The 57,671-nt window shown below is 41.5% G+C and carries 47 protein-coding genes, 4 pseudogenes and 1 riboswitch (2 of these 52 cut by a window edge); of the genes and pseudogenes, 22 read left to right on the top strand and 29 right to left on the bottom strand.

The features are described 5' to 3' along the window. The 3 genes in view from D469_RS0108590 to D469_RS0108580 are tightly spaced (at most 40 nt apart) and all read right to left on the bottom strand, a layout consistent with a single transcriptional unit that may run on beyond the window. Positions 1 to 851: the 5' portion of an NAD(P)/FAD-dependent oxidoreductase gene (locus D469_RS0108590; RefSeq protein ID WP_018922981.1), read on the bottom strand. The gene continues 145 nt to the left of window position 1, outside the view; only the first 851 of its 996 coding nucleotides appear in the window; it begins with the start codon at positions 849 to 851; its stop codon lies beyond the left edge, outside the window. Positions 852 to 891: 40 nt separating this feature from the next. Beyond that, positions 892 to 1,260: a Rieske (2Fe-2S) protein gene (locus D469_RS0108585; protein ID WP_018922980.1), complete on the bottom strand. Its 369-nt coding sequence runs from the start codon at positions 1,258 to 1,260 to the stop codon at positions 892 to 894. Between the two features lie 3 nt (positions 1,261 to 1,263). Beyond that, positions 1,264 to 2,346 carry an amidohydrolase family protein gene (locus tag D469_RS0108580; RefSeq protein ID WP_018922979.1) on the bottom strand — a complete coding sequence of 361 codons (1,083 nt, stop codon included), beginning with the start codon at positions 2,344 to 2,346 and terminating at the stop codon, positions 1,264 to 1,266. Between the two features lie 454 nt (positions 2,347 to 2,800). Here D469_RS0108580 and D469_RS0108575 point away from each other — a divergent pair, with 454 nt between their 5' ends. After that, complete coding sequence (locus D469_RS0108575; RefSeq protein WP_018922978.1) at positions 2,801 to 3,430, top strand: metal-dependent hydrolase; 630 nt, start codon at positions 2,801 to 2,803, stop codon at positions 3,428 to 3,430. 208 nt (positions 3,431 to 3,638) lie between these two features. Here the strand turns inward: D469_RS0108575 and D469_RS0108570 are convergent, their stop codons facing one another. Genes D469_RS0108570 through D469_RS0108555 form a run of 4 tightly spaced genes read right to left on the bottom strand, consistent with a single transcriptional unit; the run spans position 3,639 to position 7,579 of the window. Further along, a complete protein-coding gene (locus tag D469_RS0108570) occupies positions 3,639 to 4,457 on the bottom strand; it encodes an ABC transporter ATP-binding protein (protein ID WP_018922977.1) in 819 nt (272 codons plus the stop codon). Between the two features lie 21 nt (positions 4,458 to 4,478). Continuing rightward, entirely contained in the window at positions 4,479 to 5,522 is a 1,044-nt protein-coding gene (locus D469_RS0108565) for a FecCD family ABC transporter permease (RefSeq protein ID WP_018922976.1), read from the bottom strand. Further along, entirely contained in the window at positions 5,519 to 6,520 is a 1,002-nt protein-coding gene (locus D469_RS0108560) for a FecCD family ABC transporter permease (RefSeq protein WP_018922975.1), read from the bottom strand. The genes D469_RS0108565 and D469_RS0108560 overlap by 4 nt, the downstream gene beginning before the upstream one ends. Positions 6,521 to 6,568: 48 nt before the next feature. Then, complete coding sequence (locus tag D469_RS0108555; RefSeq protein ID WP_018922974.1) at positions 6,569 to 7,579, bottom strand: ABC transporter substrate-binding protein; 1,011 nt, start codon at positions 7,577 to 7,579, stop codon at positions 6,569 to 6,571. Between the two features lie 1,395 nt (positions 7,580 to 8,974). Here D469_RS0108555 and D469_RS0108545 point away from each other — a divergent pair. Continuing rightward, positions 8,975 to 10,195, top strand: coding sequence for an MFS transporter (locus tag D469_RS0108545; protein WP_018922972.1), 1,221 nt, complete (start codon positions 8,975 to 8,977; stop codon positions 10,193 to 10,195). A gap of 32 nt (positions 10,196 to 10,227) precedes the next feature. Here the strand turns inward: D469_RS0108545 and D469_RS0108540 are convergent, their stop codons facing one another. The 8 genes from D469_RS0108540 to D469_RS0108500 form a co-directional block, all read right to left on the bottom strand. Next, the gene (locus D469_RS0108540; RefSeq protein WP_018922971.1) at positions 10,228 to 10,428 is read right to left on the bottom strand and encodes a YwbE family protein; all 201 of its coding nucleotides are present in this window, start codon (positions 10,426 to 10,428) and stop codon (positions 10,228 to 10,230) included. A 336-nt stretch (positions 10,429 to 10,764) separates the two neighbouring features. Then, entirely contained in the window at positions 10,765 to 11,190 is a 426-nt protein-coding gene (locus D469_RS0108535; protein ID WP_240473323.1) for a hypothetical protein, read from the bottom strand. Positions 11,191 to 11,544: 354 nt separating this feature from the next. Then, complete coding sequence (locus tag D469_RS0108530) at positions 11,545 to 12,516, bottom strand: bile acid:sodium symporter family protein (RefSeq protein ID WP_018922969.1); 972 nt, start codon at positions 12,514 to 12,516, stop codon at positions 11,545 to 11,547. A 289-nt stretch (positions 12,517 to 12,805) separates the two neighbouring features. Beyond that, on the bottom strand, positions 12,806 to 13,702 hold the full coding sequence (gene htpX / locus D469_RS0108525; RefSeq protein WP_018922968.1) for a protease HtpX: 897 nt from the start codon (positions 13,700 to 13,702) through the stop codon (positions 12,806 to 12,808). 119 nt (positions 13,703 to 13,821) lie between these two features. Continuing rightward, positions 13,822 to 14,490, bottom strand: a complete 669-nt coding sequence (locus D469_RS0108520) for a hypothetical protein (RefSeq protein ID WP_018922967.1) — start codon at positions 14,488 to 14,490, stop codon at positions 13,822 to 13,824. 305 nt (positions 14,491 to 14,795) lie between these two features. Continuing rightward, positions 14,796 to 15,458, bottom strand: coding sequence for an NAD(P)H:quinone oxidoreductase (gene wrbA, locus D469_RS0108510; RefSeq protein WP_018922966.1), 663 nt, complete (start codon positions 15,456 to 15,458; stop codon positions 14,796 to 14,798). A gap of 184 nt (positions 15,459 to 15,642) precedes the next feature. Then, complete coding sequence (locus D469_RS0108505; protein WP_018922965.1) at positions 15,643 to 16,068, bottom strand: MarR family winged helix-turn-helix transcriptional regulator; 426 nt, start codon at positions 16,066 to 16,068, stop codon at positions 15,643 to 15,645. A gap of 2,214 nt (positions 16,069 to 18,282) precedes the next feature. After that, positions 18,283 to 19,128 carry an STAS domain-containing protein gene (locus tag D469_RS0108500; protein WP_018922964.1) on the bottom strand — a complete coding sequence of 282 codons (846 nt, stop codon included), beginning with the start codon at positions 19,126 to 19,128 and terminating at the stop codon, positions 18,283 to 18,285. 91 nt (positions 19,129 to 19,219) lie between these two features. Between D469_RS0108500 and D469_RS0108495 the strand changes: the two genes are divergently transcribed. After that, a complete protein-coding gene (locus D469_RS0108495; RefSeq protein ID WP_018922963.1) occupies positions 19,220 to 19,552 on the top strand; it encodes a winged helix-turn-helix transcriptional regulator in 333 nt (110 codons plus the stop codon). Between the two features lie 1,599 nt (positions 19,553 to 21,151). On the opposite strand, the gene D469_RS0108490 is transcribed toward D469_RS0108495, so the two are convergent. Continuing rightward, positions 21,152 to 22,576: a hypothetical protein gene (locus tag D469_RS0108490; RefSeq protein ID WP_018922962.1), complete on the bottom strand. Its 1,425-nt coding sequence runs from the start codon at positions 22,574 to 22,576 to the stop codon at positions 21,152 to 21,154. A 1,143-nt stretch (positions 22,577 to 23,719) separates the two neighbouring features. Continuing rightward, complete coding sequence (locus tag D469_RS0108485; RefSeq protein ID WP_018922961.1) at positions 23,720 to 24,217, bottom strand: hypothetical protein; 498 nt, start codon at positions 24,215 to 24,217, stop codon at positions 23,720 to 23,722. A gap of 401 nt (positions 24,218 to 24,618) precedes the next feature. Here D469_RS0108485 and D469_RS19965 point away from each other — a divergent pair, with 401 nt between their 5' ends. Both D469_RS19965 and D469_RS22765 read left to right on the top strand, forming a co-directional pair. Beyond that, positions 24,619 to 26,259 (top strand): helix-turn-helix domain-containing protein, encoded by a 1,641-nt coding sequence (locus D469_RS19965; protein WP_018922960.1) that lies wholly within the window; start codon positions 24,619 to 24,621, stop codon positions 26,257 to 26,259. Between the two features lie 1,679 nt (positions 26,260 to 27,938). Next, positions 27,939 to 28,034: pseudogene (locus tag D469_RS22765) on the top strand (IclR family transcriptional regulator domain-containing protein); the annotation flags it as partial. Here D469_RS22765 and D469_RS22335 read toward each other — a convergent pair. Then, positions 28,031 to 28,171 (bottom strand): hypothetical protein, encoded by a 141-nt coding sequence (locus tag D469_RS22335; protein ID WP_018922958.1) that lies wholly within the window; start codon positions 28,169 to 28,171, stop codon positions 28,031 to 28,033. The pseudogene D469_RS22765 and the gene D469_RS22335 sit on opposite strands and share 4 nt — an antisense overlap. A 44-nt stretch (positions 28,172 to 28,215) precedes the next feature. Here D469_RS22335 and D469_RS19960 point away from each other — a divergent pair, with 44 nt between their 5' ends. From D469_RS19960 to D469_RS0108455, 4 genes are all read left to right on the top strand, one after another. Further along, entirely contained in the window at positions 28,216 to 28,452 is a 237-nt protein-coding gene (locus D469_RS19960; RefSeq protein WP_018922957.1) for a Zn-ribbon domain-containing OB-fold protein, read from the top strand. A 367-nt stretch (positions 28,453 to 28,819) separates the two neighbouring features. Next, positions 28,820 to 29,995, top strand: a complete 1,176-nt coding sequence (gene nagA, locus D469_RS0108465) for an N-acetylglucosamine-6-phosphate deacetylase (protein WP_018922956.1) — start codon at positions 28,820 to 28,822, stop codon at positions 29,993 to 29,995. 14 nt (positions 29,996 to 30,009) lie between these two features. Beyond that, positions 30,010 to 30,765 carry a glucosamine-6-phosphate deaminase gene (gene nagB, locus D469_RS0108460; protein ID WP_018922955.1) on the top strand — a complete coding sequence of 252 codons (756 nt, stop codon included), beginning with the start codon at positions 30,010 to 30,012 and terminating at the stop codon, positions 30,763 to 30,765. Then, positions 30,762 to 31,487 (top strand): GntR family transcriptional regulator, encoded by a 726-nt coding sequence (locus tag D469_RS0108455; protein WP_018922954.1) that lies wholly within the window; start codon positions 30,762 to 30,764, stop codon positions 31,485 to 31,487. The genes nagB and D469_RS0108455 overlap by 4 nt, the downstream gene beginning before the upstream one ends. Before the next feature lie 81 nt (positions 31,488 to 31,568). On the opposite strand, the gene D469_RS0108450 is transcribed toward D469_RS0108455, so the two are convergent. From D469_RS0108450 to D469_RS0108435, 4 genes are all read right to left on the bottom strand, one after another. Continuing rightward, positions 31,569 to 32,642, bottom strand: coding sequence for a DUF871 domain-containing protein (locus tag D469_RS0108450; protein WP_018922953.1), 1,074 nt, complete (start codon positions 32,640 to 32,642; stop codon positions 31,569 to 31,571). Positions 32,643 to 32,708: 66 nt separating this feature from the next. Beyond that, positions 32,709 to 34,070 (bottom strand): PTS transporter subunit EIIC, encoded by a 1,362-nt coding sequence (locus tag D469_RS0108445; RefSeq protein ID WP_018922952.1) that lies wholly within the window; start codon positions 34,068 to 34,070, stop codon positions 32,709 to 32,711. Positions 34,071 to 34,106: 36 nt separating this feature from the next. Next, positions 34,107 to 34,991 (bottom strand): N-acetylmuramic acid 6-phosphate etherase, encoded by an 885-nt coding sequence (gene murQ, locus D469_RS0108440; RefSeq protein ID WP_018922951.1) that lies wholly within the window; start codon positions 34,989 to 34,991, stop codon positions 34,107 to 34,109. 281 nt (positions 34,992 to 35,272) lie between these two features. Continuing rightward, positions 35,273 to 36,133, bottom strand: a complete 861-nt coding sequence (locus D469_RS0108435) for a MurR/RpiR family transcriptional regulator (RefSeq protein WP_018922950.1) — start codon at positions 36,131 to 36,133, stop codon at positions 35,273 to 35,275. A gap of 234 nt (positions 36,134 to 36,367) precedes the next feature. Here D469_RS0108435 and D469_RS19955 point away from each other — a divergent pair, with 234 nt between their 5' ends. Beyond that, positions 36,368 to 37,264, top strand: a complete 897-nt coding sequence (locus D469_RS19955) for a ComEC/Rec2 family competence protein (protein ID WP_018922949.1) — start codon at positions 36,368 to 36,370, stop codon at positions 37,262 to 37,264. Positions 37,265 to 37,308: 44 nt separating this feature from the next. Here D469_RS19955 and D469_RS0108420 read toward each other — a convergent pair whose 3' ends face one another. The 5 genes and pseudogenes from D469_RS0108420 to D469_RS22540 form a co-directional block, all read right to left on the bottom strand. Then, on the bottom strand, positions 37,309 to 38,274 hold the full coding sequence (locus tag D469_RS0108420; protein ID WP_018922948.1) for an ornithine cyclodeaminase family protein: 966 nt from the start codon (positions 38,272 to 38,274) through the stop codon (positions 37,309 to 37,311). 26 nt (positions 38,275 to 38,300) lie between these two features. Next, a complete protein-coding gene (locus D469_RS0108415) occupies positions 38,301 to 39,581 on the bottom strand; it encodes an MFS transporter (protein ID WP_018922947.1) in 1,281 nt (426 codons plus the stop codon). A 98-nt stretch (positions 39,582 to 39,679) separates the two neighbouring features. Continuing rightward, complete coding sequence (locus D469_RS0108410) at positions 39,680 to 40,699, bottom strand: thiaminase II/PqqC family protein (protein WP_018922946.1); 1,020 nt, start codon at positions 40,697 to 40,699, stop codon at positions 39,680 to 39,682. Between the two features lie 778 nt (positions 40,700 to 41,477). Beyond that, positions 41,478 to 41,651, bottom strand: coding sequence for a topoisomerase C-terminal repeat-containing protein (locus tag D469_RS22760; RefSeq protein ID WP_205621066.1), 174 nt, complete (start codon positions 41,649 to 41,651; stop codon positions 41,478 to 41,480). Next, positions 41,621 to 43,035 (bottom strand): annotated as a pseudogene (locus tag D469_RS22540) (DNA topoisomerase). Before D469_RS22540 ends, D469_RS22760 begins: the two are co-directional and overlap by 31 nt. A 304-nt stretch (positions 43,036 to 43,339) precedes the next feature. On the opposite strand from D469_RS22540, the gene D469_RS22325 reads away from it, so the two are divergent. The 6 genes and pseudogenes from D469_RS22325 to D469_RS0108350 all read left to right on the top strand — a co-directional run bounded on the left by D469_RS22325 (position 43,340) and on the right by D469_RS0108350 (position 47,934). Continuing rightward, positions 43,340 to 43,588: a hypothetical protein gene (locus D469_RS22325; RefSeq protein ID WP_018922943.1), complete on the top strand. Its 249-nt coding sequence runs from the start codon at positions 43,340 to 43,342 to the stop codon at positions 43,586 to 43,588. A 113-nt stretch (positions 43,589 to 43,701) separates the two neighbouring features. Then, positions 43,702 to 43,878: a DUF3006 domain-containing protein gene (locus tag D469_RS21575; protein ID WP_018922941.1), complete on the top strand. Its 177-nt coding sequence runs from the start codon at positions 43,702 to 43,704 to the stop codon at positions 43,876 to 43,878. 471 nt (positions 43,879 to 44,349) lie between these two features. Then, positions 44,350 to 44,788, top strand: a pseudogene (locus D469_RS22535) (recombinase family protein); the annotation flags it as partial. A gap of 548 nt (positions 44,789 to 45,336) precedes the next feature. Further along, positions 45,337 to 46,140, top strand: a complete 804-nt coding sequence (locus tag D469_RS0108360; protein WP_018922938.1) for a DUF3800 domain-containing protein — start codon at positions 45,337 to 45,339, stop codon at positions 46,138 to 46,140. A gap of 92 nt (positions 46,141 to 46,232) precedes the next feature. After that, complete coding sequence (locus D469_RS0108355; RefSeq protein ID WP_018922937.1) at positions 46,233 to 46,490, top strand: restriction endonuclease subunit S domain-containing protein; 258 nt, start codon at positions 46,233 to 46,235, stop codon at positions 46,488 to 46,490. An 88-nt stretch (positions 46,491 to 46,578) separates the two neighbouring features. Then, on the top strand, positions 46,579 to 47,934 hold the full coding sequence (locus D469_RS0108350) for a TRAFs-binding domain-containing protein (protein ID WP_018922936.1): 1,356 nt from the start codon (positions 46,579 to 46,581) through the stop codon (positions 47,932 to 47,934). A 38-nt stretch (positions 47,935 to 47,972) separates the two neighbouring features. Here the strand turns inward: D469_RS0108350 and D469_RS0108345 are convergent, their stop codons facing one another. Further along, positions 47,973 to 48,395 carry a TIR domain-containing protein gene (locus tag D469_RS0108345; RefSeq protein ID WP_018922935.1) on the bottom strand — a complete coding sequence of 141 codons (423 nt, stop codon included), beginning with the start codon at positions 48,393 to 48,395 and terminating at the stop codon, positions 47,973 to 47,975. A 173-nt stretch (positions 48,396 to 48,568) separates the two neighbouring features. Here D469_RS0108345 and D469_RS0108340 point away from each other — a divergent pair, with 173 nt between their 5' ends. Further along, positions 48,569 to 49,450 (top strand): hypothetical protein, encoded by an 882-nt coding sequence (locus D469_RS0108340; protein WP_018922934.1) that lies wholly within the window; start codon positions 48,569 to 48,571, stop codon positions 49,448 to 49,450. Positions 49,451 to 49,583: 133 nt separating this feature from the next. Here the strand turns inward: D469_RS0108340 and D469_RS19940 are convergent. Continuing rightward, a pseudogene (locus D469_RS19940) lies at positions 49,584 to 49,954 on the bottom strand (recombinase family protein); the annotation flags it as partial. 1,549 nt (positions 49,955 to 51,503) lie between these two features. On the opposite strand from D469_RS19940, the gene D469_RS0108325 reads away from it, so the two are divergent. The 5 genes from D469_RS0108325 to D469_RS0108300 all read left to right on the top strand — a co-directional run. After that, the gene (locus D469_RS0108325) at positions 51,504 to 51,857 is read left to right on the top strand and encodes a DUF3221 domain-containing protein (protein ID WP_018922933.1); all 354 of its coding nucleotides are present in this window, start codon (positions 51,504 to 51,506) and stop codon (positions 51,855 to 51,857) included. Positions 51,858 to 52,135: 278 nt separating this feature from the next. After that, complete coding sequence (locus D469_RS21565; RefSeq protein WP_240473322.1) at positions 52,136 to 52,498, top strand: alanine:cation symporter family protein; 363 nt, start codon at positions 52,136 to 52,138, stop codon at positions 52,496 to 52,498. 216 nt (positions 52,499 to 52,714) lie between these two features. Next, positions 52,715 to 52,798, top strand: a riboswitch (cyclic di-GMP riboswitch). Between the two features lie 132 nt (positions 52,799 to 52,930). Continuing rightward, entirely contained in the window at positions 52,931 to 54,631 is a 1,701-nt protein-coding gene (locus tag D469_RS0108315) for a methyl-accepting chemotaxis protein (protein WP_018922931.1), read from the top strand. Between the two features lie 192 nt (positions 54,632 to 54,823). Beyond that, a complete protein-coding gene (locus D469_RS0108310) occupies positions 54,824 to 56,257 on the top strand; it encodes an S-layer homology domain-containing protein (RefSeq protein ID WP_018922930.1) in 1,434 nt (477 codons plus the stop codon). 892 nt (positions 56,258 to 57,149) lie between these two features. After that, positions 57,150 to 57,671: the 5' portion of an ATP-binding protein gene (locus tag D469_RS0108300; RefSeq protein ID WP_018922928.1), read on the top strand. 762 nt of this gene lie beyond the right edge of the window; the window shows 522 of its 1,284 coding nt (coding positions 1–522); it begins with the start codon at positions 57,150 to 57,152; its stop codon lies beyond the right edge, outside the window.

Here is a 57,671-nt window from a genome sequence, read left to right as displayed (position 1 = left end):
GCCGCATAAATGCCTTCAATATTGGTTTCCATTTTGGAATCGACAACGAGCGCATTTTTTTCCACGGTTAAGCCCCATGATTTGATCGGGCCTAATGAAGAAACGAAGCCGTGCGTTACTAAAATATCATCCGCGTGCACAATCTTTTCTTCACCCGTTTTTACGTGTTCAAGCACGGTTGGCTCCAGTTCTGCTTCCGTTCCGTCAATCGCTTTTAAGCTGTACGGTGTTAAGACTTCCACGTTTGATTTCTGCAACAGCTCTACGCTGTGTTCGTGGGCGCGGAACTTATCACGGCGATGCACAAGCGTCACTTGATTGGCAATCGGCTCAAGCATTAACGCCCAATCCAACGCGGAATCGCCTCCACCGGAAATGAGAACATTTTTGCCGGCGAATTTTTGCATATCATCCACAAAGTAATGAAGGCGGCTTTTTTCTAAGCGGGCCGCTTCATCTAGCTTCAAACGCCGCGGTTCGAACGCGCCAACGCCCGCTGTGACGACGACAGTCTTAGAATGATGGAAGCCTGCGTTTGTTTGAATGGTAATGGTGCCATCCTCGTGTTTGTTCACGAGTTCCACCGTTTCTTCAAGCACTACAGTTGGGTCGAACGCATAGGCCTGCTCAATTAGATCATCTACCAGTTTTCCAGCGCGAACGCTTGGAAACCCAGCAATGTCATAAATATTCTTTTCTGGATACAGCGCGGCAAGCTGGCCACCGAGCTGCGGCATGCTGTCGATAATTTTCACTTTCATCTGCCGCATGCCGGCGTAAAAGGCAGCAAACAGCCCGGTTGGACCGCCCCCGATGATGGTAATGTCATATAGTTCTTCTTCTGTTGGCATCGTTCAGCCCTCCCATTGGTTGCCTATGGAGATGGGGCGCTTATTTAGTAAGCGCTACCTGCCCATCTTCCACGACCACTTTAAAGTTTCGCAGTTTCAATTTTTCATTGGCTAACATGCAGCCATTGTTTTTAATGTCAAATTCGCGTCCATGCCACGGGCAGCGCAGAATGTCGCCTTCGCGCTGAAAGTTATATTCGCCGAGTTCATCGGTTGGTTCCGGCGCTCCGCAGATTTTCCCTTTTGAAAGTTCCGCTCCCTGGTGAATACAGCGGTCAAGGAACGCGTAATAATGGCCGTCGGACGCCCGACAGACAACAACGTCATGGCGGCCAAACGTAGCCGACATCATTTCACCTGGTTGCAAGTCTTCTTCCTGACATACAATTTCTTTCACAGCTTCTTTCACAGCTTAGCCCTCCTTCTTTTGCAGCTTCGGATAAAAATTCCGCGCGTTTTCGGATAACAATTTCCTCATCAGCTCTTCATCCAATTTCGGCGGCAGAGCTTCGGTCGGTGAATCATAGTCCCAGTGCGGGTAATCGGTGGAGAACGAAACAATCTCCTCGCTTCCCATTTGTTCAAGAATCTGCATAAATTCTTTTTTCGTCATTTCTTCAAGCGGCTGCGTCGTAAAACAGAAATGCTCTCTAATCGTTTTGCTTGGCATTTGGTTTACCCACGGTACTTCGTGACGCAAATCTTTATATTGCTGATCCATTTTCCGCATGAGGAACGGCACATAGGTAAAGCCGCCTTCAATCATCATTACCTTAAGCTTCGGGAATTTTTCAAATACTCCGTTAAAGACTAAGTTGGTCACCTGATTCATGTGCGAAACCGGGATCAGTGTGTGCCACTCAATGAAATATTTTGGCCATTTTCCGTAATGAAGCGGCGGTTCATTGTGATGCATGCCGACCATTAGGTCATGCTTTTCCGCTGCTTCAAAAATTGGATGGTAATACGCGTCGCCCCAGAGAATATCATCGATTGGCAGCAAGATTTGAACCATTTTCGGATGACTGCCGACACGTTCGATTTCTTTCACTGCAGCAGCAGGGTCCTGCGCGGCAATATGAACTGAACCATAGAGACGCTCATCTTTATCCAACCACTTGTCAATCTGCCAATCGTTATAGGCAGACGCCAACGCTGTCGCCATTTCATACCACCCGTGCATTGATGACGGTGACGGATCAAGCGCGCCAGTTAACACACCGATTTCATGACCGAGTGAATCTAACAGCTGCTCTTGCATAAACCCTAGGTCCGTTCCAGCCGGACGGCCGTCCGGCACTCGAGCGTCCGCTCGGTCAACCCCTGCAACAGCTGGCTGCGTATAAGGCATGTGTTTTTCTTGAATCCAATGGGCATCGGTAATGTAACGACGCCACGGCTGATCCAAATAAGGAAGCAGCTCTTCATACATCACCCGTTCATGGATATCTGTATCAATTAGCCCTAAATTGGCGTTTTCTTTAGTGTTTCCCATCAATCTCTCACTCCTCTTTCGCTAAAAGTTAACTGTGAAAAAGAGTATCATGCCGGGAAAAATTCACCAAAGTCGTTTATCGGCGTTTAGAAGAGATTAGAATGCTCAGTGAACGTCAGTGAAGTTCAGTGAGCGCCAGTGATAGAATTTCATTAAATTATTATTTAACATATGAAACTTATTAAATTATGGGAACCCAGTAATGAAAATTCGCGGTGGGAGACTCTTACCTTAACAGACGAATGTTACGTATTTGTCTGCGGATGTTATGTAATCCCCTGGAATGTAACGTATTTACCTATTACGTTTATCAAGTGACATTGAGCACCCATTTTTATCCCGCGCCCTCCTTGAACATATGTTCGATTTTTCTCTTGCAGGCACTGGTATTCTCGCTTATACTTAAGATTCCCATCCATAAAAACGAAGACATTTACATAACAGGAGGGATAAGATGAAGGGGACGACCCACGTATTTATCGGAGGCGTGGTGGGAAGTTATATCGGCTTTCTCGAACAAGACCCGCTGATAGCAGGGGTCTCCATTGCGGCGGCCTCTTTATCTGCGCTCGCTCCCGACCTCGATACCAATAGCACGTTCACCAACCGGATCACACTCAACCCAGAGCGGATTCACCGCATTCTCGCTTTGGTCGGCATTCTCTTGATCATCGCTGCCTTTTGGCCGGCTCAGCCATATGAAACCTGGCTTTTAGTGACAATAGGGGCCGCTTTAGTTATTTTTCCAAAAAAAGCAATCTCGCGTAAGACCTTGCTTCTGTGCACGGCATTTCTCATCGGAGGAACAGGCATCTATTTAGATATGCAGCCGGCACTGCTCACGCTTAGTCTCTTTCTCATACTAGCTGCTTTTTCATCCCACCGCGGTTTCACCCATTCTCTCTTTGGGCTCGCGCTATGGAGTTATATGTGCTATGAAGCAAGCCTTGTCCTTAATATGCAGGTGCTCCTTACAGCCGGCGCAGCAGGCTACGCCTCGCATTTACTCACAGATACTAAGCTCTTTTTAAATAAAAGAGGAATCAAACCACTTTGGATCTTCTTGCCGAAGCTCGAGATTTAAAGAAAACTTGGCAAAGCCAAGCCTGCGGCGTAGGGTGAGCCTTCGTTGCACGTATACCTTTTCCTTCAACGATTTATATATTTTTACGGTGTAAAAAAGGACAGGCTCCCCGCGGCGACGGGAAACCTGTCCTTTCTATATGATATAACAGGTGGGGAGGGTGTAGCATATGCAGCATGAGAAAGTAGGCTACATAGTAGAAAAACAATCAGCCCGTTCGGTTTTCCACTGCTTGGGCGTTTGCTTTTCGTTTGCCAAATGGAATACACATCGGGGTGCCAAATAACGGATCAGCGCTTACCATACAGGGCATATCGAACACGTCACCTATCACCTCCTTTGTCATAATTTCATTAGGCGTGCCGCTTTGGTAAACAGTTTGGTTGCTTACAGCTACCATGTGATCAGCATAACGGGCAGCCAAATTCAAGTCGTGAAGCACCATCACTACGGTTCGGCCGCTTTCTCGGTTTAAATCATACAGGATATCTAAAATTTCAATTTGATGGTTTAAATCTAAATAGGTTGTTGGCTCATCTAATAATAGAAGGTCTGTGTCCTGCGCTAATGTCATAGCGATCCAAGCCCGCTGCCGCTGGCCGCCGGACAACGTTGCCACCGTCCGCTCAGCCAGGTCTTCAAGCTGCACCATCCGGAGTGCCTCGAATACATGCTCTTCATCTTCTTTTGACCATTGATTAAATAAATTTTGATGCGGGTACCGACCTAATTTAACAAGTTGAAACACGCTTAATTCAGCTGGAGCAGTCGGTCCTTGCGGCAAAATCGCCATTTGTTTCGCTACTTCTTTTGTACTCGAGTCTGCCACCGCTTTTCCGTCTAGTACGACAGCGCCCTGCTTTGGCTTCAAAAGCCGTGCCATCGCTCGTAACAACGTCGATTTTCCACTGCCGTTACTACCAATAAACACAGTAATTTCTCCAGGAGGCACTTTTAAATCGAGCGAATCAATGATCGTCGTTTCACCATAGGCTAGCGTCAGGTCCTTCGTTTCAATGGTTGACATAGCTGATGTTCCTTTCTGCATTTATTTTTTCATGCGCACAAATAGATAAATAAAGAAGGGAGCGCCAATCATTGCTGTGAAGACCCCGACTGGAATATCAGTAGGCGCAAACCAAGTCCGCCCAATCCAGTCAGCCAACACAACAATTAATGCGCCTAACAAAGCCGCAACCGGCAAAAGCTGCCCGAAGGAAGAGCCTACCAGTTTTCGTGCCATGTGAGGTGCCATTAAGCCAACAAAACCAATTCCGCCACCAAAGGCTACCGCGATCCCGGCAAAACAGGCGGCCAGTGCGATTAAGCCCGCGCGCTGCCATTGCAAACGCCCGCCGAGACCTATTGTAATCTCCTCACTCACCGCCTGCAGATTCAAAGCCCGAACCATTAGAATCAACAGTGGGATGAGGACAACCAGCCAACCAGCGATAATTTGGACCTCCATCCATTGTGAAGCATGCAAGCTACCTGTCGTCCAAGTATAAGCCTGGCTCGACTGCCAGATGGGACTAAATATCACCATAAATGTCCGCCCCGCCCCAAGCAGGGCCGTTAAGCCGATCCCTACTAAAATCAGCCGAATCGGGCTTACCCCATCTTTCCAAGCTAGCAAATATAAAAGCACTACCGCTAAAAGGGCGCCGGCAAAAGCAAACAACGGTAAAAACTGAATACTTAACGTGGCACTAAATACGGAAATATATAAGACAGCAAATAGTGTAGCTCCGCTTGTCACCCCAATAATATCGGGGGCGGCCAGCGGATTGCGGATCATTCCCTGTAAAATCGCGCCTGACAAAGCCAAACCAACACCGACAAGAATACCTAGCAGCACCCTCGGCATACGAATCGTAAAAATCGTCAACTGATGACTGTCGGAACCAAAACCAAACAGGGCAGCTACAACTTCTTGAAAAGGAATATCTATCGATCCAGACCCAAGGCTGACAATGACAAGCCCTACTAACATCACATTAAGCAGTGCCATAATAAACAAAGCTTTCCTTTCAGCTATAAAGGAGAACTTCATCCGATTGGCACGAAAGGTCTGATATGTACGCGACTTCATCCTTTCATCACTCCCTTTCGTGCTAAATAAATGAAGAAAGGAGCACCGACCACAGCTGTCGCGACACCGACAGGAACTTCGGTCGGGTAAAGAATGAAGCGGGCTGCAATATCAGAAGCGAGCAAAAGAGCAGCACCCAGTACAGCGCAATACGGAATCAACCAGCGATGGTCGACACCAACTAAACCTCGCGTAATATGAGGAATAATAAGCCCGATAAAACCGATCGGACCCGCCATCGCCACCGCACCCCCTGATAACAGCACAACGATGAAAAGACCTGCCCCTTTTACCACCCACGTCCGCTGTCCGAGCCCTTTTGCCACATCTTCACCTACCGAAAGGGCGTTGATCTTCACACCCATAAACAACGAGAGCACGAAACCGAGTAGGAGAAAAGGCAGCACCGGACCAATCACTTCCATCCCTCTTCCTTCCACCGAGCCAGATAACCAGAACAACACTTGATCAAGTGTCTGCTCATTTAAAATTAAAAAGAAAGAAGTAAAAGAGGAAAAGAGAGCGGCCAGGGCCGCGCCCGCCAGTGTCATTTTTAACGGGGTGAGCCCTTCAGGCCCCGAAGCACCTAATGCATAAACAGTAATCGCTGCAATGAAAGCTCCGGCAAAAGCAAACCACATGTAGCCACTAAGTGAACTAACAGAGAACATCGTTACCGCGATGACGACAGCCAGGCTGGCACCAGCATTCACGCCTAATATGCCCGGTGAAGCCATTGGATTCCGCGTAAGAGCCTGCATGATTAACCCGGAGACGGCAAGCGCCGCTCCTACGAGCACAGCAAGCAGCGCTCGCGGCATGCGCATCGTTGTGATGACGGAGTGTTCAGCTGAACCATCATTTGCCTGATACGCTTCAAACACCATTCCAATCGTCGTCGGCGTGTAGCCATAGCCTAGACTGATCATAAATAAGAAACATGTTATCGTGAGTGCAACCACTAATCCTGCAAGTTTTGCTAACGTCTGCCGTGCCATTTCGATGAACTCCTTTTCACTGCCGCTGCTCTGCCTCGATCACGGGGACTAGTCTTCGTTCAATACGAGTTCTTCCACATCTTCAAGTACATAATCTGCGGACAGAATGCCGTACGTCATGTTCCAATAGTCTTGATTTACTTCGTGTACTTGGTCCTCTTGATAAGCTTCTAAGCGTTGAAACAGATCAGTCTCCATCCACTCATCAGCAAACTCATAGCCTTCGCCGTCTCCATCATCTAATACAAAGTAGAAGAGAAGATCTGCATCCATCTCTGGAATGCGTTCTTGTGTTATGTTTTCCACAAAGCCTTCATCCTCGTCATGCAATTCCGGCCGCTCAAACCCTAGCTCCTGCAAAATACTGACGGCATAACTATCATTGTAAAAATAGCGTCCCTGACCTGCAGTGAAGCGGACAACTCCTACTTCCTGGTCGAGCTTCTCTTCAGCAGCTAACGTATCGGAAAGGTCGAACGCACGTTCTTCCCACTCTGCCATTACTTCTTCTCCAGCTTCTGCTTCATTCGCCGCTTCTGTATATAGTTCAAAGTCTTCTTTCCACGTGCCAAAATATGTTTCTGTAAAAACGGTAGGGGCAATTTCATTAAGTACTTCATACGACTCTTCTTGACGATTTTGGTTCCCTAAAATCAAGTCTGGTTCCAGCGCTTGGATGGCTTCTAAATCAGGCTCTCCCATTTCCCCCACATTGGTTACACCTTCCATTTGGTCTTCCAAATGCGGATACCATTCATCTTCACCCATCGCTTCAGTCGCACCAACCGGCGTAATTCCTACCGAGAGCAAAGCTTCCAGTGCGTCACCCGTTAACGCAACAATACGTTCCGGCTCTTCAGGAACTTCGGCTTCACCCATCGCATGTTCAATCGTGCGCGTTCCCTCCGCCGTATCTTCATCTGTATTCTCATCAGCGCTCGCCTCATCAGCCATTCCTTCTTCTCCTTCAGCTGTACTCGCTTCTTCTTGCTCGTCTGCACCACAAGCTGCTAATACCAACACACTTGCCGCACAAATCGTTAATTGAAACTTTTTCATTTTATGCCCTCCTGAACTATTGTAAAATAAAAGATATTGATAATCATTATCAGTTATTGGTGAAAAGAAAGCCCTCTCCACAGGAGGGTGATATATGCATGCATACAATTATTCATTTGATAATGAGAATCATTTTCAATAATTATCTTACGACAGAAACTCAACAGCGTCAATCACCTTTTTTTCAACCAGCTCACTTTCTCATTTATTACTGAACTCAAGTAACAGTACCTTTATCTAGTTAAATCAAGGCTGGATGAGATTTTAGCTAAAGCAGGACTGCCTATTCCACTCTGTCATTCTCTTACCAAAAACACGGAGTCTTACCACCTGCGAGTTTTATCGTACCAATAAAAAAGAGACTTTCCATTCCAGGAAAGTCTCACATTAAGTATGGAAAGGCCAGCTACCGGTGCTGCCCTCGGTTGATTGCTTCGGACGGGTCATCACCAATTGCCGCGGTAGACCCAATTTCTCGTTCCTTAACTAACGAAAGCCCTGCCTCTCTTCCGTTCTTACGACTCCAAGGTCGCGCCAGTGCAGATAAGGCGGGCACTTTCAAATAATACGTTTATCTTAACTTTAGTTTAACTAGCTTACACAACCAGCAAAAGCTTATTAAAAGCGCCACACAGGGTGAGTTTAGCGTTTGAGGTTTAAAATAGACACTAAACATTCAGTGATGTTCGTTCGAAAAAGCAATACATATACTATACACGGAACCATCAGTCCTGTCAAACTTTTTTTATCGGCTCTGTCAAACCTATTAAACTCTCTCTTAAACAACACCTTTTCTTATTCTTACCTTCTTCTACTTTGACCAGCACGCTCTTCCTAACGATCAAGTGATTCAGCTGTTTTTATTTTATTGCTTTTAATTTTATGTAATTTAAAAGTTTTGAGTTAAAAAAATATGGGAAACTAGTAGACAAGGAGGCACTAGCCTCATGCGCACATACAAAGGGTCTCCCCTTGCAGCCGGCGCGTGTTGGCACATCCGTCGCCAACATACAAAGACGGCGGGCCTCCTACGGTAAAAAGGCACTGGCCCCTGCCTTGATGAGTTTCCGTGCTCATCACCCCCGCTCTGACCCTGTCCACGGTGGACAGGGTTTTTTGGTGCTCGGTCGCACAGTGTACTTGAGTAGCTCCCGTTATACCAATGACTGACAAACGTAGGCTTCATTTCCTCTCGTTCCTCTCCAAAACTATGATACACTCGTCCTACACATCTTTTTATTTCCTATATATTTCAAACGCTGGCGGGCCCATAAGGAAAACTTTCCCTCTAGCACCTTCTAGCTTTTATTCATCAGTTACATATTAAGTTCTGCACAAGTAATCTTTTTATTTATTGAAACGATTCGATCATTTGGAATGAAGGGAGGAAGCTGCATGCATGCTTGGTCGGTGCTTGCTTGGATATCCGTCTCTGTGTTTTTTGCTCTCAGTCTTTGGTTTAGCGCTACCGCAGTCGCACCCGATCTAGCAGAAATATGGGGGCTCAGCCCGGCTTTTGAAGGCTTGTTATCTTCAGCCGTTCCTATCGGTTTTGTGGTTGGCACCTTTATTAGCGCTTATTATGGCTTGAGTGACCGGCTAAATGTTCGTATCATCTTTTCGTGGTGTGCATTTAGTGGTGCTCTCATTAATTTAGGCCTGCTTGTTACTGAATCACCTTACATAGCGCTTGCGTTGCGGGTGTTGACGGGCATTACGCTTGCCGGTGTTTATCCCACTTCAGTCAAGCTCGTCGCACAATGGTTTCCGCAAAAGCGAGGACTGGCAATTGGTATTGTCATTGGGGCGCTCACTCTCGGGTCAGCTTTTCCGCATTTAATAAATGCCCTAGTTGCAGGTGTGAGCTGGGAAGTCGTTATTCTAATTAGTTCCATACTTGCCTTCCTGGCAGCAGCCATGATGTGGTTCATGGTAAAAGACCCAGCTGCTGCCGCGGCCGGAAATGAACCTTTTTCCTTTAAACGTCTTGCGCTCGTTTTTCGCAATCGCCCGGTGATGCTCGCCAACTATGGCTATTTCGGCCATATGTGGGAATTGTATGCGATGTGGACGTGGCTGCCTTTGTTTTTAAGCACCAGCTTTCTCGCTCACAACCCAGATAGTTCTCCCCTGCTTGGGGTTTTTGTCGGATTTGTAGCTATCGGAGTTGCGGGCGTGATTGGTTCGATTGCTGGTGGGTTGTTTGCGGAAAAATACGGACGCGCGCGGGCTACCATTGTAGCTATGGCTGGCAGCGGCCTTTGTGCTGTGCTTATCGGGTTCTCCTTTGGCCAGCCAATCTGGCTCACCACTTTGCTCGCAGTCTTTTGGGGCGTATTTGTAATCGCGGATTCGGCGCAATTTTCAGCTGCCGTCTCCGAATTTGCGGAAGCTTCTTACGTTGGTACGGCTCTGACCTTTCAAATGTGTGTCGGCTTTTTAATTACGATCGGCTCAATTCAATTTATTCCGTTCGCATCTCAACTCATTGACTGGCATTTTACTTTTTCCCTGCTCGCCATTGGACCGTTGCTTGGCATTATTGCGATGGTTCGATTTAGAAGTTTTGAATCTATGAACGTTTCTTCGAACGAAGAAAACAAACTTGATGCATAACTTCTTTCCTTACTTTTTTTCATTACTAACACTTAATAAATTCTTTTCACGCGCCCTACTTGCCCATCCTCTAAACGTACTTTGATGCCATGGGGATGGGTCGGTGCGTTCGTTAATAAATCTTTCACTACCCCACGCGTCAATTTTCCACTGCGCTGGTCTTTTTTTAATACAATATCTACTTCCTGGCCGCGGCTCACCTGCGCTCGCTTAGTACCGTCTGACTGGCTCATTCGTTGTCCTCCTCTTCTAGTATGGTTTAAGCGTACCAGAAATCGCTTCTCTTTGCTTGCTATTATTCGAGCTTCCCTTCCATACCCCTATCTATTACTGGCCCATTTTAGCTTATATGGTTATCTTGCATGTCCTGGTGGACAGCGGCAATATATTAAAAACACTGAATTAGCCGATTTCTATGGTCCTTGCTCTAAATCGTTTGCAAAACCTCTTTTAAACGAGATAACCAATTAAACTTAACAGAACCCATTACGTTGTAAGCTTTGCATGCTCCACTTTCTATCTATGCATAATGCGCATTAGCATCCTTTCAGAAGTTAACATGAATTCATTCACGTTGTATCAATATCTTCCTTCGAAAATCTCAATAGTTCACCATGAAAGTTAAAATGATAAGATTCCATTTCCTCCCTAATAACTAATGGAAATTCTATTGTCGTTTGTTCATTGGGTGCAAGCTCTTCATCTCTAATTTCTACTACATTAGGAGTAATATCTTCTTCCTCATCAATAACATATGGATCACTTATATTATTGTTGGTGTCAGGATGGTCTAAAGATATATCATCATAAAAATCTATGTCGATAAACATAATCTCAGATCCCGTATTTTCAACATCTACCACAATATTAACCATACGATACCCTTCTTGAACATCAAAACTTCTTTGTTCCTCCGTTATATCCGTTATACTTTGGACTTCAACTTCATAGCTATGACCACCATGCTCCATCGTTAATTGATCATTTATACTCACTTCATCTGTAGTACAAGCGATTAAAGACAATATTAAAAATAAAAAAATAACACTTTTAATGGAAAATCACCCCAAAACAAATCTCTTCACCATGTTATCAATACAAGAGAAGGTAAAAAACCTCCTCTGAGTACTTTAAAATAATGAAATCTTCTATTTCTTCTTCATCTTCAGTATGAAAAGTTGATTTTTCAGAAATATCAACTTTACCTCCCCTCCTACATTATAATTCAGAGTCAAGATCTAAACTTATTACGACTTATAGCCACGTTATTTTTTTAGATTACAGATACCTATTTGCGGTAAAAAAATAGCCCGCTGTTCGCGGGCTTTTAACAACTCGTCCTCCTCAGGCTACGAAGTATAAGACTTCGTTTGCTCGGTTTCATCAGGAGGATGCTCATTTTTTGAACGATTCCAAAGTGATACAAGCACCGGTCCGGAAATGTTGTGCCATACGGAAAAGATGGCGCTCGGCAAGGCTGCAAGAGGAGTGAAATGAGCAGTCGCCAGGCTCGCCCCAAGACCTGAATTTTGCATCCCGACTTCAATGGATATGGCACGCCGCTTTGTTTCATCTAACCCGCATAGTTTCGCGGTAACATAGCCGAGCAGCAGACCAAAGGAATTGTGTAAAATAACAGCTGTAAATACAGCTATTCCGCTTGTCACCAAGTTCTCCTGATTTTGGCCGACCACCGCCGCTACAATCGCCATAATTGCTACCACGGACACGAGTGGCAAGGCGTTGGTACTTTTTTCTACCGCAACAGGCGCAAAGCTGCGTACCAGGATCCCCAGCGCAATAGGTATGATAATCACTTGCACGATCGACAGCACCATATCACCGACCCCAATTGGCAGCCACTGACCTGCCAACAGTAAAAATGCGACCGGTGTTAAAATCGGAGCACAAATGGTTGATACACTGGTCATGGCTACCGAGACCGGGACATCACCACGTGACAAGTAAACCATGACATTCGAAGCCGTTCCCCCTGGACAAGCTCCGACAAGTACGAGTCCCGCCGCCAATTCAGGCGGTAAATTCATGGCCACCGCAATCAAAAATGCCGCCGCAGGCATAATAATAAATTGCGCTGCCAGTCCGATAATAACCGGCACCGGTTTTTTCATAACAATTGTAAAATCAGATAATTTCATCGTAAGCCCCATACCAAACATAATTATCCCTAGTAATAATGTGATATAAGGAGCAATCCATATAAATGCGTCCGGTGCTAGAAACGCAATCACAGATACGATAATCACAATCAGGGCAAAATACTTGCTCATTGTTTGCCCGATTGTCTGCAGAATATTCATTTGTCTCTCCCCTTTCATAGACTTTAACTATTCTATCTTTTCTGACATTCCTTTGCAACGTTAAACGGATAAAGAAGTGAAGCCACTTTTAAACGCTTTTAATGCGTCTACCCTGATAAAATAACATGCACCAAAAAGATGTATAAACCTTTCTTCGAATCTTCCTTTCAACGCACCAATCATTCTTCATAATAACGATCCACGCAATTAAGATAGACCGCGCCCTGACCTTCAGCGACAAAAAAAGACCCACCCACAATAGGCGGATCTCTTTCTTCTGCGTTTATGATTACTTCGCTTCCAGGCGGCGGATACGCTCATCCAAATCCGGGTGCGAAGAAAACAGCTTTTGCACTTTGCCTTTGCCGTTGATTTTCATTGTTTGCATAGAGTCCTGGCTTTCATCCACGCGTCCCACATAATTCTTCAAGGAACGAAGCGCATGCGCCATTTTATCTTTCCCGGCTAAATCTGCACCACCCTTGTCAGCATGGAACTCGCGGTAGCGCGAGAATGCCATAACGACAATGCTTCCGAGAATGGAAAAGAGAATCTGAAAGATAATAATCGCAATAAAACGGACAATGCCCTGCATTTCACTACGCACAAAACGTGAAACAATCACCGCAGCCACACGCGACAAGAAGACCACAAACGTATTAATAATTCCCTGCAGTAACGTCATCGTTACCATATCGCCATTTGTAACGTGTGCTACTTCATGGGCGATTACGCCTTCTACAGCATCATCATCCATCGTCTCCAAGAGGCCAGTCGATACCGCCACAAGCGAGCGCTTCTTCGTCGGGCCTGTTGCAAAAGCGTTCACTTCTTTATTTTGATAAATACCGACCTCCGGCATATGAACCAGCCCTGCATTGCGAGACATCCGGTGCACCTTCTCAACCACTTTTCTCTCGGTCGGGCTAAGTGACGCTTCCGGGTCAAGCACCTTCACCTTCATCGCCTGCTTCGCAATAAACCGTGACATCGCCAGCGAGATAAAAGCCCCCGCAAACCCGAGCACCAAACTGAACACACCAAGCGAAATCACATCAATTCCGCCGCCGGCATCCACGTACGAAGCATCAATGTTTGTAAATGTCGTAATCAACGACCAAACAATCACTACCGTCGTTAACACCAATATATTTGTTAGTACAAACAACAAAATACGTTTACCCATCCCTAAACCCCCTTAACTACAAAATCTACTTTATCATAAAAAGGCCAGGCAGACCATCTTCTCTTCCTTTGCCCACCTTGTGCGATCCCATCGTTGGCTTCTTTATCACGTACAACGTTTTAGTCACTGTCTTCTTCGATCACATCTACCCCATCAGGGATCGCAATCGTTAAAGCAACTCCTTCTGCTTTTTCAGAAGAAACGTAGACTTCATGCTCTCCAGCTGGAAGCGTTAATTCGCCTGTTTCCTCTCCAGAGAGCTCGACAACGCCATGAGCCTCTTCCTCCTGCTCTGTAAATAGCACAATCGTACCCTCTTCTACCGCTGCTTCATACGTGAGAGTCCCAGCTGCATCTTCACTCACTTCAATCGCATGAATCAACTGCGGTCCGTGCAGTGCAGCTAACTCCGCATCAATCGACTCTGCGCCAACCTCTATGGTTACGCCTTCAGTTCCACCGCCATCAAATAAAACCACAAGCGCAAAAATAACGACAACCGGAAGACCCATAAAAACACTTAGTCTAAGCCCCGACGCCGGCCTGCCGTCTTCTCCATAAAGCATGCGGCGATTGGCACCATTTACAATCCGGAAGATAATCGGAAATAATACCGCAAAAACGACGACCGAAGCCCATCCCCCATCTGCAAATACAGCTTGTCCACTCAGCACAAGCAAGGCCGAAACGTAAAGCGTCACCGCAGCCTTATACATCATCATATGAAAACGGCGCTGACTCGTGGGCGATCCGAACAAGAAGCGCATCCATTTCCACAGTTGCTCCATCTCCCACTCTCCTTTACACCTACTACCAATCTACAACCTATCATACCTATACAAAAAAAGAAACGGGCGCAGCACAGGCAAAAATGACAAATCAGGAAATCTTGCATTTTTCCCGCCTATTAGCCCTTGTGACGAGGGTTGGAGAAGAATGTTTTACGTGAAACATTCTTAAACGAGGCCTGTCAAAATAGGGAGAACGTGGCTCTAGTAGTTCTTCTTGCAGAAACATTTGCAACGCTAAAAGAAGCCAGCCGCACTGATCGCGGCTGGCTTTCCAATTTTTATCGGCGGCTGAACAGAGTTGTTTAGCCTTCCTGCCCTGCTTTTACCCATTGGGCAACCGTAGCGGTACGTTTTGCCTGATGCATCACCGCATCCTTGACGTCTTCTTGCATGTTACCGTCTTGGTCAACAGTTACGCTAGTTCCGTAAGGGTTGCCTCCTGCAGTAAATACGGACTGATCACTGTATCCAGGAGGAGCGATGATTGCACCCCAGTGCATCATCGTCGTGTAAAGGTTTTTAATGGTTGCTTCCTGGCCACCGTGGGAGTTCATCGCAGAAGACATCGCGCTTACGACTTTGTTGATAAGCTTGCCTTCAAACCAGAGGCCGCCTGTGGTATCCACAAAGTTCTTAAATTGGGCCGGCACGTTTCCAAAACGGGTCGGTACGCTGAAGATATACGCATCTGCCCATTCAAGATCATCTAGATTCACTTCTGTTACGCCTTTTGTATCTTCAAGGTGCTTTTTCCACGCTTCATTCTGCTCAATCGCTTCTTCCGGCGCAGTTTCCGGGACGCGCAGCAGTTTCACTTCAGCACCTGCCTGCTTGGCACCTTCCTCTGCCCATTTCGCCATTTCGTAATTTGTACCGGTAGAACTATAATAAATTACTGCCACTTTTACTTGTGCCATTTCTTCATCACGTTCCTTTCCAAATAGTTTTTTCAAAAAGCCTGCCATCTGCTCCACTCCTTAACATCCTATGTTAAGATATTCTGAATTAAGGATATCGGGGCTAAAAAAAGATCGTGGACGTTTAACTATGTTACTTACGTTCCGATCTTTCAGCCTTCACTTGATTCAGGAAAGTTCACTGTATAAGACTATGCTTAATTTGAACTTCCATGAATTCATCTACCCGGTCTTATTCATTTTCAAACCCGATTTTTTTCAGCATGCGGATCATTTCTTCCTGTTCCTTTTCACTAAGGACCTCAAAAATACTTTCAATTTCACGTTGATGCTTCGGAAAGATGGCCTGCATTAGCTCAGAACCTGTGCTGGTAATATCTGCATAAATAATGCGCCGGTCGTTCGGACAAGGATTTCGTGAAAGTAGTCCTTTTTTTTCTAACTTATCCACCACATACGTAATGCTTCCGCTTGCGATCAGAATTTGTTCGCTAATATGCTGAATGGGCTGTGGACCTTTATGCTCTAAAAGTTCTAGCACCGCGAATTCAGTAAAATTCAATTTCGAATCGCGGACATCCGCTTTTAAGCGGTCAACTACGACCGAGTGGGCGCGTGACCAAACGACCCAAAGTTTGAGTGCACGATGTTCATTCATGTAGATTCATTCCTTTAACGAAGACATAAGCTTAGTCCCAGAGGGTAGTCGTCACCCCTTCAACTCTGCTCCCTTTCCCATGGATAAGCTTTCTCTCCAAACTATCCTTAATTCAGGATAAATAGTACACCTACTTTTTCCCTCTGTCAATACAATGGTGTCATATATTTTATGCCCTTCCTACTGCGAATGTAAACAACCCCCTTCGCTAATGATCTCAGCTAGAAGGAGGTTGAGTGAGTACAATATGTTTAGTTGAGTTAATACCTATTAAAACTTCATACTCAACGGATGGGCTTCCGGACCTTTCTCTTATCTTGTTTACCCCAATAAGTTTAATGGGTTTTATGTTTCTAGTAGTATAGCAAATTCTTCATAACCGGAAACTTAAATTTCCTATATCTCACTACGTATTGTTTTGTATTCGCTCACGGGAACTAAGCTTTCTTTTCTGAACATGAAGGAAAAAGGAGCTCTTAACGACGTGATTAGCTTTTGAATTTTAAGTGCTTTACAATCACCATTACCTTCAGACAAACACCCACTAATAGATACATAGTTGATGATAAGATGAATACGCTTGCGGGAGGAAGAAGTAAATTAACCTTCTTATATACCAATCATTGATTATTGTTTTAAACGTTTCTTCTTTTCTTTGTATAAACATTTCTATTTTTATAAAGTGTAATCGTCAGCAAATTTAACAGCCCCCGGGAGTTAGCAAGCTTTGTTTTCTTACTTTAAGATTCCAGGGTTCCAACCTATGGATAATATTCATACCCAGATGCTCCATAACAGTTAAAAATTTTACTGGGGTTTAGTTTTGCTTAAAATACTAAGGCTGTTTGTTTATATAAATTATTATCACATCAACCACCTAATGATTATTTTTGCTTCTTTATAATGTCTTTCAATACGATGGACCTAACTGAATGAGTAAAGCTCCTGCATGTATGCCTAGAGTCAGCACACGCTCCCCGCCTCATCACTTCTCCATGACATTTTTTTCAGAATACCAAAGTGCCTCGCCGATTTTCTCACCTGTAACCAAGAAGGCAGAAAAGCTTCTTATATAGATAATTAACCCGGTGCGCTAGAGATCACAGAGAAAGATGATTTTGTTAGGATTCCATAGTTGAATTATGGCTACTATAACGATGCTATCCTTGTTCCTTTTTATCCTTCGAAGATTACAACGTTTCTTCGTGTCTTGTTTTCTTCTTTTTTGTAGCTAGTGGTTATGCTAGCCGTCTCCCCTTTATACTTACCAACTAGTTAAATTATATTAAATTTGGTTGACTTCTTCGTTTCTTCGTTTCTTCCCTTCTATATTGTTCCCTAAACATATTCTATTTTTTAGTGCCCCCCTTTTTTTTGCTGCTATGGTGTGCCAGATCCCCCTTGATTTTACTATCTAGCTTCATCGTTGAGATTTTATCTGCTCAGTTTCATGTTGTTGTTCATGACCAAGGGAACAGCTCATCTGTTTCCTTGTATCCTCTACTTCTCTTATTCTATTTTATAGTAATAATCGCCTGGTGCGTTTGCGACTCTTCTGTCGTTTCTTTTATATCTTAGAAATGGGAGGAACCGACTGCTTTTACGATGGGTCAGCAAGCTTAGGAATCCGTTCTAAAAAGTGCTTTCTATTGCTTCGTACAAGGGAAAAGGAAACGAATCAAGGATGAAATAAACGTTTCTTCGAATCTTCATATGTATGTAGGTTGCTATAAAGCGAGGTTCCTATTATCTGTTTCACCTTTTGTATAGGGCTTACTGTTATTATAGATTGTTTTTTTGCTTTTCGGCCAAGTGAGATTACTTATGTACAATTCGCGATTCTAGCTAGATTGAGTTAAAGTCTTTTGGGAAGCAAGTCAGTAAGCTTAATACCTTAAGGGCCAACCTAACCGTTCATTCAATTAATATAGCTCTATGCTGGCTTTACTGTTACTTATTTTCTAAATTAATCTCAGGGGCTACTATTTTTATTCTCTCGATTGCTATAGTACTTGTTAAGTTAATGATGCTTATGTTTTTAAGTATTCCTTCTTTCGGATATGCTTTAACGGTTCGTAAGCCCACATAGCGGCCGGAGTGATGAATGGAACAAAGAAAAGCTCGTGGGTATTTCATATCCCACGAGTCTGATTACTATATAGTATAAGAAGAAAAGAAGAAAGGTTTAATGCTTTATTTATGGCTTCCAAACTTCTATTCTTTATTTCTTAATTCACTCAACGCTTCTGCTACAGTACCTTTTATCTCAAAATCACTTAATGCTAGATCTTCATCTGTGTACAGGAGGGCAAATTCAGGTCTTATGCCAGTAATCGTCGTCTCTACACCCATTATATTTAGTGATTGAACTATTCGAATAATTCGCCTTGCAATGACCGTATCCAGTGCACCAAGACCTGAAAGATCAATAATTAGAGCTTTTACTTGTTGCCTCTTACACGTTTCTAGCATGGTTTCCATCATCGACTGAGCACGTCTTTCATCAACGTTCCCTACTAGAGGACACACACTGATATTTTTTTCGATTCGGATGATCGGGGCAGATAGTTCGTGATCCTGGAATGAGGCACCTTTACGATTAGTAGTTTGCATATAATCATCGGCTAAAGTGTTTATTATTTGTTCGAGCCACTGCTCTGTCAGTTTGCGAATAAGAACAAGTTCCTGCTTTGTAATCTCCTTATCCCATTCTTCAAGGAGGTCCCATATTAGCAGGTTAATCGCAGATAAGAGTTTTCTAAGCGACAATATACCCTCTTCATCGTCGTGCTCTTGCTGATTAAATGCCTTAAACTTGTCTACCAGAAAACAGGGAGCGGGGGCATTGGCTTCTGTCCCGGTTAAATTCTTTCCAAGAGATACAAACAATGTTTGAAGAAATTCTGTTAATAAGGGGGTTTCAAATTCATTGTTTGGTGGGATATAAAAAAGCACCGAGGTAGTTTGGGCTAAAAGTTGGTTTGCTAATTGCTCGTTGTGCTCTACGATATGTTCCCCGAGCAAAATGGTATTGTGTGTATGATTGAGTTTGGACGACATTTTATACCCCCTAAAAATAACTTATAGTTATATTCTACATGATTGCACTATTCTGTTAAGTAGTACATTCTCTTATACTGTGGAGGTCATAATGACAACGAAGCCTATCTATATAAAAACCACACTTGATGTGGTATGCGGAAAATGGAAAGCTGTTATCTTAATGGAACTTGTTAATGGACCATTGCGATTTGCTGAGTTAAAACGGAAACTCCCTCAAATTCATCATCAAACATTAATCAAACAACTAAAAGAGTTACAGGAAGATGGACTCATTGAACGTAAAAGTTACGCAGAAATTCCTCCCAAAGTAGAATATAAATTAACTTCGCACGGGGAGTCTCTTCATCATTTGCTACATGACATGGCGGCATGGGGGGAGTATCATTTATCTGTACAGAAGCCAGATCGGTATTCTAGTTAACATAAAAGCTCTGCCATTGCATCATATGAAATGGCAGAAACAAGTTGGTTGCACCCCTCACAGAAACTAAACTTCACATAAATCTATTGTTCTTAGGCAAATTCAGAGCCCTAGGGGGAGGAACTAAAGGTTGAAAGCGTGATTGACCCGAGCAATCGGTCATAGCTGCTCAAGCTCTATCTAGTTGTGAAGGAAAGGGAAAAGTTTGGTTTATAATCATTACACACTACTATAGGACACTGGAGTCCCCGATAATTAATGAACTATAAAAAGGAGCCGAGATGTTTGAACATCTTGGCTCCTTTTTGCCGTCCACAGAGTTTATTTCACAGCTTCTTTTTTAGAATTGTAGTAAGCAGATTCTCCATTATTGTTTCTTCGTGTATAAAAAGGAGTAACCTGTTCAGGTATTTCCTTTTGCAGAAACAGAGTTTAAAAGCACCATAATACAGCTCTTACATTCTTCATCTATTCCCGTGCAACTCGTGGATATGTCTTTGGGCGAGTGACTTATGGCTATTTCTTGGTTAACATATTGATCTTTAAAATTACAATAGCTAACAAATCGTTGAGATTGTAGTTTCAAAGGCTCTCTAGCAACCTTTCCTGATGTGACCTGAATAGTAACCAATGAACTGAGACTAAAGATACATAGTAATATACTGACTGTAGCAAAAAACCACCAGATATTGATAGGTGTTATTACTTAATTTATGGGCTTTATATATAAATATACCTATTATTAATCTTAATACAGATTTTAAATTACCTTGCACCTATGTAGTAATCATTCTTCAAAAGAATTATCGAAGTATGTTTGATTGAAAAAATCATTCCAATATAAGAAGAAACGAAGAAACCTTCTTATGAATGCATGTTCCTTCTGATTATACAAGTTGCATTAGTGAGCATGTCCACCTGAGAACAACATGTCTATAAGCTACTATCAACTCATCTAATATCAAATTCCGGTATTTATTAACTGAGTTTCAGCAGCGTGAATTAGCAAATAAACTGTACTTTGTACTCCGTCTTAACATAATGATGAAACAATATATATCTTATTTTCTTATACAGAAAACTATTATATTTCAACTTCTTTTATAGTAATTCAGAAGCTTTTATATACCTTTCGTCAAGACCAGTACAGAGCGTCTTTCAAAAGATAATAGCATAAAAAACAGGAAAGATCGCTTTGTTTTAACGGCTACTAACGTAAATTATCGGAAAGGACACGCGAATACACGTAAAAGATCGAACATAATTAAAAAGGAGAGCAACCTCCCCTCGAGTTCTCAAAAATGAGGCATTTATCCACGAGATTATACAAATTCACAAGAAAGTTTCCGGTTAAATATGCACCTCGTAATGATATGAATGATACTATTTTAATTATGCACAGTCTAGTACACTTATATACAAAAATCATTCCGGAAATTTACGCTATTAGTCATAAAAAAAACCGTTCTTGTAAACGGTTGGAGACAAAGATATAGAAGAAGCGGCAGGTAGTAAAGCAGTAAAGTGTTGGATGACAAGGAAAGAAGAGTGGAAAAGGCACGACAAATACCCTTCTGTTGTTAGTATTTTACAGAAGGGTTATATTTCCCATGTCTCCGCCACTTCAAATAATATAAAGTCTTCGAGTTTCATAGGAGCTTCGTGCACAGTAACGGCATGAATTTCTTCTTCGGTTCGTTTCAGCAACCAATGTGCCGCTGCGGCTGGTTCCATATAAGGCCACTTAAATTCAAGCATATGGGCTTCTAACTCTTGATAAAATACAGGATCAAGCTTGGTTGCATATGCTTTCTGCCTGGCCAATTGTACGTTTGGTTCACTAGTCAGCGATTCACTATAATGATACCTTTCAATTGGAAAACGGCCAGGTGCAGGAAACGCATCTTTTACATATTTAGCTGCTTTTTTAAACATTTTGCTTATGGCACGTTCGCTATACCAGCTAAAACGATTTGTAAATTCAAAGTATCGCTCTTCCCGTTGTTCTTGTTTGTAAGCAATATAATCTGCAATCCCCGCATTGTGGGCTAAATCAAGGATACGTTTTTCTCTGGCGAGTCGAGCTTCTTTTTTAATAAAATGCGCCAAATTTTTGGGAAAGGAGCCATGCTGTTTTATGAAAATCTGGACCGTTCGTAAAATTTGTCGAATGACCCGGTAGCCGAGGGCTTTCATAGTTTCGATCAAAAGGTGGAGTTCTTGCTCTAATTCTCCAATTCCTAGCTCATTTAATACATTCCTAATAAACTTCGCTTTTTTAGGATAGCGAAGCGGAGGAGAAAGAGGAGCTCGTACTTCTGCACCACGCTCTAGTTTAGGGAGAAAAGCAGGTGACAAGGCAAGATAAACATTTTCTGCACCTCGATGATTGCTTGAAATGGTAGCAGTCTTCAAATAATCTATCTTTTCTTTGTTCGCTCCTTTTAACTCGTTCAATACGGATCTTACTTGGTTTGGTTGATTTTTATTTAACAGCGTCATTATGCTGGCCTCGCCCTTTAAACGGCGAAAGATAAAGTCATTTTCTCCTTGCTGCATGGCTGTTAATAGATATACTTTGCGAGCAGCTAGGGTGAGAGCATGAAAGGCGCCCGAAAAGACGATCGGGTGCAAAATGACATAACGCTCGAGGTTACCATCTTCTTTTTTAAAATGGTGCAGACAGATCGTATCTTTACCTGTATATTCGTTACGTTTAATCGTTATTAAACCTAATTGAACAAACTTTTCCAAGGATACGTAGAGCTGCGTACGACCAGGAGGACGTTCAAACCATTCAGCAGCCGCCTGCACGACTTGATGACGAGTAACTTCTTTAATATACCCATTTGTATTACATATTTTATGTAATAAAATCATAAGATCTAAATCAGTATGGGTGAGGTGACGGGCTTGTGCACAACTGTCAGTCTGACTGTTTAATAATTGTTTCCAGAATGAAAAACTTACTGCTACATAATTTGTTGCTTTTCCAGCCATTCCTTTATGATTTGCTAGCCACATGTCACACCACCCCCAATTCTTTATAGTCTTGCTCATATTATAGCAACGGGGTGCATTTTCTAAGGGGGCTCTTAATTAAGGAAAAATGCACCGTTTATAACTCTTGAAACCCTTGGCATGACTGGGATAAAAAAAGTTTCAAAAAAAATCATTGCCACTTTAAGGTCGCTATTTCAGCCCCATTTTTCCATTATTTAGGTTTAATTGGTGCATTTTGAAATGATCCCTTTATGTATAATTCGCTCATAAATTAGCGAATCTCTTGATACATAAGGAATAGAGAGTGATCGGTGCATAATTCTATTGCCAGGAAACATTCGCTTGTAATTGCCACCGAAGTGTCGCTTATAAAGGGTGCACCCTGTCGCTCTTTTGCACAGCCGATGCCAGGAAACATTCGCTTATTTGCACCCATATTGCCAGTCACATATCGCTTTTATGCACATCATAATGCCATCTAAACACCGCGTTTATGCACTCCTTGTTACCATGTAACGTTCGCGTCTATGCACATGGTGTGGCCATCCAAACTTCGCTAGATGCACCGGTATGAAATTTTCTAATTGCCATCGAGGTGTCGCTTAAGTGCACATGGGTGACGTATTTGGTGTTTAAACATACATATCTAGCCTATGCATTACTTACCAAGCTTCGCGATTATGCACCTCCACATGTTGCCATTGTCTGGTCGCTAATATGCACCCCATAGTTGGGTGTGCAAAATAAGTTGCCAATTTATATTCGCTGTAATGCACATGATTTGCCAAACAACCTTCGCAATTGTGCACCCTTTTCATTTTTCGCATCTAAATTAGCAAAAGGGTGTGCATTTTATAATGCCAAGGTAACTTCGCTTAACTGCACATCATTGTGCACCGGTTAAAAGAAAATGCACAACATAAAGATTAGTAGATGCATTCATATATTTATTTCAACGTTTCTTCGCACCTTTATAACTATTTACTTTCTAGTAGCAACAAAGTTGCACCATTATTGAAAAGGATGATCTTCATTCCCTGTCGAGAGCTGCATGATTATTTGTCACAGAATGGCAGTATGTATTCTATAGACACAACCAAAAACCCCGTTCCAATAAATGGACCGGGGTTTAAGCTTCCTTATAATATGGTTTCAAATATAATGTTATAAACCTAAATGTTGAATATTTATGGCTACATCTTCTTGATAGTCTACATAGCCGAACTCATCATCAATTTGTCCATCATAGGATAGCTGTAGACTAATGGCTTCTGTTGAAAGATCAATTACATAATAATTATTTTGCACATAGCGCTCTCCTGGTTCGAGACGGGTGGAGTGTATTGTATTTTCTTCCTCTTTGTCTTTGAGATACAGGGCATCTTCCACCACCTCCCCGTTCGTATTCAACATCTGCACCTCTATAAAATTAGGTTGATGGGTAAAGGTTAATTCTTCATTGTTCGGATTTTTAACGTAAGGGAGCATATAAACTTTATCGTTTTCAGCTTCCGTATATTTAACTCCTACTTCTAAACGTTCTGTTAATTGATGAATTTCTTGAGTAAATGTGGGAGAAGTGGTTGAAGAGTAAAAATATGCACCCACCCCTATTAGTAAAGCTAAACCAGATATAAACAATACTCGGTTGAATGTACTCATTTACTATCTACCTTCTCTTACACGTATTTACTATCTTTATGTATTTTATCGAAGGCGAATGCGGCTTAAAAGCCTTTGTGGTAAATGTCATGGTAGTTTAATAAATTTTATCAAAACGAAATATTAAGCGGAAAAAGTTACAATATAGACATGGGAATTACGAAACAATGAAAATTATAAGGTATCTATCATTATTTAAATTAAGGTGTATTAATAAGTAGAAGCATAGTTTCATTTATTCGAAGAAAAGAAGAAACGTTGTATTATTGTTAAATTGAGGTGTGCAAAAATCGCTCGAAACGCTGTGCATAATGTGCCATAATAATTAATAAGAAAGGGAATATGATGCCAGATAAAGGTCGCAAGAATGCACCCCCTTTTTGTTGAAAGGAGTCATCGGCATGAAAGTAGAAGAACTACGAGCAGTATCTCGCCACATGTTTTCTGACTTTGAAGATGTGCAGCGCAGATGGCAGCATGTCTTTACTATATCAGAGTCTATCGAAGAAATTGAACAGAACTCCCAATCTTTGATGGCACTGCGAATTTTAATACACACCATTCAAGAAGAGCACCGCGTCCCCTTAGAACAGATAGCTAGTTATAAAGAACAAATTGAACCTTTATTGCGTCCTTTTGTGGATTTGGAAGTTTCACCGAGCAGTCGTGAAGAGTTGATTGCTTCTCTTATGAAAGAAGACAATATTGAAGCAGGTTCTTCTTTTTTATATCACAAATTAAGAGAAGCCATTAGCATGAATCAGTTCGAGGCAAAAAACGGCGTTCCCCAAGTTGAAATTGAACATAAAGGTGACCGCCATGTTGCTGAAATACACATGCACACAGAAGATGGACTTGTGCTTAATAATGCTGAGGTGGAACAATGGGAAACGTTAATGACGCAGGCCATCACTTCGATGGACGATTTAACCGCTGATGCGTTTGATATTATTTCGATCATGTGGATGCAAAGTGCAGAGCACGAACATGATATGGTGCCATTTTCACATGAAGACGTGTTGAAACTGCGAGCGATGCAAAAAAAGAAAAATGGGACAGGCCACGAATCCTTTCGGAAGCGCGACCGGGATGAAGTAATGAAGCGTTTAGCGGCTTTGGCTTCGATCTGGATACGGGTGGATGAAGAAGATGAAGTTCAATTAATTGATCAAGATGAAGTGGCAGATTATAAGAAAGCCCGCATGAAACGCCTTTTCCAGGTAGATAATGTGACTGTCGCAAGAGACCGAAAAACAGACGAAATGATAGGCATTTACGAATGTGATATTCGCCCTTCAGATTTACTTGCCGGTTATTTACGCGGAGCGGGGAAATCAACTGGAATGCTGTCTTTACGAGCTCTGCAATATAATCCTAATAAACATAAGTACCATAAACGTCTGACTCGTTACCTCTCCTGGCAATGGCGTATTCGCGCAGGCCAGGAAGATTACGGCCGTCCTTATAAAATCGGGGGAGGCCGAGGGCTATTAGCTGTCATGGGCATGGAACTTAATAATGATAGACCTTTTCGTACAAAAGAAAGTTTTGAAAAAACATTGGATACTTTGCAAGACGATGGAGTCATAGCAGAGTGGCGCTATGTAGAGATCGATGAAGAAAAAATAGGTAAAGGTAACCCTGGCTGGTTACAGAATTATTGGCTGCAGCTTCAAGTTATTATATTACCTCCAGCCGATCTAAAAGCATCACTAGCTTCTCCGAGCATTTTAGGAATCCCAGATATGTCGAAACTGGGCGAACAATTAGATTTACCGGCGCCAGAAGAAGTGCGTTATACAGAAGTGGAGCAGATTCCGTTACACTTTAACGAATCGATGCCCCCACCCCCGCCAAAAGTAAGTGCAGAAACCGTGAAAGAAGCAAGAGAAAGTAGAGGGTTATCGATTAAACGGGCTGCAAAGGAAATTGGTATCGCGCATACGACGTTGTCTCGGTATGAACGTGGCATGATCAAAAAACCGAATCGCAAAAACGATGAAAAAATAAAAGATTGGCTAATGGCCGTTCAAGAAGCTTAATACCTTGAAACAACCGTTGTAAGTTATATTTAACGGTTGTTTTTTTGCATTCTATAAATATAGATAGAAATATATAAAGAAAGGAAGAAACGTTGTTAAATGATAGAATTTACTAGTACTTATAATCACACGAGCACAATTCCCATACAATCAATATTACAAGGCTATCAGCATTTAAAGGGGGAGGCTGGGCTTCTTAAGAAGAGGGAAGATGCACTACGCACAACTAAATTAATTAACAGCACTTTTAGTAAAAGCAGCCGATCTTATAAAAGTACCTGTAGTAAAAACCTCCGAGTGAAGTAATTATACCCAACTTCACACCTGGTTAAAAAGTAGCCATCTAATTTGAAGACAACCATTATAAAGAAGGAGAGTGGCGTAATTAGACAGTTGCAAACAGCCGGTGAAGTACCGCAATATGACTAATCAGGATAAATGGGAGAATGGTATAATCATTCGAAGAAAGGAAGAAAGGTTTATATATATGATCATAACAAGAAAGCAATATTTAACACATCAAAATACGAACTCAGTGACTAGCAGAGCAGGGTTGTTAAAATACGAAAGATCGCTTTGCGCCACTTAACCTCAAGAATGAACATTAATTTGTGTAGAACATGTATCTTCTCTCACCATATAAGCACCTGCTCAATACCAGTATTCAATAGCAAATTCCAGAAGAACCCTCATCATAATTTATCTTATTCTGAAAAGTATGGGTAAACAAAATTACTAAACAGGGGAACACTACTTTATAGCACATAATATGAATGACACCTCCGACTTTCTAGGGTAGGGTACCTACTATGGGCCTGAGTCACCCAAGCGCATGAAACATAAAATAGCGCGTAAAAAAATCTATGGCTAAGCTTTGTTTTGTTAGTGGGACTTACGATCGCATTACTCTCTTATTTCCTGCTGGGCGAAACGCCAATACCCGGGGATGTGTTTACAGAAGAGTAAGAACACTGTGTAGTTAGCTTAGATTATATTGATATTGAAGATGATGGTGTAATTTGTGTATCGAATGATTTGGAGATAGTTGGAATGGGGGAGTGGAGAAGAAACCACTGAAAGGTCCTATGATTACCACTCGGGTTTAAGGGAGTGATAAATTAACAGTAAGTATTGATGATAAATGAGTAAAAGTGGAAGAGGGGAATGGATAGTTCGCCATGAAGATGAAACTTGAGAGATTGATTTTAGGCGGATCGCTTGCAGCACGTAATAAGAAGTGTTCAATCGAAAATTTAAACATAAGAAGAAAAGAATAAAAGAAGAAACGTTTATATATAGGTGTCTAAGTAGGAATCAACATAAATAACCTTAGATGTTAACGCCTTTTTAAGTATAGTGGTTAAAACATGAGTCTGCCTTAAAAAGAATGAGCTTTATTTATTGTTAAATTAATAGTTTACTTTACTAGTTAAAATGTTACTTTATGTATAATGTAAAAAAGTATTCACTGCCAGTAGTAGAGGTAGATATAAATTGTGGAGGTTATGATAGATTTATCATTGGCCACCTTTTTTTTGTATAATGAGGCTCTGTTAATTGTTGATGAAGTGCTCTTCAAGCTTCGCTTTTACCATAAGCACAAGGGGAGTACCGGATTTAACTTGATTATGTATTGATCAATATAAGCTAATTGAAGAACTAGTAAAAGTAAGTCACAGAGATATGCAATTGACAATGAAGAATATGAGGAAGGTCTTAGGGGCGTTGCTGCTCCTATTTTCAATTCACAAAATAGAGTAAATGCAGCTATTTAGTTAGCTGGAATTTCGACAAGGTTTAAAGGGGAAATGTTAGCCAAGGAGCAGCTTACATTTTGTGAAATCGGTTTGCCCATGCGTATTTTCAGTATACTTGTAGCAACCAATGCTGAAAGTAACCCAAACATATTCATTATTTGATCTCCTCAGAAATTGTTTCTTTTATTCGCAGTGTCGGATGTCCGAGTCTCTTGACGGTCAAGGGATAGTATATTCACATACAACGATCCATGCGGCACCAGCAAATTTTGCAGACGAAGCTCCTTATACGGTGGTACTCGTGGAACATCCATCCGGTCTTCGTTTTACAGGGAGATTAAAAGATGGTATGGCTGATAGTGGTGACACTGTAGTTTTATCAGAATTGAAAGAAGATGCGTACTGGTTTAAACGTCCAGCTGAAGGTACTAGTTAATAATAGTAAAAAGAAAAACTCCTTTAAAGGGAGTTTTTCTTTGAGAAGAAACGAAGAAAGGTTGTTAACAACGTATGTAGAAATGAACGAATTTAAATAATTTAATAATGTCTTGCAAAATGAAGAGTATGGTTGACCTTTAGAAATAGTATGCCCGTATTCAACATCAGGATGTAGCTTTTTCATGTATCACCATAGTTTTATGATGGGAAAATCGTGTAGGTGGTGATCATGGACCTTTCGTATGTAAATAAGAAATAAAATATGGGAACGTGAAGTAATAGTAATAACCTGCTACTGGTATAGACAACTACACCATCGCATGCTATAGTAAATATAATAAGATGATGAGCTGGAGGCTATAAAGATGGAAAAAAACAGCATAGTGATTGAAGGAACGACCATCATAAATCCAGAGGAAACAATAGAAAATGCCTCTATTTATATAAAAGAGGGAATTATACAAGAAATTACGCAAACGTCACTCGCCAAGGAAAATTACAATTGTCGTCATATGAAGGCACCGGAAAACTCTTATTTAATCCCTGGAATGATTGACTTGCACATTCACGGAGCCGTTGGGGCCGATGTGATGGATGCTAGTCCAGAGCAACTAAAAAAGTTGTGCGCGGCCTTGCCGGAGGAAGGAACGACAAGCTTTTTACCGACCACCTTAACTGAAAGTCCTTCGCTAACAAAGCAAGCATTGTCATATGCAGCTGCCCATTATAAACAGCAAGGGATAAAGGAGGCTCAGATTTTAGGCATTCATTTAGAAGGACCGTTTATTCATCCAAATAAAAAAGGGGCACAGCCGGAAGAGCATATTCAACTTCCGTCGATTTCACAGTTTGAAGAATTTCAGCAGGCAGCTGATGGTGAAATTAAACTGGTGACTCTTGCACCGGAACGAGAAAGGGACGATCTTCTCACCAGCTATTTAGCGCAGAATAACATTATTGCTTCCATCGGTCATTCTGATGCGACGTATCAAGAAACACTTCTGGCAATGGAAGAAGGAGTGAGTCATGTCACGCATTTATATAACGGTATGAGCGGGCTGCACCACCGCGCTCCAGGGGTAGCGGCAGCTGCTTTAGCAGAGGATAACCTAACTGTAGAGATCATTGCAGATGGGGTGCATGTTCATCCAGATATGGTGAACCTTACATTTCAGGCTAAAGGGAAAGAACGAATGATGATCATTACTGATTCGATTCGAGCTAAACGGATGGGAGCTGGTCCCCATGAACTTGGGGGGCAAAAGGTATTCATGAAACATGGCTCGCCATATTTAGAAGATGGCACGCTTGCGGGCAGTAGTTTACCCATGATTGAAGGTTTCAAAAATGTACTTGCTTATACGAATTGTTCGCTGAATGAAGCGGTGCAGATGACTTCTTACAATCAAGCATGCAAGCTGGGAATTGAGCATAAAAAAGGGCACATTGCCGCAGGAAAAGATGCTGACTTGGTTTTATTAACTGAACAGCTTGACGTGGAAAAGACCTTTATTCAAGGTGCTGCAGTATTTGAGAGCTGAAGGAGGATGGATGGATGAAACTGGTAAAAGTTAAACACCCCGATGCCATGAGCATTGAAGCAGCAGCAGAATTTATGTGTGCCATCCAGAGTTATAATCCGGTTAAGCTAGGATTAGCGACAGGAGGGACGCCGGTTGGATTTTATGATAAACTGGTTCGTATGAAAGAAGCAGAGGATATTTCGTTGACCCATGTTCATACGTTTAACCTCGATGAGTATGTTGGTTTACACGCTGAGGATGTTAACAGTTATCACTTTTATATGAAGAAACATTTATTTCAATATACAAACATCCCCGTTCAGCAACGCCATCTTCCTGATGGAAAAGCAATTGATTTAGAAGCTGAATGCGAACGATATGAAGCTCTTATTGAGCAGGAAGGTCCTATCGATTTACAGCTTTTAGGGCTAGGGAATAATGGCCATATCGGTTTTAATGAACCAGGGACACCTTTTTCGAGCCGGACACACATTGTGAATTTGGATAAATCGACAAGAGAAGCAAATGCAAGGTATTTTGCATCGCTTGCTGAGGTGCCGGAACAAGCGATAACGATGGGGCTGCAGACGATCATGGAAGCAAAAGCCATTTTCCTGCTAGTAGCGGGAGAAGAAAAAGCAAAACCTCTGTATCAGCTTTTGTACGGAGATGTTACGGAGGACTTTCCGGCATCTATTCTACACCGGCATCCCCATGTGACCGTAATCGCTGATGAAAAAGCGTGTCAGTTTATACCCGAAGATTTAAATAAGGTGGTTGTACGATGATTAACAAAGAGTCACCGGTCCCGATTTACTACCAACTGAAAGAATATATGAAGCATAAAATTGAAACGAAAGCATGGCAGGAAGGTGACTCACTTCCATCTGAACGAGTGGTTGCAGAAGAGAACAATATTAGCCGCATGACGGTGAGACAAGCTGTAACCGAACTGGTAAACGAAGGGGTGCTCATTCGGGAACAAGGAAAAGGTACGTATGTAGCGGAGAAAAAAATCGAACAAAAACTTCAGTCTTTAACTAGCTTTACAGAAGAAATGAAAGCTCGCGGCCAAGTACCAGGGAGCCAATTACTTTCGTTTCAGAAAGAAAATGCAGATGGCGCAACGGCTGTTAGATTGAATATGGAAGAAGGCGAGGAGGTCTATCATATTCGCCGTATTCGGACAGGTAATGAACAGCCTGTGGCGTATGAACGAACTCATGTGAAGGAACAGTTTGTTCCTTATTTAACAGAAGAAGATGTTCGGGAAAAGTCTTTGTATACGTTCCTTGAAAAAGAAGCACGCCTAGTTATTTCCCACGCAGAACAAAAAATTGAAGCCACTTTGGCTAGTAAGGACCATATCTCCTATTTGGGTTTAGAAGATGGAGCTCCTATTTTACGAATGCTGCGAACGACTTATCTAACCTCCGGCGACCCCGTAGAATTCACCGAATCCTTTTACCGGGCTGATTATTATACGTTCCAAATAACCTTACCACGATAATGTATAACCTTTTTGCACTGACAAACGTGCTCTAAACCGAATAAACGGCAGCCTGGAGCTGCCGTTTAAACGTCGTTCTTCTTACATATCACGAAACTGAAAGTGTTCTCCTGGTCGCAGCATATGAATTAAGGGTAGGTCTTCCTCGGCAATATAGCCGACCACATTCACTTTTTCATCAGCAGGCAGGTGGACCTTGGCAACTTGCAGTTCACCTTGATAGCGTCCATATAGTTCATTGTCTATTGTTATCGCACCGGGTAGCCTGCTTTTTGACGCCTCTCGGTCTGCAGAGATATGCACGTTGGCTTGACTCGCGTAAAAGCGCGACGTTTCAGAGCGTACGACATCGCGAGCGGGATCTAAGCGCTGTCGATGTGGTTGGCGAGCAATAGCCATGACGGCTTCGCCTGGTTTTTCCCACACTGCGTCCAACGTTACCACACCTTCATCAAAGGCTTGAAACGCTTCTGCACTTCCGTCAGAGAGGTCAGGGTCGCCAATCATTACCTTATCAACCCCGGCATCTCGCCATAATTCAAGCGCCGCCGAAAATGGAGCGACATTGCGATGCTTCTCTAACGTTGGCAGTCCTTGGTGCAAAGGCCCCCGCCGTTTGCCATCCCCTGCTACGAAAGCAAGCGTGCGAATCCCTGCAGCTTGCAGCTTCGCATTCTGCTCTTGCAACTCTGCTTTAGCCAATCCTGTCTCCGGACGCGGATAGAAATTATGCCAGGCTTCTGTATGGGCAGTTTCTAAGCCTAGTTCTATTAATGTTTGTAAAAAGGAATCAGTAATTGTACTCGCATTCAGGGCGATTCGCATCTTATGGGAGAGTGAGGCAATACTCTCCGGCTCGATTCCATAGTCGGCCCGAATTCCGTCCACCCCCCAATCAAGCAAGTTGGGAGCACTCTCAAACGTTAACCCCAAGTGTTCTAAGGATGAAGGCGAAACATCTGCAATCAGTTCCATGTCCAGCTGCTTTGCTTGCGAACCGAGCGTTTTCAGAGCTTCCACATAAAAAGTAGGATCATCTTCAGGGAGATGCAGCGAGGTAAGGATAGCACTGAATCCATACGCTTTCATCTGCGATAAGTATGCCCATTGTTCTTCGCTAGATTGTTGATTTAAGTAAATGGAAATGCCTCTCATGAAGCTAACCTCCTACGATCGGAGAAAGCCCGGGCTTTTAAGAAAGTCCGGACCTTTCTCTGATTGTTATTTAATATTTTCAGCCATTTCTTCTTTGTAGCCAAACAAGTAGGTGAACAGGAAGCCAAAGAAGTAAGAGATCACAAGTCCTAAGAAATACGAGAGATACTGACCATCATCAATTAATGGAATAAGTGAAAGGCCAGATACACCAATACCGAGGGCTGCGGTTCCCATGAGAGCTTGGAAAGCACCGCCTACTGATGCTCCCAAACACGCCGTTAAGAATGGTCGACCGAGCGGAAGAGTAACCCCGTAAAGAAGCGGTTCGCCAATCCCTAAGAAACCAACGGGAAGAGCACCTTTAACGTTCGTTTTAAGCTTCTCATTTTTTGTTTTAACAAATACGGCAATGGCAGCCCCGACTTGCCCTGCACCGGCCATTGCTAAGATGGCAAGCAGTGGAGTGGCTCCTTGGGAATCGATAAATTCAAGGTGAATGGGTGTCAAACCGTGATGCATACCCACCATAACAAGCGGCAAGAAAGTACCTGCTAGAACGGCCCCGGCTACAGCACCGCCAATATCAAGCACACCGTTAATACCGATCATGACAATATCTGCGACAAATCCACCAATCGGTTGCAATACAACAATCGTTGCCACACCGACCACAAGTACTGTAATAAATGGAGTAATTATAATATCAAGAGCTGCAGGAATCCCTTTGCGAACGGTTCGTTCTACCACTGCCATTACCCAGGCAGCTAAGAGTACAGCAAATATGCCTCCTTGTCCCGCTACGAGCTGCTCACCGAATAAGGTAATGTCTTCAAGCGCAGGATTAATAATTAAAATACCAGCAATAGCCCCTAACGCGGGTGTTCCGCCGAACTCTTTAGCTGTATTCCAACCGACGAGGATGCCTAAAAACGTAAAGATTCCACTACCAATGACAAGTAAAATCTGAAGCCAGGTTGTTTCCGGGTCTACGCCTGCGTTTTCCGCAAAGCTTGCACCTCCGTTGATCAGACCCGAGGCAACTAGAGCAGGAATCAATGGAATAAAGATGCTGCCAATCCGCTTTAAAAAGTTTTGAATCGGGCGGTTTTGTTTTTGTTTGATTCCAGCTCGCACGTCCTCTGCGGTGTGATCATCATTTTTTGCTTCGCCAGCCTTTAAACCCGTCTTCTCTGAAAGCAATTGAGCTACGCTTGTGGCAGTACCAGGACCGACTACGATTTGCAGCGTTTCATCTTCTACGACTCCCATGACACCATCCAGGGCCCGTAGCTCGTCAATATTCACTTTTTCATAATCGACAACATTGAGCCGCACCCGGGTCATACAGTTTGTGAGGGAGCTAATATTGTCTGCGCCGCCAACGTGCGACAAAATCCCCTCTGTAATTGCTTCTTCTTTTTTCATTGCTTTTCCCCCTTTACCGCAATAAAAATTTAATTATTAAATCGATTGACGGACAAACCCTTCTGCTTGATCCAATCGTTTCACTGCTTCTTCGGCGCTGACGTCTGCCAATATCATTACAATCGCAGTTTTTACATGGTGGTTGGCTGCTTCAAACGTGCTGACAGCGGTAGCTTCATCGACTCCCGTTGCTTCTTGGATAATACGATGAGAGCGAGCGACCAGCTTTTCATTTGTTGCTTTCACATCAACCATTAAATTTTGATACACTTTCCCATACCCAATCATGGAAGCACTGGAAATCATATTCAACACTAACTTTTGTGCTGTTCCTGCTTTCAAACGAGTAGAGCCAGTTAACACTTCCGGACCTGTATTTATTTCAATCGGGTGGTCAGCCCACTTGCTAATCGCTGCGTCCAAATTGCAGGCAATACTTCCCGTGACTGCTCCTATTTCACGGGCGTAGGCTAACGCGCCGATAACATAGGGAGTGCGACCGCTAGCTGCCAGTCCAATGACGACATCATTTTCGGAAAGTTGTACCTTCTCTAAATCCTCACGTCCTGCTTCTTGAGAATCTTCGGCTCCTTCTTTCGCTTTTGTAAATGCCTGATCTCCACCAGCAATAAAGCCTTGCACTGTTTCGGGCGCGGTGCCAAAGGTGGGAGGGCACTCAACAGCGTCTAGAACACCTAACCGTCCACTTGTGCCCGCTCCGACATATAAAATACGGCCATTTTTTTTCAAGGCAGCGATCGTTTCTTTGACTAATGCTTCAATGGCTGGCAGCACGTCTTTAATCTTTTCCGGCACCTCTTTGTCTTCGCTGTTCATCGTTTCTAAAATGCCTAGAATCGACATTTCGTCTAAGTCCATCGTGCGTTCGTTTCGTCGTTCGGTTCCTAATTTATGTATCATAGACATTCCTCCGTCTTCATGTCGATTTTTGAATCCGCTTTCATATCTATTGTATGCCATAGTGAAAGTTAAAATCAATATAAATTTATTATTATATGAAATTTAATTTCAAATCTATCGTACTAGCCGGTGAAAATCTTGCATATTGGCAGGAAGACTAACAAAGAATTTTAAAGCTAGCATGGATGAAATGCGACGGAAAGAAAGAGGGGAGCATAAGAAGAGAGCTAGAACAGAGAGGGTTTAGGATACAAGAAAAACCGCTTTGCCTCGCAAAACGGTTATTCCTCTTGTCTATGTTCATCAGCACGAGCCCGGGATTCGTCAAAACGGTCCACTAGTTCAGCGCCGATGGAATGAAAAAGAGCCACATAGAGAGCATCGATAATATTTAACTGGCTCGTTCTAGAAGCAATGCTGCCTATCCGGTGTTCAAGCTCAATGTCTGGAATGCAGAGGCAAATGTCTGCTAATTTATATAGCGGCGAATTATCCAGGCGAGTGATGGCCAGGACTGTCACCTTCCGTTCTTTTGCGAAGCGGGCTAGCTCCACAATTTCATGGGTGCGTCCGGTCATACTCACACAAATTAATACATCCTCAGGCTTCATCATCGTAACGAGTGGTACCATATAGTGATAATCTGAAGAGGTCGTTGCATGGCACCCTAATCTCATTAATTTGTACTGAGCGTCAACAGCCGCCGTGTATGAACCACCTACGCCAAAAATGCTGATCATGCCCGCCGCCTGCAGCGCTGTAACAGCGTTTTCAAATTCAGCATAACTAATCGTTTTGGGTGCCATTTCTAAGGACATACGATTCAAGGAAGTAACTTTTTGAAACAAACTATGCGGTGTATCGTTCGATTCAATTAAGGAGGTGCTATTAATGGTGGCTTCTCCTTGTGAATATTCCTGAGCCAGCGCAACCTTTACCATTCGAAAACTTTCCATTCCAATACGCTTACAGAACCGGACAATACTCGCTTCACTCGCATTGGCTTGTTCGGCCAGCTGCTTGGTGGTCATCGTCGGCACAAATTCTCCATGCGCTAAAATATACTCTGCCACTTTTCGTTCTGCTGGTGAAAAGGAAGTGAGCTGTGCCCGGATCTTAGCTAAAATTACTGTCTCGCCCATTGCAAATTTAAACCTCCCGCTCCTTCCACTAGATGGTTATATTATGAGAACAACAAGAGGGAAAAAGCAAGAAAGAGAAAGTGACAAGTTGAAAAAGAGAAAAAAGGACTATCCGAAGAAAGGAAGAAAAGAACGTTTAAACAAAAGAAAGAAATATGGAACGTGCTAATAGTTTATCCTTGTGGAGGATCAAAGGAATTTGATAGCTTAAAAACAGATAGGGGGAGAGATACGTTGAAGATCACACATCTATTGGTGCCAGGTGCTGCTTTTCTAACCTTAATGCTTGCAGGCTGTGAGACAGAAGAAGATGCGGAGCCAGAAGCAGAGCCTGAAAGCGAAGAAGAAGCAGATGAACAGGCCGGACAAAAAGAGCCGGAAGAAGAAAACGAAGAAGAGCCAGCGACTACGGAAACAGAAACGGATGAAGAAGAGGTGCAGGCTGAGGAGGAAGAAAAGGAGCAGATTGAAGAGGAGGAACAGCAGGCGGCCGGCGAAGAGCTGGACGAACTCGCGGTACATTTCATTGACGCAGGCCAGGCAGATGCTACTCTATTTGAAGTAGAGGAGGAAGAAGAAACGTACAAAGTGTTATTTGACGCCGGCGATTGGAGCCGGGCGGATGTCGTCGATTATTTGCATGAACAGGATATTGAAGAAATCGATATCTTAGCGGGCAGCCACCCCCATGCCGACCACATTGGCCAAATGGATATGATTATAGAAGAATTTGAGGTGGAAGAAGTCTGGATGTCTGGTGACACGACGACTACCGATACGTTCGAGCGGGTGATCGAGGCGATTGAAACCGAAGATGTAGCGTACGAAGAACCACGCCGCGGAGACACGTATGACGTGGGAGGAATGGAAATTGAAGTGGTAAACCCGGATGAGCTGAGCGGGGATTTGCATGAAGGTTCGCTCTCGGCAACCTTCTCTTATGGCGAAGTCGATGTATTACTGACAGGAGATGCCGAAGCAGAAACGGAGCAGGAGATGGTGGAAGAAGACCTTGATTTATCAAGCGAGGTGCTCCACTTAGGCCATCACGGCTCAGATACGTCGACGATTCCAGAATTTTTGGAAGAGGTCGCGCCTGAAGCAGCGATTGTTTCAGCAGGAGAACCATAATTAAACACCTCTATCATCCTGTTTAAAATAAATACGACCCACTTTTATTTATGTAAAAAAAATTCTTCACCTACATTTTCACTTATTGCTTTATTATATACTCTCCAAGCAACAGCTAAATCTTGAAAAGCTAGACCGACTAAACTAAGGATAGTATTTTGCCTCATAAATGTTCTTCCTTCAATGTGACCATTTAATATATCTCCTATTTCACCATCAATATTTTTTGAACTAAGATTGGCGCTTGCAATGGCACCCATTTGTGTAGTAAGTTCCTTATCATCGCAAATAAATTTAGCTTTCTTGATAAGTTCAACACTTATTTCACATTTATCGGGTTGATCGGCACCAATAGAGGTTATATGAGTACCTTCAGATAACATATTAGAGAATATAAGAGGATTTTTAGACCAAGTTGCTAAAATCAAGATTTCAGATTGTTTAATGGCTTCTTCTATTCTCAAAACAGGAATAATGGTGAGGTTTAATTTTTTACCCACTTTATTTGCAAATGCCACTGCTTTTTCTGATATGAGGTCAAATACATAAACAACCGATATATCTCGAAATAAAGATAATGATTTCAATTGTAGCTCACCCTGAATACCACAGCCTACAATAGCCACTCTATGGGCATTATGACGTGAGAGTAAATGTGTGCCTATTGCACCTACAATACTGGTTCTGACAGCTGTAATATAAGCTGAATCCATTATTGAAAGTAAATTGCCGTTATTCAAATCATGTAGATGTATTACCCCTTTAATAGATGGTGATTGGTTTGAGAATTTAGAATGAACTTTAACAGTATAGGCGGGTATATTTTCTAGTAAACCTGGCATAAGAACCATTGCACCTGAAATATTACTAAGGGGCGCAAACACACGTTCACTTTGATTTTCCTTAGATTGATATTTTTTCATCCCTTTTTCTAAGTCAGGGATGATCTCATTTATACAAATCAAATCTCTTATGTCTTTATCGGACAAAAGTAAACTGATTACTGACATCCCCTTCTTTAATTAAAGTCTTTTACTTAAACTGATTGCTTTTCCAATTGTGCCTTATTTTCTTCGCTAATATTGATATTTTTAAAATCATTTGCCTTTATTATTGAAATTAAAGCTATTGAAATCACAATTACACCACTTATCATAAGTAGAGTTGATACAGTAATCATACTTAAGAAAATTCCGCCTAAAAATCCACCTAAACTTGCTCCACCAAATGCTATTCCTCTACACACCCCAGAAACTCTTCCTAACATATTATCAGGTGTTACCGTTTGTCTCAGAGATCTCCAATTGATTGTGTATAAAGTTACTGAAGAAACATAAATAGCTTGAGCTATCAGTAGAGTTATTAAGTTGAATGAAAGCCCTACAAAAAGAACACCCATACCTTGACAAACCAAGCTAACCAACATAACTAATCCACTTTTTTCATTGCTTTTTATAATCATTGCTAATATCGCAGCAGCAATAATAGAGGCAATGCTTGAAACTGTAAATACTATACCAATAACATCAGGGGTGAAATTTAATTCATTTGTCATATAATAAATCAGTAGTGAAGTGTATGCTCCAAGTATGATGTTGGATGAAGTACTTAAAAAGACACCCCACTTCAAGATTTTGTGCTTCGGAACATACAATAGCCCTTCCCAAAATGCGTATAGAGAGTCTTTGATTTTGGAATTGAATGAAATATTAGTAACTTGATAAATTACAATAGTGGAAATCAACAATGAAGCAATTAGGTAAGTAGCAGCATTTATTAAAATTGCTTGTGTTGCCCCTATCCAAGCTATCAATCCACCACCTATAGCTGGTCCAAGTATCCTAGTAAGGGATAAGGTCAGCTCAGTTAACGAGTTAGCCCCTATTAAATCTTTTTTATCTACAAGAGAAGGAATAGATGCTTCAAAAGCAGGTAAAGTCATTGCAACTATACTAGATAAAATAAAACTCATAATATATATATGCCATACTTCAATTACCCCTTGGGCGCTTAACATATAAATAATCATAAGAGGTAGAATGGCTAAAATATTCCCTAAAATCAGTGTTATTTTCTTGTTCCATTTATCTGTTAATACCCCACCAATTAAACTAAATAATAAAAAAGGGATCATTTCAAAACCAAAAACAATCGCCATTTGGCTTCCAGATCCTGTGATTTCATAAACTAATAATGGTAAGGCTAACAAATAAATCTGATCTCCCATATAACTTACACTTTGACCTCCCCAAAGCTTTAAAAAAGGTTTATTATTTAAGATTGAAGAGTTCAAAATTTTATTATATTGTTTGTACATAAGAACCACCATTGGAGAGCTGCCCTTAGCTTTTTTATTAATACGTTTGTGTTTGTTTTATGGGGAGCAAATGGCATCTTTAAGGCAGCTCTCATTTATTATAGAGAGAAGTAATCGACTTTTAATCTTGGTATATAATTAGAAACATCTGAATAATATTCAATAATTTGGTCGTGAAATTGGTCAAATGAATGCTTTAAATCATGTAAACAGTTGACTGTAAAATGAGCTTCTTCAGCGCTAATATAATCTATACCCTCTAGCACTTCTTCCAACAAACTATTATGATCTGCTTCAATGTCTCCTCTCATATGTTCTATTACAGGATCTACAACTGTTTTATCAAATCCACTATATTCTGCCAGACGTTCGAAAGATGCTTTAGAAGCTTCAAAGTCTTCTGCTCTTGCTTCGAAAAGAGAAGTACAAGCAATATATGCAAAAGTGCTTTGCCTACCAATCTCAGATAGCATATTAATTAAGGACATTGTTCCAATTATAGGGTGTGCATTAATTGTTTGATCTTTTGGAATTCCTGTCTTTTCCACAGCCTCTATCAATAGCTTACCATGGTCGTATTCATCAACAAAAAATTCTGTAAGTAACTCTTGTTCTCTATCAGTTGAACAGTTAGCTAAAGCAACTGCAATATGCTTTCTCGCTCCTTTAACGTAATGATAAACTTCTAATAAAAAACCTTGGAATACTTCTTTTCTAAGTTCTTTTCTTTCAAGTCCAGCAAATAGTTGATGATAGCCAATTTGACTCGCCCACATTTCACAACTATCTTCTATTTGCTTGATAAAATCATCTTTTTTTATAAAATTTTTCTCTTCTTCGTTCTCTGTTCTCATCAATCCCAAATCATTGAACTCAGATATAATATCTGTCAGATGGTCTTTTGCAACACCAGTAATTTTTGAAATTTGATCAATAGAGTGCCTTCCATCAAAATACCTCTTTACTTCTAAAAACTTATCTCTATCACCAACAGTATTTTCTAATTCGAAAAAATCTTTACCAACTACCATATACATAGGGTCTTCTTTCTGTCCTTCCAAGAAGGTGCAGTGTCGTAAACGAGGGAACTCTAAATTTTTTTCTACAATTGTATTCATTTCTCTTCTCCTTTCATTCATTGAAATCAAATTAAAAGATATCTGATGGTGCTTTTTCCGAAAATGGGAGAAGAGGGCAGATGCCCTCTTCCTCTGATGACTACTCTAGCTCTAATACTAACCACATAAAGTGCTAGCAACAGCTGAGTATCCTACATTTGGTTTTTCTTCCAAGCGCTTGATTTTAACTTTAAGTTCCATCATTATACACCCCCTTTCAAAAATTCCATAATTTCAATATTATTACTTATTAACTAACAATAAATTAATATAATATGTGATAGCAATTGACATTAAACTAGAATAAAGAATATTAGAGTTAAATATTGTAAATTAAATCAATTTATCCACTTTGTTTTTAATTTTACAAATATTTTATGTATACACTTATATTCTTTAGTAATAAGGTGAGCTCATATGGTATAAATATAGTCCTTTATGGACTATGAGTAGAGTACGTTAAACTTTTATCAAATTTATGGATAAGTGGCCTTATTCTAGTGGAATATATTTTAGCTGAAGCTTTGAATAAAGTTTGATCAAAATCACACTATAAACAACATCTTTAGAGAAATAAAAAGAAATCCATTTTGAATAAAGATTGATCAAAATGGATTCTTCCTAAACAAATCATCGTTTAGTTTTTTAAAAAAGGTTGATCACAATCAGCTTTATATAAGCTATCAAACGATTATGAGAGGCGATAAAAAAATAATAAGGATTTTTTTAGTGCTGGTTTATGTTTATACATCAAATATTGCAGTTATCAATTGATTATTTAATTCTCCTTCTTCTTAAACAAATTCAATATGACCACTCTTATATGGCAAAGACGCGCTTCAAATGAACCATTCTTCCCTTTGAATCCTTTAATTTTTCCTGTCTTCCCCTTAGTTAAAAGCGTTTCAACTTGTTTGTCTGTCAGCTTCTTACCAGCAACATATCGTGGCAACGTAAATTTACATCCCTCATTAAAGCCGCTACATCCAATAAATGTTGATGGTTGGCTTTTATATCTTTTAATGTCCCACCATAAAGTGGACAATTGCCCACTGCTTCAGCTTCTTCCTGTGCCTTTTCAAATCTCTTTATATCCCAATTGGATGAATCAGCTGTTGCTATCGTAACTAGCTGTCTCGTCAGCTTTTTCGTTTGCTCAATAAAAGGGGTAGCCTGACGTTCGCCCGAACCAACTTTTGTTAAGTATTCCTCCCACTTCTGCGTGGTTTGAACATCTGTTAAGACAGAATCCTGCCCAATCGCATAAACCAGTAATTCACCTTTAGTTGTGGCTATCACTTGGTTTTTGTGAGTCATAATGTACCCTCTATCTTCAAGCGTTTCGATAATACTGGATCGTGTTGCTTCGGTACCTAGACAATGTTTTTCCATTAACCAACGGATAGACCCTTGTGTGTAACGTTGAGGAGGCTTTGTTTCTTTTTCATCAACCGCCGAACCCATCACTGTTCCGTTTTCTTTTGATAGAAATGGGATGACCACATCCTCTCGTTCTTTGCCGGAATAACATAGCGCCAGTCAGCTACATGTTCTCGTTTTCCTTCAGTGAGAAACCGAAAGCGGCCATCGATCACACTTATGACCTTTTCATATTCTACTTCTTGAGCTGGATAATGAGCAGCAATAAGCGAGCGAGCAATTAAATCATATACGTTTGCTTCATCTTTTTTTAGATGTTCCAGGTCCGGTACTTGTTCTGTTGGTATCAGGGCATAGTGGTCTGTCACTTTATTAGGGTCAACATAACGCTTTTCAGGTGTATCGGTTGCCTTTTTCACTAAAGGAGCGTAATCCGGGAGGTTTTGAAGCAGGGCTAGAACCTCTGGAAAAGTGTCCGCTTCTGCCGGTTTCACATGCCGGCTGTCTGTGCGTGGATAACTAACGTAACCTGCCTCATACAAGGACTGCAATGCCGCCTCTGTTTGCTTCGTCTGCATACCAAGACGCTCATTAGCAGCTGCCAACAAACTTGATAAATGAAAAAACATCGGTGGTTGATACGCTTTATGTGTGGTGGATCGATCTTCTATCACAGCGGTTCGCCCTTGTACATATGTCGCTAAATTCTCTGCTTTATGTTGCTCGTAAATTCTATGAGTTTCTCCATTTGTCCATTTTACTTCTATGTGTTCGTTACCATATTGAAACGTAGCCCGGCATTCCCAATATGGTTGTTTTTCAAATGATTTGATTTCAGATTCAAGGTGGCAAAGTAATGATAGGAGCGGCGTTTGTACTCGACCCACGGAGAATACACCCTGGTGATCAGTTGAATGGTGCTGAATCAATAAGCTATATGCTCTCGTGAGGTTGATACCAATGATCCAATCACTTACCGTGCGGGCATGAGCTGCTTGATACAGCGGGTAGGTATCAGCTTAAGAGCGTAGGTTTTTTGCAGCTTCTTTGACAGCATTAGATGCGAGGGATTGTGTCCATAAGTATTGGATTGGTTTCCTTCCGTTGCCTGTAAATTCAACAATGGAATAGCCTATTGCTGCTCCCTCTCTTCCAGGATCACAGCTAATGATAATCGTGGAAGCTTTATTCAGTGCGTTTTTAACCTTTTTATATTGTTTGGAGCCCATTTTACTAACTTTTGATTGAAATTTATGACGAATGATTGGAAGCGTATGTATATCCCATTTCTTTTTAACAGCAGAAGACGGCACGTATTCACCAGAGACGGCAGGTAGAGAAGCGGAGCGCGATCCCACGGAAGTTCCGGCTGCGGACGAAGAAGAAGTGATTGAAGAGAGTGAAGAAGAAACGGGCGAAGAAGCAGGATGTATTAATATTAATGAAGCTTCTGTCGATGAACTCCAGGAAATCACCCACTCGGTCAGGAACGAGCGGAAGAAGTGGTAGCACTGCGCCCGTTTCAATCCTTTGATGAACTTGACCGGATTGACGGCATCGCAGACGCCAGAGTAGCCGACATTGAAGAAGAAGGACTGGCCTGCGTGGAATAGGAGGGAAGAATGGAAGTAAGAGGAGTCATTGACCGAATTGAAGATGGCCGCTATGCCGTCATTTTAGTAGAAGAACTCCAACATGAATTTGTAGTAGAAAAAGAGAAGCTGCCGGCCGGAGCCAAAGAAGGCGATTGGCTCTGGCTGGAGCTTGAAGAAGATAAAGTGCAAAGCATCAAGGAATGATTTAGCTGTATTGGGAGAAGCAGGACAAGAAAGAAAAAGCCTAACAATGTAACGTCTTCGACACGCTTATGCTCGTTGGAACTTTCATAGATTATTGAATCAAGGATGGAATGAGAAAGAAGCACGCTCAGAGGTGGCACGACGCTAGGGGCACGGAAGAGATGCTGTTACGAGAATCTATTTGGGGAACCAAAAATAAAGTGGGAAGCTGTTAGCAGTTCTCTTTTGGCGCCTTTTATTTTTGCAGTAAGGATGTCCTTCTATGTAAACTGCTGTTAATTGTAGCTTGCCCCTATGAAAAGGAATACCTAATCACCTCTATTGTGAGTTTTGCGTGCAATATACTTTGAGTTAGCTATAATGTTGTTTGTGACTAAACTAAGTACACCCTGTATAAACAAATGAGAATCCAGTAAAATCAGGGTGTTCATGTGTTCAAACAGACTTGTTCAATAGGAAGGAGGAAGGAAGATGATTTTTGGGTATGCAAGAGTCAGTTCCAAAGATCAAAATTTGTATAGTCAGATAAAGGAGCTAGAAGAGTTTGGTTGCGAAAGAATTTATCAAGAAAAGTAATCCGGAAAAGACTTAAATCGACCAATTTATCATGAGATGCGGTCTAAATCGTGTTTCGGGGAGGTCCTGGTCGTTCATGATCTCAGTCGATTTGGACGCAACAAAGAAGACATTAGAAATGAATGGAAGTCTTTAATGGAAGAAGAAAATGATATCGTTGTATTAAACATGCCGATTCTTAATACAAGAAGGTACAAAGATCTGGAAGGCGTAGGGCAGCTGGTGTCTGATATCGTACTTACTTTGTTCCTGGATGGTGGATGAAGAACGAGAACGCATCAGAGCTGCACAGCGTGAAAGTATTGAAATTGCAAAAGCGCAAGGGAAGTTGCAATCTCAAGAAATACTATCTATAGTATTAAAAAGAATTTAAAGAATCATTAATATACCTATCCATAACTCTATTTGTGAGTGGTAATATTTAAAACAATATTAGATTGGAAAAAGTATATTACTTATAACTATATGAAGAAGCCTATATTGAATGATAACATAGAACTAGACAGCAAGTTATATTGGTTAGTTTTATCGTCATAAATAATTAACTAAATACGGAAATCCTGTCACTTTACAGAGAACAGAAGTATCCATTACTTACTATTCTTATCAGTAAACGATCATGGGTATTGGTGGTGTACCAGTTGTAAATGTATGACCGAAAGTGTCCACGAGGGAGAATAGCTTTCGAAAACTGTGAAGGGATATTTCCAATTGAGCTAATTTTCTCTATAGATAAAAGTAAAGGCAGGAACGCTTACGCCTGTGCGAAGAGTTCCTGCCAACGTACACGAGTATCACGCACGCGCATGTGCGGTGAGTGAAACTCTTTTTTATTGTAACCTTATTATCGTATAAAAATTAATATTTGTAAAGGGGATATTGATGACAAGTTATATGGACGTCAATGTGTTTTTTGATGAAAGTGGAAAAAACAATGATAAACCGCACCTTATGGGCGGCATGGCTATGCCTGCACACGTTTATAAACAGCCTGACTTCTTCGATGAATTAAGTTTGATTATTCGAGAAAATGAAATACACTGGACCAATTTTGGCGGACACCATGCTACTAGTGACAGAATTAAGCATTTAATCTATAGGGCTATGAAGTATTCACCTGTTTTGACAATGAACGTTATTAGCTATGATCAATCTATAATTAAAGAAAACAGTCATCCCTTTTCCAATGTTCATACAGATTTGTCAGAACAGACAATATACACTAAATTCCCCGAAAGGATTGTTTATGGACTGTTGCGAAAGCGTGGTAAAGACGCTTTTGCCAATGGCAGTATAATTGTTGAAGATGCTACAGAGTATAGAAAATTAAAATTAAGTTCAAAGATGAAAAATCAACTCAACATGCAATCATTATATAGAGGTGAACGCTTTAAGGTTTCCGAGAGTACCTACGCCTCTAAAGGAACGGAACCAGGTCTCGAAATAACTGATTTAGTTTTAGGAATGATGAGGACGATTATAACAAATCCACTCAACCCGAGTAATCGAGAAAAGAAGAAAATTGAGTTATTAATGGAGTTTTTAAATGATGATCGCTTTTTAAACTTTCTCAAGAGTATAAGGTATTTTGAATGGAATAATTCAAATGAATTATCAGAGATTGATTTCTACAATTACATACAATCTTTTATTACCCAAAACCATGCATATTATAACTTTTTGTGATTAGGTAGCTTAGCGAAGCATAACTTCGATTTTCTTTCAACGAAGTGGGATATTTGTTATTAGATAAACAGTCAAATAGGAGAAACTTGTTAATGACTATAGTTACACAGCAGGTTGGCCGAGCAAATATTAATTTAAAAAAACTTACTGCATTGCCCGCGCCATTGCCACCTGAAGAAGATATAAAGACAATCTCTTCACTATTAGATAATTACTTTATTAGTGAAAGTCAAATAAGAGAGTTAATATCCCTACAAAAAAATATCAAAGGTACTAAGCAAAGTATTCTTTCCCAAGCTTTCCGTGGGAAGCTTGGGACGAACGACTCTACAGAAAAAAGTGCGGTATAATTATTAAAGGAATTTTACACGGAAAATAAACAGTCAAACTGATTATTTCTAAAACTGATTATTCCAGAAAAATGAGAGGAGAATTTCAATGCCTTTAAAGCCATTGACATTTGTAGCCATGCCTTTTGGCAAAAAAGCAGATGACCGAACAGTGATAGATTTTGACTCTATATATAATAGCGCTATAAAACCTGCGGTTTTAGAAGCTGAAAATGAAATGGAGGTAATAAGAGCAGATGAAGAAACTTTAGGTGGGTTTATACATGGTCCTATGTATGAAAGGTTACTCTTGTCAGAGATAGTAATAGCGGATTTAACACTTGCCAACTCGAATGTTTTTTACGAATTGGGTATCAGACATTGTGCACGTCCTAAATCTACAATATTACTTTTCTCCAAAGATACTCGCTTACCATTTGACGTAGGACCTTTGCGAGCCATTCCATATGAATTAACCAATGGTGAATTAACCGGAGATGAATCAAAAAAACTTAAGGAAAGTATTAAAATTAGGCTTCAAGAAGCATTAGAAGAAGGTTCACCGGACAGTCCACTTTTTCAGCTCATCAGTGGTTTTCCTGGAGTGAATCTTAAACCAGATCAGACACAAGCTTTTAGGGAGAAGTTATTTAGTATTGAATCGATTCACGAAAAGCTTTTTTACCTAAAATATTCTAAAGACAATCAAATCGAAAAAATAAGGGAAGTAGAAAATGACATAGGAAATTTTGATACTTCATCCTATGAGCTGCTATTTGATTTGCTTTTAACATATAGAGCAGTTGAGAGCTGGGGTGATATGATACGTGTCATTGAATCATTCCCTGTTAACGTTAAGGAAAGTGTAAATGTTCAAGAGCAATTAGCTCTAGCTTTAAATAGAAGGAATTTAGATAAAGATCGTGAGAGAGCAATTGGAATTTTAAACTCGATATGCAGAAAATATGGAAACTCTTCTGAAACACTAGGGATATTGGGTAGGGTTTATAAGGATCAGTACTTTGAAGCAATATCCCTAAAGGAAGATAGGAAAGCAAGAGGTGCTCTTAAACAAGCCATAGAATGTTATTACAAGGGTTTTGAAGAAGATCCTAGAGACTACTACCCCGGGATTAACGCTTTAACGTTATTATTTATCGATGATAAAGAGGAATCAAAGGTACTTTTTGAGAAATTGAAACCTCTTGTTGATTTTGCTTTGGAGCGCCATGGTGGTTTAAGTTCAAATGACTATTGGGTATTAGCAACACTTCTCGAATTTGCTTCATTATGTGAAGACTGGGAGTATGCAAATAAAGTAGCAGATAAAATTACTACATTGCCACATAATAAAATGCAAATTAGAACTACAATTAACAATTTGAACTATATTATTAAGGAATTAGAGAAACAAAATAAAACTACTGAGGATTTGAAGCAAATTATAGAAGATCTGTATAAATAAAGAGGGCTCTTTTCGTTCATTTCCCTCTTTTTTTATACTTAAATAGAATGTTTTCTGATCGCACTAACGATTGAATAAGTATTCCATCCTATAAGTTCATTTGCTTTAACTTTAATTTCAGATGGAGTTTTTTGTTGTCCTCTGGGTTTAATTGCTATGATAGGTTTATTCATGTTTTCAGCTATTTCAATTTCTTTTAAGATCCATTTGCTATGCCCGTAATACATCCCAGAAATAATAATAACGATGTTTGTTCCTGCAATTTGCTCCCTAAGTTCTTTTTCAAGTTCTTTATTAGATGTTGTGTCTAACGAATCATGTTTAGGAACACTATGGTTACTCCACTTAAAACGAGGAGCTTCGTTTAGCATGTTTACCAGTTTGTAATATGAATCATTGTATTTCCAAGCATGACTAATAAAGCAACGATAATTTTTTAATTGTGAGTTTATTAGAGCCATTTTCAACCTCCTCTGAAATTTTCATGGGAATATTTACCTAATAAGATTATAATACAACAATTAATAAATTAATAGTAACGTAAGTGGAACATTACGTGTTAGATTACCATATAGAGTAGGAAAACTCACCAGCAGTAGTTAAAATTTGATTGTGAATTACAGGAGTGATTATATTGAAGTTAAAAAAAACTAGTTTAATAAAACTAGCAGAAATGATTTGTGGGAATGATCCCTTCACATATTTTCCTTACCGTAGTTCTAGCCAATTGACAAACTTTTTTGTAAACATTGATCTTGATTATATCCATGATGGGTCAACACGTTCGAGTTGGGTAACTTCAGTTTTAAAGGAATTAAATAGTTTATCTTCTCAACATGAAAATATGCCTTCTAATGAGATTGTCCAAGTAATTAAACATTTACTCGACCCCGATCATTTTCTTTTTAACGATAGTTCTGATCATAAAAAAAGTATTGATGCTGTGTCACAGGTTTTAAAAGTTAACAAACTAGGTATTAAAGTACATAGTAATAATCAGATTCAAGTATTGCCAATAAACAAGGAGTTTGTATCGTCTCAAACAAAAGGGGTTCCTGTAGAAAAAACAATAACTTTTAGTCCGACTGTATTTAAAGTGCCTCCTGAACCCATGAATCCGAATTTGATTTCTGTTATGATGCCTTTTGGTCCCCAGTTCGATGGTACATATCAATCAATTAGAACGGTTACACAACATATGGGATTAGATTGCCGTCGTGCAGACGATATTTGGAACAATTCGACATTCATTCAGGATATTTTCGATTTAATATATTATGCAGAAGTAATAATTGTCGATTTTACCGGCAAAAATCCCAATGTTATGTATGAAACCGGGATTGCTCATACATTAGGGAAAATCGTTATTCCAATTACTCAAAATATGGAAGATATTCCTTCTGACCTACGACATCACCGAGCATTAAAATATCTTTCTAATAAGGAAGGTCTACACAAATTAAGTGTAGATTTATATGAAAAGTTAATTAACATTTTTCCAGCTAAATCAGTATAGGGAGTATTTGTATACCTTGAAAAAACCAAATTAAATTGAGCGTTTTTTTTAGAGTTTTTCGTTGAGTCTTTCGTGTAACCAAATACCTGTAGAAAGTAGTTCTGCTTATCCCCGCGGCATCCAATATCTCTTAAATACTGTATTCCTTACTATCATACTTCTTAAAGGCCAATTCCAGCTTGGATTGGTCTTTTCGTGGTCTGCCGCCTTTTCTGCCGAGAGCTCTTGCTGCATCTAATCCCGATTTAGTCCTTTCTGAGATAATGTCCCGTTCAAATTGAGCAAGACCACTGAAACTCGTAAAGACGAGTTTCCCCATTGCTGTTTTTGTATCAATGTTTTCATTAATGGAGACAAAGTTAATGCCTTTCTCCTGAAAGTCATTGATTAGATCCACTAAGTGTTTGGTACTCCGGCCTATCCGATCGAGTTTGTAAATGACGATCTTTTTTCGTCCCCGTTTTTCTCTTCCACGCCCCAATTCTTTAACGCATCAAACTGCATATGTAGATTTTGATCTTTGGTACTGACTCGAGCATAGCCAAATAAATTTTTTGGAACTCCTTTTTGATTTTGTTACTTTTTATGTTATCAAAAAGGGTAAAATAAGCCCCGATGACTATCTTTAAATGTCTGAGTGCGTTTAAGCAATCCAAAACTAGAAGGAGGCAACCCTAGCCATATCAACCTTTTTTCCATCACCCATTTTTGTTACATTTCCTTGCTCTCTCTTTGGAGCAGGGTCCATTTTTGTTATAGTTATTTCCTAATAGACTTGGTTTATCAAGTCTCTATTGATCTGAAAACAAATAAAACATTAGTAAAACAAATGTTTTTATTCTAGTTTCTCTCAATGGATTACTAAAGGTTACTAGAACCAATTAACGATCCCACTTATGAGAGATCCAACCCAGCTTTGAATTATGTCTACAGTTCTCTCTGTTACTTGCTTAGACCGACCTACGCACAATGGTACGAACTACTTCGGTCTGAAATCTTCCCGCATATAGCTGTTTTTAAAGAGAAGAATTAACAATTTAGCTATTCTGTTTTACAAACTTACTGAGTAATTCTGAGGCGTTATCATAATTGTGCTCCCGTAAAGCGTTTAAAACATCTGTTGATTCTAAGCCGGCAAAAATGTCCTTAAGGGTAACAAAAGGGTAACGCAATTCTAATAATGTTCATTAAAAGTCATTAAAGATGTTACCCCTTGTGGAAATATGGGCGGCATGATGGTTTAAATCTTACTTAGAAGGAATTTAAAATTGGTGGTATGCTGTCGGTTGTTTGCTAGTCATAGAGTATAAATGCTTCCTACAAGGAAGTGAATTTGCAATCCCTATATATTTTAATATAAACGTTCGAAGAAACGAAGATAAGAATAAAACCTTGTGTTCCATAAAGATAATCTAACATCGTGAAATCTTATTCTTGAAAATTTGAGATATAGAAAATTTGTTTACTTATAAATACAAAGGCCCTATGGAGTAACCATCTAGCAGGAGGATTACTTGAGGGCACGTTGGTTGACTATGGATTCTTGGCTCAAAGAAGCGATAAGCGTTGGAAACGACTTGGATTTCCGTATTGATGATTCTTTGCTTTGGCCTTCTTTTTAACGGCGTACAAACCGACACCATTTCAGAGGCTTATGCAGGGGCCTGGTGTCAGCCCAGCAGCTATAGTTTGAGCGCTGATGTCGGTTACTAATTATGGCGAGCTTAACCGGATCGCGGTAGTGGCTGAGATTATGGTGCCGATGCTTGCCTCACCACTTTTTCAAACGATAAAAGTTCACTCGTTAAGGAAAAAATCCACATATGAAATCACAGGTCAATTCTTAGAGGCGGAAATAATTATTAGAGGGTATGTGAATGTATTGTGATTTTGTGTGTGAATTTTAGTGTGCTTAAAAAGGTTTTGGTTATATATGTTAAATTTATAGTAGGAGTCCAAGAGATTTTGTGAAAAGCTGTACTTAAACTAATGAGCAGAATTGTGCAACAATCGTATAAGTTGATTCGTCTATTGTTAAAAAGGGGGAGACGAAATGAGAAAGGGTTTATTTTTTTTAATATTTTTACTACTACTGATCGTTACTGCTGGATGCGGAACAGGAAATACGAGTAACGAATTAGACCCATCTAAAGAAAATGTTCAGGAGGGTCATGTAATCGATATAAGTGACTCCAGAATCCTTGTTGTGAGTGATATAACAAAAGAAGAAGCAATAGATTCACCACAGGAGGAACTACTTAGCGAAGGCAATGAAGCTGTTTGGTATTCTGTGGATGATACTTCTACTTATGAAATTGGAGAACTGTTAAGACTTGAGTGGGAATACATGAATGATAGTTACCCCGGGCAATCTTCGCCTGATAATGTGCAAATTATGGAGGAATGATAAATTCAACTGCAATAAAACTATTTGTAACATCAGCGGCGTAAAGGCTGCTTTAATCTTATACAATTGTTGACCTAACTGGGGCGTTAGTTGAAGAAGAAAATTATAAACAACAAAAGGCATGGAGCTTTTCGCCATGCCTTTTTCATTGCTAAATATATTGTGTTTTAGGTTGGGGAAAACCTTGTGAATTAGGTTGTGTTTTTTATTGTGATTTAGCATTTTGCACCTCTCAACTGAATCAGGTAATTATAAATGAAACTGCCTTCCTTCTTCCTTTGATAGGCTGTATTGTACTGAGAAAATGCTGTTGCAACTATTACTTCGGTCAGGCCAACATTCAATTTCTTTCGGAAAACCCCATTTATTTGACCATTTTCCGGATCGCATTTCTGATTATGATTATGATCGGTGCCACGAGTGATTTGGAGATTATATGGCAGATGGCCGACCTGTTTATGGGTTCGATGGCCGTGGTGAACTTAATCGCGGTTGCCTTGCTGGCGCACATTGCCGTCCGTGCGCTTAAAGATTTTCAAGACCAGCAGAAATCGGGGATTGATCCGATCTTTTACCGCGACAGCATTAAAGGTGTGAAACATGCAAAAAGTAGGGAATCCAAAGTGAAACAGCAGCAATAAAAATGGTCATTGAAGGAGCTTCCCGCGCCGGGAGAGCTCTTTTTTTTCAATAAGTCACAAGGATGCTTTGCTTAGCCTGCATGTTTAGAAAGCCGGCATGAAAGTGAGGAAAAGAGTTCCTTCATTAAAAAGGAAATTTTTACTTTCATTTTCCTCTAGTTATTGATCTTAGCTGAGCCTTATGATACATTACATAAGTCGTTACAAATTTAAATTAAATATCATTGGCAAACAGTCTGAAAAGGCTGGACGCAAAGCTTCAGGGGCTTCCACACTAAGTGATGCCAGCCAGCTGCGCAATCGCCACACGGTCTTTTTAAGAAGACGGTGTTTTTTGTGTGTAAAATACTTGGGCGTAGGGTTGTTTTTGTGAATACTATCGACTAGTCAAAAAGACATATTAAACTATTATTATGGGAAAGGGGTAGAATAGTGCGTAATTTACTTAACAAGTGGACGATTGGTTTGAAATTAAACGTTGCGGTGTTAGCGATACTAATCATTTTCGCCACAGCCATCGGGTTTGTTGTGCAGCAGCAAGTAACGGACGGGGTGGAAGAAGCGGCTGCAGAAAAAGCAGGCAGTGACCTGGAACTTGCTTCCTACATGCTTGAAACGATGGATGATGGTGAATGGCAGATTGAAGACGGCTCTCTCTACAAAGGAGATACAGAAGTCGAGCAAAATGAAGAAATCGCTGACCAAATTGGAGAGACGACCGGCGGGTTAGTGACCATTTTTCGTGAGCGCGATCCTGTTACGACCAACTTAATCATTGAGGGAGAACGAGCGCTTGATTCTCCGGCAGAAGGAGAGACGGTGGATGTCGTTCTCGACCAGGGGGATAGGCTGTACGGCCAGCAGGACATTCTCGGTACTGATAAACAAACGGCTTACATGCCGCTTGAAAATGACGATGACGAAGTGGTGGGCATGCTTTTTGTCGGTGCGTCGCAGGAATATATTAATGATACCGTTTCTTCCATCATGGGGGTTGTCCTCATTGTCTTGATTGCAACTCTTCTACTGGCCGGCGCTGTCATTTTAATGATTACCCGCCGGATGGGAAGGCGTTTGAACAATATAAATGAGGCTTTGCAGGGTGCCGGCAAGGGCGATTTTACCACGGATGTGGAAGATGATTCCCGGGATGAGATCGGGCAGTTATCGACGGCTTATAACGCCATGAAAATCAATTTGAAAGACCTGTTAAAGCAAGTAGCTGAAACGTCGGACCAGGTGGCTGCTTCTTCTGAACAGTTAACCGCAAGCGCCACGGAAACGAGTAAAGCTACAGAGGAAATTACAGAAGCCATCCAGGAGCTGTCGGCAACAGCCGATCGTCATTCCGGCCAGTCCGAGCGGGTAGGCAATGTCGTTTCGGATATTTCAAAAGGCATGGCGCAAATTTCCGAAAACATTGAGACTGTGAATGATTCGGCCTTGAATACTTCTAAAAATGCCAAAGACGGGGAACGGGTGGTCGCGCAGACGGTGGATCAGATGGATACGATCAAAGCCCGCACGGAAGCGACATCGCAGGTGGTAGAGCAGCTAGGCGAAAAATCTTCAAAAATTGGCGAGATCGTAAAGCTGATTACCGACATCTCCGAGCAGACCAATTTGCTTGCCTTAAACGCGGCCATTGAGGCAGCCCGGGCAGGCGAACACGGGAAAGGGTTTGCGGTTGTAGCAGATGAGGTCCGCAAGCTGGCTGAACAATCCGGCCAATCCGCAGAACAAATCAATGAAATGATTCAAGATATCCAGAACGATATCGATGTCTCCGTTCAGTCCATTTCCGATGGACGTCAGGCAGTAGAAACAGGAAAATCATACGTCGATCAAGCCGGTCAGACGTTCACCGAGATTACCGGCGCGACCCAAGAAGTCAGTGAACAGGTGAATGAAGTGTCTTCTTTGGTGCAGCAAGTGACGGCCAATGCAGAAACGATGGTGGAAACAGCGGAAGAAACAGCACGTATGGTTGAACAATCTAGCGGTTCCACTCAACACATTGCCGCTTCGGCTGAAGAACAAAATGCGTCGATGGAAGAGATTTCTTCAGCGGCGGAAACTCTTTCGCGCATGGCGGAAGAGCTGCAGCAGTCGGTGCGCAAGTTTGATGTGTAAATGTTTTTATAAAGATAGCGCTCAGTGAAAAGACTTCTTTTCACTGAGTTTTTATTTACTCTGTGTCGGTACGGTGGCTCCTTTTTCTACATTTTTTACGGAATGATTAAAATTGGATTGCTGCGCTTGTTTTTTCCAGCCAAGCGATTACAATGAAGAGCGGTATTAAAAAAATAAGGGGTGTGACAGCACGTGAAAGTGGGAGTTCGGGCAGGTTGTAGCCTGCTCGTTGGTATGTTTGCAGTCAGTGTAGGGTTAGGGACAGTGTCAGAAACAAAGAGTGCTCCAGACGCCGCAGCATTTGCAGACGTAAATGATAGCCATTGGGCTTACGGCAATATTCAGTGGGGGCTTGAAGAAGGATTAATTGAAGGGTATGGGGACGGAAGTTTTCGACCAAGCCAAACTTTGACGGAAGCAGAATTTACGACGATGCTGACACGGTTTTACGGAATAGAGAACGAACAGGAAACAACTGGCTCGCACTGGGCAGATCCTTATTATGCACAATTAGAACCGCATGGACCGCCTCTACAAGGCTTACATGATTCTGCCGCTAAAAACCAGCCGGTTCTCCGTGAAACATTAGCCCGGACGTTTTCGCATTTAAATGGGGGGACGAGTGAGCCATTCGGTGCGATTCGTTGGATGTATGATGCGGGGCTCACGGTTGGTCAAGGCTATCGTCAAGGAGGCGAACTTGAACGTTTTGACCGGTTAAGTGATATGACGCGGGCGGAAGCTATTACGTTTATTGAACGGCTGGACCAACAGCAGAGGCAAGGGATTGAAGTGGACACTGAACCACAGGAACCATGGGTGGTACAAGGGATGGCAATTGGGGACACCCAGTCAGAGCTTGAAGCTTTTCACGGGGAACCAGAGCGGGTAACAACGGCTAGACTAGGGTTTGAGTGGCATACATATCATGATGCGTATGAGAACTTTGCTCGATTTGGTCTTCGCGATGGAGAGGTGGTTGCCCTGTCAACTTCTAAGTCACCTTTTGAGTCTGCAGTTGGTGTGCAGCTTGGCATGAATGAGTCAGAAGCAGAGGCGCTTGTTGAAGAAGATCCATCAGATTACAGAGTAACCTTGCAATACGACCAGCATCAGCAAGATAAACTGGTGGCGATGAAAGTAACGGATGGCACGGTTAATTATCCGACGAGACAAGCGATGTTGAATAGAGATCACGAGACGCTTTTGCAAATGGAACAAGATTATCAAGCTGAAATGTATGATTTCTTAAATGTGGCGCGTGTGGCACATGGACAGACTGTCTTGCCACTTAACGCGACAGTTTCAGAGGTTGCTTTTCAACATAGCCTTGATATGGCCCAGCGAAATTATTTCAGCCATGAATCCCCCGAAGGAATGCGGGCCTTGCAGCGGGTGAGAGAAGAGATCCCAAGCGGTTACTTGTTTGTTTCTGAGAATATTTCCAGCGCTTATATTAGTCCATTTTCTTCCCATCGAGGGTTGATGAATTCAATCAGTCACCGCGGAGGTATTTTACGAGAAGGGGTTGAACAAGTGGGCATTGGCGTTTCGCTCTTGCATGGAGAAACCTATTACACTCAGAATTTCCTCTCCCAAACTCAAGGCAGTGTACAAATGAATTAAGCAAAAACGAGGCTTGTCAGCAGCCTCGTTTTTTTATGTTTTGGTTTGGTTGAAGCGAGTTGAGAGAGGAGATCTCTCTTGGTGAATAGGAGTTGGGGAGATTTGTGCTCACGCTGTTGTGTTACCTACGTTGATTGGTAGTTTACTTAGAAGATGGGAGCTATAACGTAATAGAAAAGGAGGCACTAGCAAGCTCGGAAAACCGGATTTGGCCTACTTTTTGTGCAGGTGGCTGCTGTGATTGAAAGAGTTTTACTGCGGTATCGTAAATTTATTCAATTAAAGGTGAATCTTTCCTATGGTTCCAAGCGTAACTCTGTTAGGATAACAGAGGCGCGCATGTGAAGTCCTACTAGAAACAACTGATGTTATATAAAGCTGAAACTTGTTCATAGAGGGTTATGGACGCTTACCCAGACTTTGTCCGCCTCGGCAGCAGCGCCCTCTGTTTTGCTGTATAGGTCCTACCGGAGGTGCTTACTGTGGGCGGCGCCGCTGCCCAGGCGCCCTCCGCTTTTCCTGTCTAGCTTTGCGGGCTAACGACTTGAGATCTCTTTCTCCCACCCTGCGGCGGCGACAGCCTCCTCGGTGGGAGAGAAGAGCTCTTCGTCGTTTACCGAGCCCGCTCCGCTTTTCGTGTCTAGCTGCGGCGCTTAGATGCTCGAGGTTTTTTCTGCCTCCGTCTCCGCGCGGCAAGCCACGCTGCGCGGATGCTGAAAAACTTGTCGCATCTGAGCAAAGCGCCTCCGCTTTTCCTGTCTAGCTTCGCGGGCTAACGACTTGAGATCTCTTTCTCCCACACTGCGGCGGCGACAGCCTCCTCGGTGGGAGAGAAGAGCTCTTCGTCGTTTATCGAGCCCGCTCCGCTTTTCTTTTAAAAAGGAGAGAGTTTATGCTTGAGTTACTTAGTGGACTCATTAACAATTTGTTTTTTGTGATGATCCCGATTCTTCTCTATTACTTATTTAAAGCGAATCGGTATGAGACGTTATTTGAACAGAACAAAGTTCTTATAACGGTGCTTTTGTCTATCTCGATTATTCTCTGTATGCTTTTTCCGTTCGCGACCGATGCAGAGGGAGAGTTTATTATTGATTTGCGCCAGATTCCGATTATTATTGGTGCGTTGTATGGCGGTTACGGGGTAGGCGGAGCGCTTCTTGCTGTGTTTGCGGCCATGCGGCTGTCAATCGGCGGAGAAGGCGTTTATACGTCGATGGTAAATGTCGTTATGTTGGTCGCTTTTCTGCCGTTGTTGCGCGCCCGCTTTTTCCAATGGTCTCATACGAAACGTATTATCGTTGTGTCACTCATTGCTTTCTTTTCGGTTGTGGCAAATGTGTTCGGTGGCACGCTGTTATTTGGTGATCCTATCATTGAATTGGCAGAGCCTTATATTACGGCAGCCCTCGCG

The organism is Salsuginibacillus kocurii DSM 18087, assembly GCF_000377705.1.
In the GTDB taxonomy this organism is placed as follows: domain Bacteria; phylum Bacillota; class Bacilli; order Bacillales; family Marinococcaceae; genus Salsuginibacillus; species Salsuginibacillus kocurii.
This window is presented reverse-complemented; position numbering and strand designations above follow the sequence as displayed.

Bases quoted from the DNA above. Each gene is read 5' to 3' on its own strand.
- D469_RS0108580 (WP_018922979.1), bottom strand. From the start codon at position 2,346: ATGGGAAACACTAAAGAAAACGCCAATTTAGGGCTAATTGATACAGAT.
- D469_RS0108575 (WP_018922978.1), top strand. From the start codon at position 2,801: ATGAAGGGGACGACCCACGTATTTATCGGAGGCGTGGTGGGAAGTTAT.
- D469_RS0108570 (WP_018922977.1), bottom strand. From the start codon at position 4,457: ATGTCAACCATTGAAACGAAGGACCTGACGCTAGCCTATGGTGAAACG.
- D469_RS0108565 (WP_018922976.1), bottom strand. From the start codon at position 5,522: ATGAAGTCGCGTACATATCAGACCTTTCGTGCCAATCGGATGAAGTTC.
- D469_RS0108560 (WP_018922975.1), bottom strand. From the start codon at position 6,520: ATGGCACGGCAGACGTTAGCAAAACTTGCAGGATTAGTGGTTGCACTC.
- D469_RS0108555 (WP_018922974.1), bottom strand. From the start codon at position 7,579: ATGAAAAAGTTTCAATTAACGATTTGTGCGGCAAGTGTGTTGGTATTA.
- D469_RS0108545 (WP_018922972.1), top strand. From the start codon at position 8,975: ATGCATGCTTGGTCGGTGCTTGCTTGGATATCCGTCTCTGTGTTTTTT.
- D469_RS0108540 (WP_018922971.1), bottom strand. From the start codon at position 10,428: ATGAGCCAGTCAGACGGTACTAAGCGAGCGCAGGTGAGCCGCGGCCAG.
- D469_RS0108530 (WP_018922969.1), bottom strand. From the start codon at position 12,516: ATGAATATTCTGCAGACAATCGGGCAAACAATGAGCAAGTATTTTGCC.
- htpX (WP_018922968.1), bottom strand. From the start codon at position 13,702: ATGGGTAAACGTATTTTGTTGTTTGTACTAACAAATATATTGGTGTTA.
- D469_RS0108520 (WP_018922967.1), bottom strand. From the start codon at position 14,490: ATGGAGCAACTGTGGAAATGGATGCGCTTCTTGTTCGGATCGCCCACG.
- wrbA (WP_018922966.1), bottom strand. From the start codon at position 15,458: ATGGCAGGCTTTTTGAAAAAACTATTTGGAAAGGAACGTGATGAAGAA.
- D469_RS0108505 (WP_018922965.1), bottom strand. From the start codon at position 16,068: ATGAATGAACATCGTGCACTCAAACTTTGGGTCGTTTGGTCACGCGCC.
- D469_RS0108500 (WP_018922964.1), bottom strand. From the start codon at position 19,128: ATGTCGTCCAAACTCAATCATACACACAATACCATTTTGCTCGGGGAA.
- D469_RS0108495 (WP_018922963.1), top strand. From the start codon at position 19,220: ATGACAACGAAGCCTATCTATATAAAAACCACACTTGATGTGGTATGC.
- D469_RS0108490 (WP_018922962.1), bottom strand. From the start codon at position 22,576: ATGTGGCTAGCAAATCATAAAGGAATGGCTGGAAAAGCAACAAATTAT.
- D469_RS0108485 (WP_018922961.1), bottom strand. From the start codon at position 24,217: ATGAGTACATTCAACCGAGTATTGTTTATATCTGGTTTAGCTTTACTA.
- D469_RS19965 (WP_018922960.1), top strand. From the start codon at position 24,619: ATGAAAGTAGAAGAACTACGAGCAGTATCTCGCCACATGTTTTCTGAC.
- D469_RS22335 (WP_018922958.1), bottom strand. From the start codon at position 28,171: ATGAATATGTTTGGGTTACTTTCAGCATTGGTTGCTACAAGTATACTG.
- D469_RS19960 (WP_018922957.1), top strand. From the start codon at position 28,216: ATGTCCGAGTCTCTTGACGGTCAAGGGATAGTATATTCACATACAACG.
- nagA (WP_018922956.1), top strand. From the start codon at position 28,820: ATGGAAAAAAACAGCATAGTGATTGAAGGAACGACCATCATAAATCCA.
- nagB (WP_018922955.1), top strand. From the start codon at position 30,010: ATGAAACTGGTAAAAGTTAAACACCCCGATGCCATGAGCATTGAAGCA.
- D469_RS0108455 (WP_018922954.1), top strand. From the start codon at position 30,762: ATGATTAACAAAGAGTCACCGGTCCCGATTTACTACCAACTGAAAGAA.
- D469_RS0108450 (WP_018922953.1), bottom strand. From the start codon at position 32,642: ATGAGAGGCATTTCCATTTACTTAAATCAACAATCTAGCGAAGAACAA.
- D469_RS0108445 (WP_018922952.1), bottom strand. From the start codon at position 34,070: ATGAAAAAAGAAGAAGCAATTACAGAGGGGATTTTGTCGCACGTTGGC.
- murQ (WP_018922951.1), bottom strand. From the start codon at position 34,991: ATGATACATAAATTAGGAACCGAACGACGAAACGAACGCACGATGGAC.
- D469_RS0108435 (WP_018922950.1), bottom strand. From the start codon at position 36,133: ATGGGCGAGACAGTAATTTTAGCTAAGATCCGGGCACAGCTCACTTCC.
- D469_RS0108420 (WP_018922948.1), bottom strand. From the start codon at position 38,274: ATGTCAGTAATCAGTTTACTTTTGTCCGATAAAGACATAAGAGATTTG.
- D469_RS0108415 (WP_018922947.1), bottom strand. From the start codon at position 39,581: ATGTACAAACAATATAATAAAATTTTGAACTCTTCAATCTTAAATAAT.
- D469_RS0108410 (WP_018922946.1), bottom strand. From the start codon at position 40,699: ATGAATACAATTGTAGAAAAAAATTTAGAGTTCCCTCGTTTACGACAC.
- D469_RS22325 (WP_018922943.1), top strand. From the start codon at position 43,340: ATGATTGGAAGCGTATGTATATCCCATTTCTTTTTAACAGCAGAAGAC.
- D469_RS21575 (WP_018922941.1), top strand. From the start codon at position 43,702: ATGGAAGTAAGAGGAGTCATTGACCGAATTGAAGATGGCCGCTATGCC.
- D469_RS0108360 (WP_018922938.1), top strand. From the start codon at position 45,337: ATGACAAGTTATATGGACGTCAATGTGTTTTTTGATGAAAGTGGAAAA.
- D469_RS0108355 (WP_018922937.1), top strand. From the start codon at position 46,233: ATGACTATAGTTACACAGCAGGTTGGCCGAGCAAATATTAATTTAAAA.
- D469_RS0108350 (WP_018922936.1), top strand. From the start codon at position 46,579: ATGCCTTTAAAGCCATTGACATTTGTAGCCATGCCTTTTGGCAAAAAA.
- D469_RS0108345 (WP_018922935.1), bottom strand. From the start codon at position 48,395: ATGGCTCTAATAAACTCACAATTAAAAAATTATCGTTGCTTTATTAGT.
- D469_RS0108325 (WP_018922933.1), top strand. From the start codon at position 51,504: ATGAGAAAGGGTTTATTTTTTTTAATATTTTTACTACTACTGATCGTT.